The organism is Massilia timonae CCUG 45783, from assembly GCF_000315425.1.
Taxonomy (GTDB): Bacteria; Pseudomonadota; Gammaproteobacteria; order Burkholderiales; family Burkholderiaceae_D; genus Telluria; species Telluria timonae.
The window spans coordinates 2042647-2100317 of record NZ_JH992922.1; the positions used below are offsets into that span (position 1 = coordinate 2042647).

At 66.4% G+C, this 57671-nt stretch carries 42 protein-coding genes and 1 other RNA gene (2 of these 43 only partly in view); 26 read left to right on the forward strand and 17 right to left on the reverse strand.

All coding sequences use genetic code 11. From position 1 onward, the window contains the following. Window positions 1-343, reverse strand: partial view of a phasin family protein gene (locus HMPREF9710_RS08640; protein ID WP_005665620.1) — the 5' portion only. The gene continues 386 nt to the left of window position 1, outside the view; 343 of the gene's 729 nt are visible here — the first part of the coding sequence; it begins with the start codon at window positions 341-343; the stop codon falls past the left edge of the window. Window positions 344-528: 185 nt separating this feature from the next. On the opposite strand from HMPREF9710_RS08640, the gene HMPREF9710_RS08645 reads away from it, so the two are divergent. The 4 genes from HMPREF9710_RS08645 (at window position 529) to HMPREF9710_RS08660 (ending at window position 4037) form a co-directional block, all read left to right on the forward strand. Next, window positions 529-1833: an amidohydrolase family protein gene (locus tag HMPREF9710_RS08645; RefSeq protein WP_005665622.1), complete on the forward strand. Its 1305-nt coding sequence runs from the start codon at window positions 529-531 to the stop codon at window positions 1831-1833. 64 nt (window positions 1834-1897) lie between these two features. Next, on the forward strand, window positions 1898-2425 hold the full coding sequence (locus HMPREF9710_RS08650) for a GNAT family N-acetyltransferase (RefSeq protein ID WP_040775250.1): 528 nt from the start codon (window positions 1898-1900) through the stop codon (window positions 2423-2425). Between the two features lie 34 nt (window positions 2426-2459). Beyond that, the gene (locus tag HMPREF9710_RS08655) at window positions 2460-2975 is read left to right on the forward strand and encodes a GNAT family N-acetyltransferase (RefSeq protein ID WP_040775904.1); all 516 of its coding nucleotides are present in this window, start codon (window positions 2460-2462) and stop codon (window positions 2973-2975) included. A 75-nt stretch (window positions 2976-3050) separates the two neighbouring features. Then, window positions 3051-4037 (forward strand): diacylglycerol/lipid kinase family protein, encoded by a 987-nt coding sequence (locus HMPREF9710_RS08660; protein ID WP_005665625.1) that lies wholly within the window; start codon window positions 3051-3053, stop codon window positions 4035-4037. Between the two features lie 3 nt (window positions 4038-4040). Here HMPREF9710_RS08660 and HMPREF9710_RS08665 read toward each other — a convergent pair whose 3' ends face one another. Beyond that, complete coding sequence (locus HMPREF9710_RS08665) at window positions 4041-6947, reverse strand: alpha-L-rhamnosidase-related protein (RefSeq protein ID WP_005665626.1); 2907 nt, start codon at window positions 6945-6947, stop codon at window positions 4041-4043. Beyond that, window positions 6944-8797 carry a glycoside hydrolase family 13 protein gene (locus tag HMPREF9710_RS08670; protein WP_005665627.1) on the reverse strand — a complete coding sequence of 618 codons (1854 nt, stop codon included), beginning with the start codon at window positions 8795-8797 and terminating at the stop codon, window positions 6944-6946. Before HMPREF9710_RS08670 ends, HMPREF9710_RS08665 begins: the two co-directional genes overlap by 4 nt. 411 nt (window positions 8798-9208) lie before the next feature. Here HMPREF9710_RS08670 and HMPREF9710_RS08675 point away from each other — a divergent pair, with 411 nt between their 5' ends. The 12 genes from HMPREF9710_RS08675 (at window position 9209) to HMPREF9710_RS26510 (ending at window position 32401) form a co-directional block, all read left to right on the forward strand. Further along, window positions 9209-12088, forward strand: coding sequence for a TonB-dependent receptor (locus HMPREF9710_RS08675; protein WP_005665628.1), 2880 nt, complete (start codon window positions 9209-9211; stop codon window positions 12086-12088). Between the two features lie 82 nt (window positions 12089-12170). Beyond that, a complete protein-coding gene (locus HMPREF9710_RS08680; protein WP_005665630.1) occupies window positions 12171-13682 on the forward strand; it encodes a tryptophan halogenase family protein in 1512 nt (503 codons plus the stop codon). A 441-nt stretch (window positions 13683-14123) separates the two neighbouring features. Further along, on the forward strand, window positions 14124-16793 hold the full coding sequence (locus HMPREF9710_RS08685; RefSeq protein WP_005665632.1) for a TonB-dependent receptor: 2670 nt from the start codon (window positions 14124-14126) through the stop codon (window positions 16791-16793). A 213-nt stretch (window positions 16794-17006) separates the two neighbouring features. Next, window positions 17007-18836, forward strand: coding sequence for a DEAD/DEAH box helicase (locus HMPREF9710_RS08690; protein ID WP_005665634.1), 1830 nt, complete (start codon window positions 17007-17009; stop codon window positions 18834-18836). Window positions 18837-19117: 281 nt separating this feature from the next. Further along, window positions 19118-20452, forward strand: coding sequence for an MFS transporter (locus HMPREF9710_RS08695; protein ID WP_005665636.1), 1335 nt, complete (start codon window positions 19118-19120; stop codon window positions 20450-20452). Window positions 20453-20598: 146 nt separating this feature from the next. Further along, window positions 20599-22230 carry an alpha-D-glucose phosphate-specific phosphoglucomutase gene (locus tag HMPREF9710_RS08700; protein ID WP_005665637.1) on the forward strand — a complete coding sequence of 544 codons (1632 nt, stop codon included), beginning with the start codon at window positions 20599-20601 and terminating at the stop codon, window positions 22228-22230. A 25-nt stretch (window positions 22231-22255) separates the two neighbouring features. Continuing rightward, complete coding sequence (locus HMPREF9710_RS08705; protein ID WP_005665639.1) at window positions 22256-23938, forward strand: alpha-amylase family glycosyl hydrolase; 1683 nt, start codon at window positions 22256-22258, stop codon at window positions 23936-23938. Window positions 23939-24187: 249 nt separating this feature from the next. Beyond that, complete coding sequence (locus tag HMPREF9710_RS08710; RefSeq protein ID WP_229409752.1) at window positions 24188-26035, forward strand: putative bifunctional diguanylate cyclase/phosphodiesterase; 1848 nt, start codon at window positions 24188-24190, stop codon at window positions 26033-26035. Window positions 26036-26104: 69 nt separating this feature from the next. After that, window positions 26105-27130, forward strand: coding sequence for an alpha/beta fold hydrolase (locus HMPREF9710_RS08715; RefSeq protein ID WP_005665641.1), 1026 nt, complete (start codon window positions 26105-26107; stop codon window positions 27128-27130). A gap of 76 nt (window positions 27131-27206) precedes the next feature. After that, a complete protein-coding gene (locus HMPREF9710_RS08720; RefSeq protein WP_005665642.1) occupies window positions 27207-29081 on the forward strand; it encodes a glucokinase in 1875 nt (624 codons plus the stop codon). Window positions 29082-29164: 83 nt separating this feature from the next. Next, window positions 29165-30280: a glycerophosphodiester phosphodiesterase gene (locus HMPREF9710_RS08725; protein WP_005665643.1), complete on the forward strand. Its 1116-nt coding sequence runs from the start codon at window positions 29165-29167 to the stop codon at window positions 30278-30280. 273 nt (window positions 30281-30553) lie between these two features. Next, window positions 30554-32401, forward strand: coding sequence for a sensor domain-containing diguanylate cyclase (locus HMPREF9710_RS26510; RefSeq protein ID WP_267871913.1), 1848 nt, complete (start codon window positions 30554-30556; stop codon window positions 32399-32401). Window positions 32402-32403: 2 nt separating this feature from the next. Here the strand turns inward: HMPREF9710_RS26510 and HMPREF9710_RS08735 are convergent, their stop codons facing one another. Continuing rightward, the gene (locus HMPREF9710_RS08735; protein WP_005665645.1) at window positions 32404-35121 is read right to left on the reverse strand and encodes an alpha-1,6-glucosidase domain-containing protein; all 2718 of its coding nucleotides are present in this window, start codon (window positions 35119-35121) and stop codon (window positions 32404-32406) included. Between the two features lie 113 nt (window positions 35122-35234). Continuing rightward, window positions 35235-36815, reverse strand: coding sequence for a POT-type proton-dependent oligopeptide transporter (locus HMPREF9710_RS08740; RefSeq protein ID WP_005665646.1), 1581 nt, complete (start codon window positions 36813-36815; stop codon window positions 35235-35237). Window positions 36816-37072: 257 nt separating this feature from the next. On the opposite strand from HMPREF9710_RS08740, the gene HMPREF9710_RS08745 reads away from it, so the two are divergent. After that, window positions 37073-38713 carry an alpha-amylase family glycosyl hydrolase gene (locus HMPREF9710_RS08745; protein WP_005665647.1) on the forward strand — a complete coding sequence of 547 codons (1641 nt, stop codon included), beginning with the start codon at window positions 37073-37075 and terminating at the stop codon, window positions 38711-38713. After that, window positions 38713-40563: a glucokinase gene (locus HMPREF9710_RS08750; RefSeq protein WP_005665648.1), complete on the forward strand. Its 1851-nt coding sequence runs from the start codon at window positions 38713-38715 to the stop codon at window positions 40561-40563. Before HMPREF9710_RS08745 ends, HMPREF9710_RS08750 begins: the two co-directional genes overlap by 1 nt. 18 nt (window positions 40564-40581) lie before the next feature. Here HMPREF9710_RS08750 and HMPREF9710_RS08755 read toward each other — a convergent pair whose 3' ends face one another. Beyond that, a complete protein-coding gene (locus HMPREF9710_RS08755; protein WP_005665649.1) occupies window positions 40582-41052 on the reverse strand; it encodes a hypothetical protein in 471 nt (156 codons plus the stop codon). Between the two features lie 347 nt (window positions 41053-41399). Here HMPREF9710_RS08755 and HMPREF9710_RS26515 point away from each other — a divergent pair, with 347 nt between their 5' ends. Further along, the gene (locus HMPREF9710_RS26515; RefSeq protein WP_157225460.1) at window positions 41400-42563 is read left to right on the forward strand and encodes a PEP-CTERM sorting domain-containing protein; all 1164 of its coding nucleotides are present in this window, start codon (window positions 41400-41402) and stop codon (window positions 42561-42563) included. Between the two features lie 125 nt (window positions 42564-42688). Here HMPREF9710_RS26515 and groL read toward each other — a convergent pair whose 3' ends face one another. Further along, window positions 42689-44335, reverse strand: a complete 1647-nt coding sequence (gene groL, locus HMPREF9710_RS08765) for a chaperonin GroEL (protein WP_005665651.1) — start codon at window positions 44333-44335, stop codon at window positions 42689-42691. A gap of 46 nt (window positions 44336-44381) precedes the next feature. After that, entirely contained in the window at window positions 44382-44672 is a 291-nt protein-coding gene (gene groES / locus HMPREF9710_RS08770) for a co-chaperone GroES (RefSeq protein WP_005665652.1), read from the reverse strand. Window positions 44673-45059: 387 nt separating this feature from the next. Between groES and HMPREF9710_RS08775 the strand changes: the two genes are divergently transcribed. The 5 genes from HMPREF9710_RS08775 (at window position 45060) to HMPREF9710_RS08790 (ending at window position 47259) form a co-directional block, all read left to right on the forward strand. Beyond that, window positions 45060-45359 carry a hypothetical protein gene (locus tag HMPREF9710_RS08775; protein ID WP_005665653.1) on the forward strand — a complete coding sequence of 100 codons (300 nt, stop codon included), beginning with the start codon at window positions 45060-45062 and terminating at the stop codon, window positions 45357-45359. Continuing rightward, entirely contained in the window at window positions 45356-45667 is a 312-nt protein-coding gene (locus tag HMPREF9710_RS08780; protein WP_005665654.1) for a cell division protein ZapA, read from the forward strand. Before HMPREF9710_RS08775 ends, HMPREF9710_RS08780 begins: the two co-directional genes overlap by 4 nt. Window positions 45668-45712: 45 nt before the next feature. Further along, a non-coding RNA gene (gene ssrS / locus HMPREF9710_RS27045) (6S RNA) lies at window positions 45713-45894 on the forward strand. 90 nt (window positions 45895-45984) lie between these two features. Next, window positions 45985-46455: an EVE domain-containing protein gene (locus tag HMPREF9710_RS08785; protein ID WP_005665655.1), complete on the forward strand. Its 471-nt coding sequence runs from the start codon at window positions 45985-45987 to the stop codon at window positions 46453-46455. Continuing rightward, entirely contained in the window at window positions 46456-47259 is an 804-nt protein-coding gene (locus HMPREF9710_RS08790; RefSeq protein WP_005665656.1) for a sulfite exporter TauE/SafE family protein, read from the forward strand. Here HMPREF9710_RS08790 and HMPREF9710_RS08795 read toward each other — a convergent pair. The 6 genes from HMPREF9710_RS08795 to HMPREF9710_RS08820 all read right to left on the reverse strand — a co-directional run bounded on the left by HMPREF9710_RS08795 (window position 47256) and on the right by HMPREF9710_RS08820 (window position 53297). After that, window positions 47256-49439: a xanthine dehydrogenase family protein molybdopterin-binding subunit gene (locus HMPREF9710_RS08795; protein WP_005665657.1), complete on the reverse strand. Its 2184-nt coding sequence runs from the start codon at window positions 49437-49439 to the stop codon at window positions 47256-47258. The genes HMPREF9710_RS08790 and HMPREF9710_RS08795 overlap by 4 nt on opposite strands. Next, window positions 49436-49915 carry a (2Fe-2S)-binding protein gene (locus tag HMPREF9710_RS08800; protein ID WP_005665659.1) on the reverse strand — a complete coding sequence of 160 codons (480 nt, stop codon included), beginning with the start codon at window positions 49913-49915 and terminating at the stop codon, window positions 49436-49438. Before HMPREF9710_RS08800 ends, HMPREF9710_RS08795 begins: the two co-directional genes overlap by 4 nt. Then, entirely contained in the window at window positions 49912-51210 is a 1299-nt protein-coding gene (locus HMPREF9710_RS08805) for a cytochrome c (protein WP_005665660.1), read from the reverse strand. The genes HMPREF9710_RS08800 and HMPREF9710_RS08805 overlap by 4 nt, the downstream gene beginning before the upstream one ends. Window positions 51211-51288: 78 nt before the next feature. After that, a complete protein-coding gene (gene lgt / locus HMPREF9710_RS08810) occupies window positions 51289-52098 on the reverse strand; it encodes a prolipoprotein diacylglyceryl transferase (RefSeq protein ID WP_005665662.1) in 810 nt (269 codons plus the stop codon). A gap of 13 nt (window positions 52099-52111) precedes the next feature. Next, the gene (locus HMPREF9710_RS08815; protein WP_005665665.1) at window positions 52112-53014 is read right to left on the reverse strand and encodes a LysR substrate-binding domain-containing protein; all 903 of its coding nucleotides are present in this window, start codon (window positions 53012-53014) and stop codon (window positions 52112-52114) included. 58 nt (window positions 53015-53072) lie between these two features. After that, the gene (locus tag HMPREF9710_RS08820; RefSeq protein WP_005665667.1) at window positions 53073-53297 is read right to left on the reverse strand and encodes a TIGR04438 family Trp-rich protein; all 225 of its coding nucleotides are present in this window, start codon (window positions 53295-53297) and stop codon (window positions 53073-53075) included. 182 nt (window positions 53298-53479) lie between these two features. Here HMPREF9710_RS08820 and HMPREF9710_RS08825 point away from each other — a divergent pair, with 182 nt between their 5' ends. Both HMPREF9710_RS08825 and HMPREF9710_RS08830 read left to right on the forward strand, forming a co-directional pair. Further along, a complete protein-coding gene (locus HMPREF9710_RS08825; RefSeq protein ID WP_005665668.1) occupies window positions 53480-53788 on the forward strand; it encodes a c-type cytochrome in 309 nt (102 codons plus the stop codon). 168 nt (window positions 53789-53956) lie between these two features. After that, window positions 53957-54523 carry a DUF3617 domain-containing protein gene (locus HMPREF9710_RS08830; RefSeq protein ID WP_005665670.1) on the forward strand — a complete coding sequence of 189 codons (567 nt, stop codon included), beginning with the start codon at window positions 53957-53959 and terminating at the stop codon, window positions 54521-54523. Window positions 54524-54616: 93 nt separating this feature from the next. Here HMPREF9710_RS08830 and HMPREF9710_RS08835 read toward each other — a convergent pair whose 3' ends face one another. From HMPREF9710_RS08835 to HMPREF9710_RS08845, 3 genes are all read right to left on the reverse strand, one after another. Further along, window positions 54617-55699 carry a CHAD domain-containing protein gene (locus HMPREF9710_RS08835; protein WP_005665672.1) on the reverse strand — a complete coding sequence of 361 codons (1083 nt, stop codon included), beginning with the start codon at window positions 55697-55699 and terminating at the stop codon, window positions 54617-54619. A gap of 108 nt (window positions 55700-55807) precedes the next feature. Further along, the gene (locus tag HMPREF9710_RS08840) at window positions 55808-56521 is read right to left on the reverse strand and encodes an SIMPL domain-containing protein (RefSeq protein ID WP_005665674.1); all 714 of its coding nucleotides are present in this window, start codon (window positions 56519-56521) and stop codon (window positions 55808-55810) included. A gap of 103 nt (window positions 56522-56624) precedes the next feature. After that, a protein-coding gene (locus tag HMPREF9710_RS08845; RefSeq protein WP_229409753.1) for an FAD-dependent oxidoreductase crosses the window boundary here: on the reverse strand, window positions 56625-57671 show its 3' portion. It continues 492 nt past the right edge of the window; 1047 of the gene's 1539 nt are visible here — the last part of the coding sequence; the start codon falls outside the window, past its right edge; its stop codon occupies window positions 56625-56627.

The window sequence follows — 57671 nt, forward strand, 5'->3', positions numbered from 1 at the left end:
GCGACGCGGCCTCGGCCGCGATCGTGCGCAAACCGTATGGCTGGGCGTTGGCGGTGATGTTGGCCAGTTCGCGGCCATAGTTGAACAGGCTGCGCACCTGTTCCTCGGCGTGGGTGCGCAGCACCAGCAGGTCGCGCGGCTGGGTCGCTTCGATCAGCTGGCGCAGGGTGTGCGAGGAGCGCTCGACCGAATCGCGCGAGGCCGACAGGTTGAGCGACATGAGGCGGCTGGCGTTGTCCAGCGCCTGTGTGGCGAAGGTATTGAAGAAGCGAAACTGCGCATCCAGCTGGGCGCTCAGTTGCCTGGTAGATGCTGCGGACAATTGCTCGGGAAGTGAAGTCATTGGATTTCCTATCGGTCAGTATGGCGCGCTGCAATATCGACCAGTGTACCCACGATTTGCTGGGGTTGCAAAGCACAAAGATGGCTTATTTACCAAGGGTAATATTGCATCGCAGCATTGTTTGATTTTTCTCAAGGACCATGTGCCCGAATTGCTACAATTTACCGATCAATAAGGGAGTTGATATGGATCTCGTGATTCGCAACGCGACCTTGCCCGACGGCCGGCAAGACATCGATATCGGCATCGCCGACGGCCGCATCGCCGTCCTCGCGCCACGCCTCGCTGCCCGGGGCGCGCGCGAAATCGATGCCGCCGGCGACCTGGTCAGTCCACCCTTCATCGACGCCCATTTCCACATGGATGCCGTGCTGAGCTATGGCTTGCCGCGCGTGAATCGCAGCGGCACCTTGCTCGAAGGTATCGCCCTGTGGGGCGAGCTCAAGCCGGCGCTGACCCAGGACGCCCTGGTCGAGCGCGCGCTGCGCTATTGCGACTGGGCGGTGGCGCGCGGCCTGCTGGCGATCCGCAGCCACGTCGACGTCTGCGACGACCGCTTGCTGGCGGTGGAAGCCCTGCTCGAAGTCAAGCGCCGGGTGGCGCCTTACCTCGACCTGCAGCTGGTGGCTTTTCCGCAGGATGGCCTGCTGCGCAGCCCGACCGCCTTCGACAACCTGAAGCGCGCGATCGCCATGGGCGTGGACGTGGTCGGCGGCATCCCCCATTTCGAGCGCACCATGGCGCAAGGCGCCGAATCGGTGCGCCTGCTGTGCGAGTTCGCGGCCGAGCGCGGGCTGCGCGTGGACATGCACTGCGACGAGAGCGACGATCCGCTGTCGCGCCATATCGAGACGCTGGCATACGAGACCCAGCGCCTCGGCCTGCAGGGCAGGGTGGCCGGCTCGCACCTGACCTCGATGCACTCGATGGACAATTATTACGTGAGCAAGCTGCTGCCACTGATCGCGGAAAGCGGCGTGGCGGCGATCGCGAACCCGCTGATCAACATCACGCTGCAGGGCCGCCACGACACCTATCCCAAGCGGCGCGGCATGACCCGCGTGCCCGAGCTGATGGCGGCCGGCGTCGACGTCGCCTTCGGCCACGACTGCGTGCTCGATCCCTGGTATGGCATGGGCTCGGGCGACATGCTCGAAGTGGCGCACATGGGCCTGCACGTGGCGCAGATGACGGGGCTGGAGGCGATGCAGGCCTGCTTCGGGGCGATCACCGAGACGCCGGCGCGCATCCTCGGGCTCGAAGGCTATGGCCTGGCGCCGGGCTGCCATGCCGACCTGGTGATCCTGGACGCTGGTTCGCCGGTCGAGGCGATCCGCCTGCGCGCGGCGCGCCGCCTCGTGCTGCGGCGCGGCCGGGTGGTGGCCGAGGCGCCGCCAGCTGCCAGCCGCCTGTATCTCGATGGGCGGCCCGATGGCGTCGACTTTCGGCTGCCTCAAAGCAACAAGCCCGCAAACCAGGGTGCTCCGTGATTATTTGTGAGATTTCAGGCAAAATAACTGACCGCCGAGTTCTGGCATTTGCATACTGATTGTTGTGAGAGATATTGAAATCCGTCCCGCCGTGGAAGCCGACTTCGAGGCGATCTGGACCATTTTTTGCGCCCACCTGATGGCCGGTGAAAGCTATGTCTTCACCACCGCGACCTCGCGCGAGGCCGGCCATCACTACTGGCTGGGCCAGGGCGTGCACAGCTTCGTCGCCGTGAGCGCGGCGGGGCGCGTGCTGGGCATGTACCGGCTGGTGCCGAACCAGGTCGGGCGCGGCCACCACGTGGCCAACGCCTCCTACATGGTCAGCCCGTCGGCGCAGGGCGCGGGCATCGGCCGCCTGATGGGCGAACACAGCCTGATTGAAGCGCGCAGCCAGGGCTTCCTGGCGATGCAGTTCAACCATGTGGTCAGCACCAATGCCGCCGCCATCGGGCTGTGGAAGAAACTGGGCTTTTCCATCGTGGGCACGCTGCCCAAGGCCTTCCGCCACAAGCGCCTGGGCTATGTCGACGCCTACGTGATGTACCAGCTGCTGCAAGACCCCGACCACTGGCCGACCGCGGACGAGTAGCAAAAAGTCAATCACCAGGCGTATGATCTCGGCCATGACCGAGATTCTCACCACCGACCGCCTGCGCCTGCGCCTCGTCACCCATGACGACGCCCCGTTCTACCTGGCGCTGGCGAACGACCCCGCCTTCATCGAGCATATCGGCGACCGCAAGCTGCGCACCGTCGACGCCGCGCGCCGCGGCCTGGACGAAGGACCGATCGCGATGCAGGCGAAATACGGCCATTCGCTGTACCTGGTCGAGCGGCTGGCGGACGGCGCGCCGCTCGGCCTGTGCGGCCTGGTCAAGCGCGACACCCTGGAACACGTCGACATCGGCTATGCCTTCCTGCCGGAGCACCGTGGATGCGGCTACGCCTTCGAGGCGGGACAGGCGGTGGTGGGCCTGGCGGCGCGGCTGGGCATCCGGCGTCTGGCGGCGATCGTCGCCCCCGGCAATGCCGCCTCGATCGCGCTGCTGCAGCGCCTGGGCCTGCGCCTCGATCGCCGCGCCAGCCTGGCCCCCGGCCAGCCGCAGGTGGACGTCTACCTGGCCGATCTGGATGGTTGAGTAGCGCACCTTGCGCGGATATCGACAGTGATACGATGGCGCATCCACGACGCCCACCTTAGCGAAACGACCCCGATGCCATCCACCGCGCTGCCGCCAGAGGCCCATTTCTACATCGTCCTGAATGCGGGTTCCGGGCATTCCGAGACCGAGGAGCGCATCTCGACGATCCGCGAGGTCATGGACAAGTCGGGCCGCGTCTGCCACCTGGAAGTGGTGGGCAATCCCGAACGGCTCGAAGACATCGCGCGCGAGATGGCCGGCAAGGCGCTCGCCAGCGGCGGCGTGCTGGTCGCGGCCGGCGGCGACGGCACCATCAACACGGTCGCGCACCAGGCGGTGCTGGCCGGCTGCCTGTTCGGCGTGCTGCCGCAAGGCACCTTCAATTACTTCGGCCGCACCCACGGCATCCCGGAAGACCTGGCCGAGGCGGTATACGCGATGCTGCGCGCCGAAGTAAGACCCGTGCAGATCGGCATGCTCAACAACAAGATCTTCCTGGTCAATGCCAGTGTGGGCTTGTATCCGGCGCTGCTCGAAGAGCGCGAGCACGACAAGCGCGAATATGGCCGCAGCCGCCTCGTGGCCTTCTTGTCGGCGATCAAGATGGCGCTGCGGCCGCACCGCCACTTGCGCATCACGCTCGAACTCGACGGCAAGGAAAAACGCTTGCGCACCACGACCTTGTTCGTGGGTAATAATCGACTGCAGATGGAGCAGGTCGGGATGGAAGACCTGACCGAGGCGGTGCAAGAGGGTCAATTGGTGGCGCTGGCGCCCAAACCGATGGGCAAGCTCGGGCTGCTGGGCCTCTTGATCCGCGGCGCTTTCGGCAAGCTCGGCGCGGGCGACGATGTCGTCGCCTTCGCGTTCAAGAGCATGACGGTGCGCACGCCGTCGTTCTATGGACGCAAGCGCCTGAAGGTGGCGGCCGACGGCGAGGTGAGCAAGATGGCGACGCCGTTCGAGTTCAGGGTGCTCGAAGGGCGGCTCAAGCTGCTGGTGTCTTCGAGCGGACGAGGCAAGCCACGTCCGGTCGAGGGCACGTTCGAGACCGCGTGACGCTTATTTCACCCGCAACAATCGCACGCCGTAGATATCGAACCGGTTCGACGGCTCGGCGCCGCCGGCGCCGGTGAAGCTGCGGTTACTGTCGAGATAACTCATATTGTAGAAGTCCGTCATCTCCAGATGGTAGCTGCCCGCCTCGATGCGCGCCGCCAGCGGCGTCGAGTACACGCTCGGCGTGTCCTTCTGCAGCAGCGGCGCATGCGGCAGCTGGATCACGCCCTGGGCCACGACGCGGCCACTGCCATCCTTCAGCGCCAGCCATTTCACGCCGCCGCTGATGCCCAGGTTCACCTGGTTGGCGCCGTTGTGGTAACGCACCTGGAGCCGATAGTCGCCTGGCTGCTCGATGCGGATGCCGTCGACGGCGAAGCGGTCGCCCGGCTTGCCCCAGTCCTTGAGGTGCGGCTGGGCGAAGCGCGCATCGGGCGCCGTCACCTTCAGGTTCGAGGCGATGCGTGCGTCGGTCACGGGAATCTCGATGCCCGCGTCGACGCAGCGCGGCTGGCTGTGGTGGCTGACGTTGCCGCTGTCGGTGTACACGGCCTCGACCGCATAGCAGGCGGTGGCGCTGGCCTTGCCATCGGTCCAGGCCCCGGCCGGCAGCCTGTCGGCCACCAGCTTGCCATCGCGGTAGACGCGGTAGCGCACGGCGGCGGCATTGCCGTTGGCGCCGATCCGCAAGGTGACCGGACCGGAGGCCGCGCGCGCCAGGCCGTCGATGGTCGGCTCGCGCGGGCCGAAGACGGCGCTGGCTTCTTCATGGGGATTGGCGTTGACGCGGCGGATGTCCTGCTGGCCGGCCACCAGCTTGCCGAGCGTGATCTCGATGCGGTTGCTGTCGGCCAGGTCGGCCAGGCGGATGCTGCCGGCGACCCCCTTGCCGTTCAGGACGATGCGCTCGACGGCGTAATAGCCGTCTTTCTCGCTCGCGGCAGGCAGTTGCAGGCGCACGTCGATGCGCTTGCCGTGCAGGCGCAGGTCGTGCAGCGCGATCTCGTTGGTGGCGCCGAAGGTTTCGCGGCGCAGTTTCGACGTGACGAAGGGCCGCAGCGCGATGCCGTCGTCCAGCGTCTCCACGCCGAACACATTCTTGACCACCATGCCGAGATAGCCGCCGACCGACCACAGCTGGCGGCGCGAGTTGATCACCGGGCCGCTCAAGGCCGGATTGTGTTCGTCGAGCAGCAGCGGCTGGCCGGACAGCCACTCGAGGTTTTCCATATTCGACAGGTTCACCGCCGCGCCGCGCATCAGACCGGCGTAGGCCACGTCGGCCACGGCCGTATTCCTGCCCTGGGCCGCCGCACGCAGGCCATAGGCGGTCACGAACGGCCAGCTCGAACGGTTGTGGTAGATCGGCGCGCCGATCTGCTGCGGCCAGATCATCGGGGCGCCCAGCGGGCCGTGCGGATAGCGCGCCAGGATCGAGCGTGCCTGGCTGTCGTCGGCCACGCCGCTGACGATGGCCAGCGCCTGGCCCAGCCAGTCGAACTTGTGCAGCGGCGCGTCGTCCAGGTGGCCGGCGGTGAGGCTGCTGTACATGCCCTCGTCCTTCAGCCACAGGCGGTCGTTGATCGCGCTTTTCAGCGCTTGCGCCCAGCGCGCGTAGCGCTGCGCCTTGTCGTCATCCTGGTGCTCGCGCGCCAGCTTCGCGGCCAGGTTCAGCGCCTGGTACATCACGACGTTGGTCGACAGCGCCTTCGAACTCGCCATCGAGGCCAGGTCGCCCGGGATCCAGGCCGCATACGTCTGGTCGCGCCAGTCGAGGAAGGATTCCTCGCCCGTGTACAGGCCGGACACCGGATCGAAGGCCGCCACGCGGTCGATCTCGATCGTGTTCGACAGCGCTTTCAGGGCGCGCGCCGCGAATTGCGCACGCTCGGACGAGGGCAGGGTGCGCAGCGTTTCCTCGGCCGCCAGGGCCCAGGTGAGGCGGTCGGTGCTGACCGGCCAGCTGCCGCCGCTGCCGGTGTCCTGCACGATCTGCAGGCCGTCCGGCGTGCCCGGGATCTGCGCCGCGGCGGTGATGTCCGGGCGCCAGCCCGAGAGCTTGAAATCGAGCGAATTGCGCACCCGCTGCGGGTCGAGCAGGGCCAGGCCCAGGTCGGCCGCATACGACAGGTCGCGGGTCCAGACGTAGGCCCATTTTTCTCCGGTGGCGAAGCAGTCGCAGTCGATCGCGTTGCCGCCGTTGTAGTTGCCGTCCTTGATCTGGCTGACCGAGTTCTGGCGCATCTCGCGGCCGGCCAGCGCGAACAGGGCGTCGAAGGCCAGGTTGCCGCTGCGTACGCGCGGCAGGCCGTCTTCTTCGGCGTATTCGACGTGCTGCGGACCGGGATCGCGCAGCAGCATGGTGCTCGACTGGACGTAGCGGCGGAGCGGCGCATCCGCATCCGGCGTCGAGTAGCGCACGGTCTCGACCTTGCCGTCCCAGGTCGGCCATTGCTGGGATGCCTGGGCCGCGTGGCCGGCATGCGGATCGGGGCCGCCGCCGCGCTGGGCGTCGGCGATGCGCGTCACCTTGAGTGCGGGCCTGGCGGGATTACGCGCATCGATCGTGAAGCGATAGGTGCCCGGCTGGCGCACGAACAGGAAGGTCTCGGGACCGGACTGCCGCGCCAGGCGGTAGTCGGTATCGGGCTTGACGCTGGTGCTTCGATCCGGATCGATCACCCATTCGGCGCTCCAGTCGCCGGTCCCCAGCTTGAAGGCGTGGTTGCCGGGCATGACCTCGACGTCGGCCTGGTAGATGCCGTCGCCCCTGGCCGCCAGCGGACTGGCCGTGCCCCAGCCGTTGAAGGCGCCGCGCACGTACAGGCCGTCGATGTTCTGGGCAAGGACGTGGGTTGGCAACATGCTGCAGGAGAGCAGGGCGGCCAGGGCGATGGCATGGCGCTTCATCGCGGCGCGTCCAGCTCGAGGACGATGGCCGCGCGCGGCGCCAGCACCAGCTTCTCGCGCAAGTCATAGGTCTTGCCGGTCAGCGCATCGGTGCCGCCGGCCACGCCGGAGAGCATTTCGCGGAAGCGGTCGACGTCCAGCGACATCTCCTTGGCATTGTTGTTGAAGGCGACCAGCACCTTCTTCTCATCGTTGTAGCGGAAGTAGACCCAGGTATTGTCCTGCGGGCCGTAATGCATCATCTTGCCGTGATGGATGACCGGCTGGCCCTTGCGCCAGTTGGCCAGCTTGCGTACGAAATCCTGTGCAGTGCGCTGCTTGGTCGTGAGACCGACGCCCGCAAACGCATCGACCTTGTCGCCGGCCCAGCCGCCCGGGAACGGCGTGCGGTAGGTCGCGTCGTTGCGTTCGCCGACGGCGCTGGTCATGAGGATCTCGTCGCCCGTGTAGAACTGCGGGATGCGCGGCGCCGTCATCATGAAGATCATCGCCATGCGGTACTTGTCGAAGTCTTCGCCCACTTCGCTGTAGATGCGCGACATGTCGTGGTTGTCGGCGAACAGCACCAGGTTGCCCGGCTCCGGATACAGGTAGTCGAGCGACAGCGTCTCGTAGACGTCGGTGAAGACGTTGCCGCCTTTTTTGTCGGCCAGCGCCTTGCGCATCGCCTCGGCCACCGGGAAGTCCATCAGGCTTGGCGTATAGGCCTGGAAGCCGTCGAAGTTCTGCTTGCCGCGCTGCCAGTAGGCCACCACCGGCACCTTGGTCGACCATTCCTCGCCGACCAGGTTCAGGTTCGGGTATTCCGCCATCAGGCGCTTCGTGTACTCGCCCAGGAAGGCTTTGTCGGAATAGCCGAAGGTGTCGATGCGCAGGCCCGACAGGCCCGCGTACTCGATCCACCAGATATTGTTCTGGATGAGGTAGTTCGCCACCAGCGGATTCGATTGGTTCATGTCGGGCATGCTCTTGACGAACCAGCCGCGCGTGAAGTTGTCGGCGTCTTCCTTCGAGCCGTACGGGTCCTGCACCGCCGTGTGGTAATGCTGGGTCGGCACGAACTTGTCGGTGTAGTTGATCCAGTCCGGCGCCGGCAAGTCCTTCATCCACCAGTGCTGGCTGCCGATGTGCGACAGCACCACGTCCTGGATGATGCCGATGCCGTGCTTCTTCGCTTCCTGCGACAGGCGCTTGAAATCCTCGTTGCTGCCGTAGCGTGGGTCGATCTTGTACAGGTCGGTCGCCGCATAGCCGTGGTAGGAGTAGCCCGGCATATTGTTTTCGACGAGCGGCGTCGGCCACAGCTGGGTGAAGCCCAGGCCGGCGACGTAGTCGAGGCGGTCGATGATGCCCTTGATGTCGCCGCCATGGCGGCCCAGGCCGCCCTTGCGGTCGAGTCTGTCGGGCATGCCGTCGACGCTGTCGTTGGACGGGGCGCCGTTGGCGAAGCGGTCCGGCATGATCTGGTAGATCGCATCCTTGCTGGAAAAGCCCTGGCGTTCGGCGGAGCCCGCTTCGCGCTCCAGCAGGCGATAGGTGTAGCTGGCCGTGCGGCCCGCGCCCTTGAAGGCGATGTCGAAGCTGCCGGGCTTGACCTTCGGGTCGAGCGCCAGGTCGATGAACAGGTAATTGCGGTTCGGGGTGCGGGTCACCGAGGCGATGCGCACGCCCGGATACGCCAGCGACGGGTCCAGGTCGGCGATCTTGTCGCCATACACCATCAGCTGCACCTGGGCGTGCTGCATGCCGGCCCACCAGAAGGGCGGCTCCATGCGGGCGATGTCGGAGGTCTGGGCGTGGACGGCGAGCGAAGCGCCGCCGAGCACGAGGCTGGCGAGGAGTTGTCTCATGATTATGGGGCGCTGCTATCGCTATCATCGGCCAGGTAGTAAGACTACAAACCTATGCCGGAAGAATGCGAAACGGGCGCAAAGTGTTGTTGTGTTGGCGAAAGCGTACTATAGAAATCAGCTGCCAACAATCAATACACCCGTGCTGCCTCTAGTAGAACTACGGTCGAGAACCTTTACTGAATCTTAAGATTTCCTTTAGAAACGGTGCGAATATTGCGGCGGCACGGCGAAATGCGCGGATTTTCGTAGCTCAGTTACAACGCGCGCGACACTGTTTTTTTCGAAACCTGCGATCATGCTCAATACACACAGTTTTCCGACTGCAAGATCTAGTTTTAGTACAGCAGCGTAGTCGGGGACTGATAAAAATTGTCGGGCAATGAGCCCCGCCTTTCACCGAGGAGACACATGAAAGCTACCGCCACCAGGCGCGCCGGCAAGTCGGCGCGTACCGCATTCCCGTTGAACCCGTTCGCCGCGGGCTGCGCCGTCCTGCTGTCGGCGCTGGCTGGCCAGGCCTTCGCGCAGGCATCCGGCAGCGAAGCGCAGAGCGCCGTCGCGCCGAACACCCCGACCGCCGCCGCTACCGGCGAAGTCATCGCCACCCCGGCCCCGGCCCCGAGCGTGTCCACCGTCACCGTGACCGGCATCCGCCAGGGCATCGAAGCGGCGATCTCGGTCAAGCGCAATTCCAATTCCATCGTCGAAGCGATTTCGGCCGAAGATATCGGCAAGCTGCCCGATTCCTCGGTGGCCGAATCGATCGCGCGCCTGCCGGGCGTGACCGCCCAGCGCAGCCGCGGTTCGGGACGCGCGTCCGAGATCTCGGTGCGCGGCCTGTCGCCGAGCTTCAACGGCACCCTGCTCAACGGCCGCGAAATGGCCTCGACCGGTAACGCCCGCAATCCTGAATTCGACCTGTTCCCGTCCGAGCTGATGGGCGGCGTGGTGATCTACAAGACCCCGGACGCGAGCGTGATCGGCTCGGGCCTGGCCGCGACCATCGACCTCAAGACCGTGCAGCCGCTCGACTTCGGCAAGCGCGTCGTCGCCGTCAACTACAAGAAGAGCCGCCTGGGCGTGCGCACCGCCGAAGAAGGCGATGGCGACCGCTTCTCGCTGTCGTACATCGACCAGTTCGCCAACCGCACCTTCGGCATCGCGGTCGGACTGACCTCGTACGACGAGACCGGCGGCGAACAGCGCAAGTTCGACGCCTGGGGCGGCAACACGGCCGAGCTGCCATACAACGGCCAGAACGTGCGCGTGCCGACCGGCTTCACCGCTGACACCGAGACCGGCTACCACAACCGCGACGGCGCCTTCGCCTCGCTGCAGTGGCGCCCGAACCGCAACTTCCGCTCGACCCTGGACCTGTTCTACTCGGCCGGCGAAACCGGCTTCAAGCGCACCGGCCTGGAAGGCGCGATCGGCAACAACGAATCGGGCCGCTACGACCCGGTCGGCGTGCTGCAGGACGTCACGGTCTCGAACGGCATCGCCACCAGCGGCACCCTGACCAACTACAAGGCCGTCATCCGCAACCACATCGAAGCGGCCGAGGACGACCTCAAGACGGTCGGCTGGAAGAACGAGCTGAAGCTGGGCGACTGGAATACCAGCGCCGACCTCACCTGGTCCAAGGCGACCAAGCTGAGCTCGCGTTATGAAACCACCGCCGGCCTGCCGGGCAACGCCGTCAACCTGGACACGATCTCGTGGACCGGCTTCAATGGCCTGAACTACGCCGATGTCGCCTACCGCACCGGCCTGAACTATTCCGATCCGAACGTCGCCCAGCTGACCGACGTGAACGGCTGGTCGGGCACCGCGGCCGAGCCGCTGGCGCAGGCCGGCTACCTGGCCCAGCCCCATATCGCGGACACGCTCAAGGCGATCCGCCTGAACGCCAAGCGCAACGTCGAGTGGGGTCCGGTCTCGGCCTTCCAGGTCGGCTACAACTTCACCGATCGCGAAAAGCGCCGCACCGGCGAGGAGGGCCGCCTGATGATCGTCGGCGGCGACCTGTACGGCGCCGTGCCGATGCCGGGCAGCACCCCGAACACCGCCGGCACCACCGGCATCCCGGTCGCTTCCTGGAACCCGCTCGGTTCGCTGGGCGCCGTGTACGAGCTGGCCGAGAAGGTCAATGCCGACATCTTGACCAAGCTGTGGGACGTCAAGGAAACCGTGCAGACCGCCTATGTGATGGGCGACCTGAACGGCCAGCTGTTCGGCTTCGACTACCGCGGCAACGTCGGCACCCAGTTCGTGCACACCAAGCAGACCGGCGGCGGCTACAACAGCGGCAACTGCACCGGCGAGACCGCGGCCTCGTGCCCGGTGGTGCGCGCCGAAGACACCGCCGACTACTGGAACGTGCTGCCGAGCCTGAACCTGTCGTTCGACCTGAACAACGACCAGGTGCTGCGCATGGGCGTGGCCAAGGTGCTGTCGCGTCCGAGCCTGGACGACCTGCGCGGCGGCATCGGCTTCGGCGTGAACACCAGCGTCGCCAACCCGTTCATCAGCGGCGGCGGCGGCAACCCGCTGCTCAAGCCGTTCGAAGCCAAGTCGTTCGACCTGTCGTACGAAAAATACTTCGCCAAGAAAGGGTATGTGAGCGTGGCCGGCTTCTACAAGAAGCTCGACAGCTTCATCCTGCGTACGCCGTCGGAATACGACTTCGCGCCATGGGTCACGTCGACCACCCCGCTGCCGACCTCGGGAACCTTCGAAGGCTCGACCATCGGCGTGCTGAACCGTCCTGAAAACGGCGAAGGCGGCCGCATCCGCGGCTACGAGCTGGCGGTGAACGTGCCGCTGGACATGGTGCACGCGTGGCTGGACGGCTTCGGCGTGCTGGCCAACCACTCGTACACCAGTTCCGCGATCGACATCCCGGCGCTCGGCTTCGGCAACGTGCAGACGGCGGCGCAGTCGATCCCGCTGCCGGGCCTGTCGCGCAAGGTCAGCAACCTGCGCCTGTACTACGAAAAGAACGGCTTCCAGATCGCCGCCGCGGCGCGCAAGCGTTCGGACTTCCTGGGCCAGTCGCCGGACTTCTCGGACACGCTGCAGTACACCTTCGTGAAAGGCGAGACCATCGTCGACTTCCAGGTGTCGTACGAGATCCAGAAGGGCTTCGCCAAGGGCCTGTCGGTGTTCGCCCAGGCGAACAACTGGAACAACGCGCCGTACCAGGAGTACACGGATAATCCGGATTCGATCACCCGCCGCGTCGTGTACGGCCGCACCTACCAGTTCGGCGCCAACTACAAGTTCTGATCGCGGCACGCACTACAATGCAACCCTCGCGGCCCCCGGCCCCGGGGGTTGTTTTTCGTTGGAAGAGACTAGGGCACAAAATATGGAAAACCAGGCAATCAAGGACATCGTGATCGTCGGCGGCGGCACCGCCGGCTGGATGACGGCGGCGGCGCTGTCGAGCATGCTGAACGGCCGCTACCACATCCGGCTGGTGGAGTCGGATGAGATCGGCATCGTCGGCGTGGGGGAGGCGACGATCCCGATGATCCAGCGCTTCAACCGCGTGGTCGGCATCGACGAGAACGAATTCATGCGCGAGACGATGGGCAGCTTCAAGCTGGGCATCGAGTTCGTCAACTGGGGCCGGATCGGCGAGCGCTACATGCACGGCTTCGGCCGCATGGGGCAAGACCTGGCCACCGTGCCGTTCGAGCAGTACTGGCACAAGATGCGGGGTCTAGGCAAGGCCGCGCCGCTGGAGGAATACTCGATCACGCGCATGGCGGCCAAGGCCGGCAAGTTCATGCCGGCGCGCCAGGACGTGCCGAATTCGCCGCTGCGCGACATCGCCTACGCCTACCACTTCGACGCCAGCCTGTACGCGAAGTACCTGAGAAAGCTGTCCGAGGCGCGCGGCGTGGTGCGCATCGAGGGCAAGATCGCGCGCGCCACCCGGCGCGAGCCGGACGGCTTCGTCGATGCGGTCGAACTCGACAACGGCCAGCGCATCGAAGGAGAATTGTTCATCGATTGCTCGGGTTTCCGCGGCTTGCTGATCGAGCAGGCGCTCGAGACCGGCTACGAGGACTGGACCGGTTGGCTGCCGGCCGACCGCGCGCTGGCCGTGCCCTGCGAATCGGCGCCGGCCATCACGCCGTTCACCCGCGCCACCGCGCACAAGTCGGGCTGGCAGTGGCGCATCCCGCTGCAGCACCGCACCGGCAACGGCCATGTGTATTGCAGCCGCTTCATCAGCGACGACGAGGCGGCGGCGACGCTGCTGGCCAACCTCGACGGCCGCGCGCTGGCCGAGCCGCGCCTGATCAAGTTCCAGACCGGGATGCGCAAGCGGGCCTGGAACCGCAACGTGGTGGCGATCGGCCTGTCGAGCGGCTTCCTGGAGCCGCTCGAATCGACCAGCATCCACCTGATCCAGTCGAGCATCGCGCGCCTGGTCGAGCTGTTCCCGGACCGCCGCTTCAGCGACGTCGACCGCGACGAGTTCAACCGCCAGTCGCGCTTCGAGTACGAGCGCGTGCGCGACTTCATCATCCTGCACTACCACCTGAACCAGCGCACCGACTCGGCCTACTGGACCGAGTGCGCGAACATGGCGATACCCGACACGCTGCGCCAGAAGATGGACCTGTACCGCTCGCGCGGGAAGGTCGTGCGCGTCGATAACGAACTGTTCTCGGAAGTCGGCTGGCTGCAGGTGTTCGAAGGGCAGAACATGCCGCTCGACGGCTACCACCCGCTGGCCGATACCCAGTCCGAGGCCGACATCGCCGAGTATATGGAAAGCGTGCGCGAGGTGATCCGCAAGTGCGTGGACGTGATGCCGTCGCATGACGAGTACATCGCCAGGCATTGCGCGGCGCGCAAGGCCTAGATTTTCTTCAAGCCGGCAACACCAGGTGGCCGCCTGATTGGGCGGCTTTTTTTCGTCTGTATCCAGCCCGGGCCGACGGTCGACCGTCTATTTGTAGCAAATTTTCAGTGTTCTACCAGCAATCCAAACGATCTGAATGATTTACTACGAGATATGCACCACGATGGTGCATTGTGGCAATTCCATGCTGGTTTTTAGGGCATTTGTAGCGCGACTACAGAATCGATGAATTGCCATGTAGCTCATAAACAACGGAAAAACCTTGGATTTACGGCCTGTTAGGCAAAAACGTGCCATGATCATTGCTGCAAGTAACTCCCGTTGACAGTGCATCTAGTTTTAATACAGAATCCCGGCCAACGTTGATTTTGTCGCAAAAAGCCGATCCCGGCCGGCCGACGGGCTGTTTTCGGGAATACATCGTTCTATCTGAGGGGACACATGAAAAACATCGCCACCAAGCGTGCCGCATTCCAGCTGAGCCCGGTTGCCGCCGGCTGCGCCATCTTCGTCACCGTCCTGGCCGGCAGCGCCCACGCGCAAACCGCCAGCACCGGTGAGACCGCCAACCTGAACCCGGACGCGCCCGTCACCACCGTGACCGTGACCGGCATCCGCCGCGCGATCGAAGATGCGATCGCCGTCAAGCGTGAATCGACCGGCATCGTCGAAGCCATCTCTTCGGAAGACATCGGCAAGCTGCCGGACGTGTCGATCGCCGAATCGCTGGCCCGCCTGCCGGGCCTGTCGGCCCAGCGCGTCAACGGCCAGGCCCAGTCGATCAGCATCCGCGGCACCTCGGGCGACCTGTCGACCGCGCTGCTGAACGGCCGCGAGCAGGTCACCACCAGCTCGGACCGCACCGTCGAATACGACCAGTACCCGTCGGAACTGATCAGCGCCGTCACCGTGTACAAGACCGGCGACGCGGCCGTGATCGGCCAGGGCCTGTCGGGCACGGTCGACCTGCAGACCATCAAGCCGCTGTCGCTGCGCGAGCGCGTCATCACCGTCAACGTGCGCGGCGAAAAGAATTCGAAAGGCTCGATCAGCGCCGGTTCGCCGGACACCGGCAGCCGCATCAGCGCTTCCTACATCGACCAGTTCGCCAACCGCACGCTCGGCGTGGCGATCGGCTATGCGCGCCAGGACAAGCCGAACGTGCACCAGCAGTTCGAGACCTGGGACTGGGTGGACGACACCAACGTCGTGCCGGGCTCGACCGTCAAAGTGCCAAAGGGCATGAAGTCGATGGCCACCACCGGCGACCAGGTGCGCGACGGCCTGATGGGTGTGCTGGAATGGCGTCCGAACCGCAACTTCAGCTCGACCTTCGACGTCTATCATTCGCGCTTCGACCAGGAAGAAATCCGCCGCGGCATCGAAATGCCGCTGAAGGACGACGGCGAAGTGCGCTTCTCGAACGCGACCGTGGTCAACGGCACCGCGATCGCCGGCACCGCCAACAACGTCAATCCGGTCGTGCGCAACAACCGCATGACGCGCGACGACAAGCTGACCGCCTTCGGCTGGAACAACCGCTACAGCAGCGGCGACTGGGTCGGCATCATCGACATCAGCCGCTCGAAGGCTGACCACAAGGAAGAGCTGATCGAGATCAACGCCGGCCGCGCCGTGCGCCAGACCCTGGACTACAGCTACAACGGCGGCACCATTCCGCAACTGTCGCTGTCGGGCGTGTACGACGATCCGTCGCAGATCGCCATCGGCGGCCAGTTCGGCGACGGCTATGTCAACGCCCCGAACATGACCGACAAGATGACGTCGTTCCGTGTCAGCCTCGAGCGCAAGTTCTCCGACGGTCCGTTCAGCAGCCTGGAAGTCGGCTACAACCACTCCAAGCGCGAGAAGGAGAAGGAACACCTGGAAACCGGCTTCACCAAGCTGGGTGACGGCACCTTCGCGCCGGGCGTGCTCAACGGTGTGCAGGACCTGTACGCGCTGCAGAATGCGCTGAGCTGGGACATCGACGCGGTGCTGGCGAATAACTTCGGTCCGTTCACCCCATCGGTCCTGGTGCCATGGGGCGCGACCAAGAACTGGTCGATCGAAGAAAAGGTCAAGACCGGCTACGCCAAGCTGAACATCGACACCGAACTGATGTCGATGCCGCTGCGCGGCAACATCGGCATCCAGGTGATCGACACCGACCAGAGCTCGACCGCGAACACGCTGCGCGCCTGGCCGTTCGCCGACCTGGTGCCGCTGACCGACGGCAAGAAATACACCGACTACCTGCCGAGCGTGAACCTGGCCTGGAGCCTGCCGGACCAGCAGTTCATCCGCTTCGGCGCCGGCAAGACCCTGGCGCGCGCCAAGCTGAACCAGCTGAACGCCGCGCTGGAAGTCGGCCTGACCGCGCAGACCACCGGCACCCCATGGGGCAACGGCGGCAACGCCCAGCTCGATCCATGGCGCGCCAAGCAGGTCGACCTGTCGTACGAAAAATACTTTGGCAACAAGGGCTACATCTCGGCCGCCGGCTTCTACAAGGACCTGTCCTCGTATATCTACAGCGTGACCGTGCCGCGTGACTTCTCGGAGTTCAACCTGCAGGGCGCCCTGACCAATATCGGCACCATGACCCAGCCGATGAACGGCGAAGGCGGCACCCTGAAGGGCCTGGAGTTCGCGGCCTCGACCCCGCTGGACATGATCCACCCGATGCTGGACGGCTTCGGCATCACCGCCAACGCCTCGTTCACCAACAGCGAGATCTCGATCGTCGACCAGCGCTTCGGCAGCCTCGGGATCCCGCTGCCGGGCCTGTCCAAGCGCGTGTTCAACGTCACCGCCTACTACGAGAAAGACGGTTTCTCGGCCCGCGTCAGCCAGCGCTACCGCAGCGACTTCGTGGGTGAAATCGGCGGCATCGGCGGCGCAACCGAGCTGACCTACGTGAAAGCTGATAAAGTGGTCGACCTGCAACTGGGTTACGACTTCAAGCAGATCGAAGGCCTGTCGGTGCTGTTCCAGGTGAATAACCTGACCGACACCGCCTTCCGCAGCTACGCCGGCACCGAAGACCGTCCGCGCGGCTACAGCAAGTATGGCCGCCAGATGCTGCTCGGCCTGAACTACAAGCTGTAAGCAATACACTGGTTGAACGGCACGCCGCCCAGCGCGGCGTCTGCCAGCCCTTGCAGGTTTCGCCTGCAAGGGCTTTTTGTTTTTTTCGGATTCTGTGGTTTTGCCTCATAATCCACGCCTGTTTAGTCCACGCAGCGCCCTATTTAGCGCCTTGCGCGGGGCGACGGTGTAAACTATCGCTTTCGTTTCTACTTATTTAAGAGCAACTCCTTTATGTCTGACACCCCAATCCCATCGTTTTCCGACCTCAATCTTTCGGCGCCTGTTCTGAAAGCATTGAAAGACGTCGGCTACGAAACGCCGTCGCCGATCCAGGCTGCCACCATTCCTTTGCTGCTGGAAGGGCGCGACGTGTTGGGGCAGGCCCAGACCGGGACCGGCAAGACCGCGGCCTTCGCGCTGCCGATCCTGTCGAATATCGACGTCAAGAAAACCGCTCCGCAAGCGCTGGTGCTGGCGCCGACGCGTGAACTGGCGATTCAGGTCGCCGAGGCCTTCCAGAGCTACGCCGCCCACATCAAGGGCTTCCACGTGCTGCCGATCTACGGTGGCCAGAGCTATGGTCCGCAGCTGTCGAGCCTGCGCCGCGGCGTGCACGTCGTCGTCGGCACTCCGGGCCGCGTCATCGACCACATCGAGAAGGGCTCGCTCGACCTGTCGCAGCTGACCACCCTGGTGCTGGACGAAGCCGACGAAATGCTGCGCATGGGCTTCATCGACGACGTCGAGCAGATCCTGCAGCAAACCCCGGAAGGCCGCCAGACCACGCTGTTCTCGGCCACCATGCCGCCGGCGATCAAGCGCATCGCCAAAACCTATCTGCGCGATCCGGCCGAGGTCACCGTGGCCGCCAAGACCGGCACCGCCGACAATATCAAGCAGCGCTACTGGCTGGTGGCCGGCATGCACAAGCTCGACGCGCTGACCCGCATCCTCGAGGCCGAGCCGTTCGACGGCATGATCATCTTCGCGCGCACCAAGCTGGGCACCGAGGAACTGGCGACCAAGCTGCAGGCGCGCGGCTTCGCGGCCACCGCCATCAATGGCGATATGGCCCAGCAACAGCGCGAGCGCACCATCGAGCAGCTCAAGAACGGCAAGATCGACATCCTGGTGGCGACCGACGTCGCGGCGCGCGGCCTCGACGTCGAACGCATCAGCCACGTGATCAACTACGACGTGCCGTCCGATCCAGAGAGCTACACGCACCGCATCGGCCGCACCGGCCGGGCAGGGCGCAGCGGCGACGCGATCCTGTTCATCACCCCGCGCGAGCGCGGCCTGTTGAAAGCCATCGAGCGCGCTACCCGCCAGCCGGTCTCGCCGCTCGAGCTGCCGACCATCAAGGCGGTCAATGAAGTGCGCATTACCCGCTTCAAGGACCAGATCCGCACCACGCTGGCCGAGGGTGGCCTGGACGTGTTCCGTTCGCTGATCGAAGACATCGAGCGCGACGACAATGTGCCGGCGATCGATATCGCGGCCGCGCTGGCCAAGCTGGCGCGCGGCGACGAGCCGCTGCTGCTGACCAAGCCTGATCGCGAAGCGCGTCCCGAGTTCGTGCCGTCGCAGCGCGAGTTCGGTGGCGGCGCCCAGGAACGCGCGCCGCGTGCGCCGCGCGGCGACTGGGAAGAGCGTCCGGCGCGTCCCGCACGCGAGCCTGGCTTCAAGAAAGAGCGCGTGATGCGCGATCCCGAGCCGGGCATGGCCACCTTCCGCATCGAAGTCGGCTTCGCCCATGGCGCCAAGCCGGGCAATATCGTCGGCGCGATCGCCAACGAAGCCAATATCCCGTCCAAGCATATCGGCCGCATCGAGATCTATGACGATTACTCGACCCTGGATCTGCCGGACGATATGCCCAAGGACCTGGTCGAGCACCTGAAGACCATCTGGGTCGCGGGCCGCCAGCTGGCCATCACGCGCGACGGCGAAACCCCGGCTACGCCGCCGGCCAAGAAGCCATATGCCGCGAAGGGCGTCGAGCGTCGCCTGGGTGAAAAGCCGACCGCGAAGAAGCCGCATCGCAAAGGTCAGGCGTAACCATGTAGTCGAACAATCGCGCTCGCTGTTGTTTGACTACAAAATTCTTCCCTGATGCTGAGTTGTCGTGGTGTCCTCACTATGAGGACACCACGATTGACACTCAGAAACCACCATGTTATTTTGCTACAGATACGCTGGCCGGACTGTAGTCGTCCTTTTTCGTCCCTTCCGGCCTCGCACCGCATCCTGCACAAGGCACTGACGGCACGCTTTTAGCGAGCGGCCGTGCAATCACACACGAGAGAAGCCCGTTTGCCGGGCCAGATTGGGGACACACAATGGATATGCAATCGACCGTGGGGAAGCCGCGCCTGTCGTTCTGGCAGCTGTGGAACATGAGCTTTGGTTTCTTCGGCATCCAGTTCGGCTTCGCGCTGCAGAACGCCAATACCAGCCGCATCTTCGCCACCCTTGGCGCCGATCCCGACAACCTGGCCCTGTACTGGCTGGCGGCGCCGGTCACGGGCCTGCTGGTCCAGCCCATCATCGGCTACCTGAGCGACAATACCTGGCACCCGAAATGGGGCCGCCGCCGTCCCTTCTTCTTCATCGGCGCCGTGCTGGCGGCGATCGCGCTGTTCCTGATGCCTAACTCCACCGCGCTGTGGATGGCGGTTGCCGTATTGTGGATGATGGACGCGGCCATCAACGTGTCGATGGAGCCGTTCCGCGCCTTCGTGGGCGACAAGCTCGACCCGGCCCAGCAGACCGCGGGCTACGCGATGCAGACCTTCTTCATCGGCTGCGGCGCCGTCATCGCCTCGCTGCTGCCGACCTTCTTCGAGAGCATGGGCGTGTCCAACGCCGCCGTCGGCGGCGTGATCCCGGACACCGTGCGCTACTCGTTCTACGCCGGCGGCCTGGTGTTCTTCCTGGCCGTGAGCTGGACCGTGCTGTTCGCCGACGAACTGCCGCCGCCCGACATGGACGCCTTCCACAGGGAGCGCAAGGCCTCGCGCGGCGTGGGCACGATGTTCGTCGAGATCCTGGGCGGCTTCGGCAAGATGCCGCGCACCATGGTGCAGCTGGCCTTCGTGCAGTTCTTCACCTGGATCGCGCTGTTCGCGATGTGGATCTATACCGGCACCGCGATCGCCGACAACGTCTACGGCACCACGGATGCGCAATCGAGCGCCTACCAGGACGCCGGCAACTGGGTCGGCATCATGTTCGCGGTATACAGCGGCGTGTCGGCGCTGGCCGCCTTCATCCTGCCGGTGTTTGCCCGCGCCACCTCGCGCAAGATCGTGCACGCGACCTGCCTGGTCATCGGCGGACTGTCGCTGGCCAGCATGTTCCTGATCACCGACAAACAGATGCTGGTGCTGCCGATGATCGGCATCGGCATCGCCTGGGCCTCGATCCTGACCATGCCGTACGCGATCCTGGCCGGTGCGTTGCCGGCCAAGCGCATGGGTTACTTCATGGGCCTGTTCAACTTCTTCGTCGTGATCCCGCAGATCGTCAGCGGCCTGCTGCTGGGCAGCATCACCAAGCACCTGTTCGACGGCCATGCGGTGCTGACCCTGGTGCTGGGCGGCGGCTGCATGCTGGTCGCGGCGCTCCTGACCCTGTTCGTCACCGACAAGGCGGCGCCGGTCTCGAAGGCCTGATCCAGGCGGATTCCGCCAACCACCCGCCCACGCGCGCCGTCATTTTTGCGGCTGTCGTATCGTAATGTTTTACTAACATATTCGCCCTGACCAGTCCTGGTCGGGGTGACTATGTGAGCGCAAACTTACCCAGACAGGAGCACAGCATGACCATCCAGACCGTCGCGACCACCCCGTTCGCCGGGCAGCGTCCCGGCACCTCGGGCCTGCGCAAGAAGGTGACCGAGTTCCAGCAGCCCGGCTACCTCGAGAATTTTGTCGAATCCATCTTCCTGACCCTGGGCGAAGGCAAGTGCCGTCACCTGGTGGTGGGCGGCGACGGCCGCTATTTCAATCGCGAGGCGATCCAGACCATCCTGCGCATGGCCGCCGCGCACGGCGTCGAGAAGGTGCTGGTGGGCCGCGGCGGCATCCTGTCGACGCCGGCCGTGAGCTGCGTGATCCGCAAGCACGCCTGTCATGGCGGCATCGTGCTCTCGGCCAGCCACAACCCGGGCGGGCCGGATGGCGACTTCGGCATCAAGTACAACATCGAGAACGGCGGCCCGGCGCCCGAGAAGATCACCGACGCGATCTACGAGCACACCAGGGCGCTGACGCAGTACCGCATCGTTGATGCGCCGGCCGTGGACCTCGACCGGCTGGGCACGACCCGCATCGAGAACATGACCATCGAGGTGATCGATCCGGTCGCCGACTACGCCGAGCTGATGGGCCGCCTGTTCGACTTCGATGCGATCCGCGCGCTGTTCGCCAGCGGCTTCCGGATGCGCTTCGACGCCATGCACGCGGTCTCGGGGCCGTATGCCAGGGCGGTGCTCGAGGACATCCTGGGCGCGCCCGCCGGCACCGTGGTCAATGGCCAGCCGCTGCCTGACTTCGGCGGCGGCCATCCCGATCCGAACCCGGTCAATGCCGCCGACCTGGTCGCGGCGATGGCGGCGCCGGATGCGCCCGATTTCGGCGCGGCCTCGGACGGCGACGGCGACCGCAACATGATCGTCGGGCGCGGCATCGCCGTCACGCCCTCGGACAGCCTGGCCATCATCGCCGCCAACGCCACCGTGGCGCCGGGCTACGCCGACGGCGTCACGGGCATCGCACGCTCGATGCCGACTTCACAAGCGGCCGACCGCGTCGCCGAGGCGCTCGGCATCTCCTGCTTCGAGACGCCCACCGGCTGGAAGTACTTCGGCAACCTGATGGACGCCAACCTCGCCACCCTGTGCGGCGAGGAGAGCTATGGCACCGGCTCCATCCACATCCGTGAGAAGGATGGCCTGTGGGCCGTGCTGTTCTGGCTCAACCTGCTGGCCGTTCGGCGCCAGTCGGTCGGGGAGATCCTGCGCGCGCACTGGGCCCGCTTCGGCCGCAACTATTATTCGCGCCACGATTACGAGGCGGTCGACGCCTCGGCGGCGGCCGCCATGATGGATGCGCTGCGCGCGCGCCTGCCCGAGCTGGCGGGCCAGACGCTGGACGGCCACCACGTGGCGCAGGCCGACGACTTCGAATACAACGACCCGGTCGACAATTCGTGCTCTACGGGGCAGGGCGTGCGCATCATCATGAGCGACGGTTCGCGCATCGTGCTCCGGCTGTCCGGCACCGGCACCGAGGGCGCCACCGTCCGACTCTATCTCGAGCGCTACGAGGCCGATCCGGCGCGTCACGACCTGGACACCCAACAAGCCTTGCAGGGCTTGATCGCGGTTGCCGAGAGCGTGTCCGGCCTGCGCCGGCGCACCGGCCGCAACGAACCCACCGTCATCACCTGACACCCACCCACCTACAGGAAACCGCATGAAATTACCCGTCCTTGCCGCCTCCATGCTGATCGCCTTCGGCGCGCTGTCGTCCGTCTCGTCCGCCATCGCACAAACGAAAGCGCCTGCCGGCAAACCCTTCGTCTGGGAGAACGCGACCGTCTACTTCCTGCTGACGGACCGCTTCAACAACGGCAATCCGGCCAACGACAAGGCGTATGGCCGCAAGGACGATGCCGCGACGATGCGCGGCTTCATGGGCGGCGACATCGCCGGCATCACGGCGAAGATCAAGGAAGGGTATTTCAACGACCTGGGCGTGAACGCGATCTGGTTCACGCCGGTCGTCGAGCAGATCCACGGCTCGACCGACGAGGGCACCGGCAAGAGCTACGGCTTCCACGGCTACTGGGCGAAGGACTTCACCGCGCTGGACGCGGCCTTCGGCACCGAGGCCGAGCTCAAGGAGCTGGTCGACACGGCGCACGCGAACGGCATCCGCATCGTGTTCGACGTGGTGATGAACCACACCGGGCCGGTGACGAAGCAGGATCCGGTGTGGCCGGCAGCGTGGGTGCGCACCGGCCCGCAGTGCACCTACAAGGACGCGCGCACCACGATGGATTGCACGCTGGTGGCGAACCTGCCGGACTTCCTCACCGGTAGCAATGCCAACGTCGAGCTGCCGCCGCAGCTGGCGGCGAAATGGAAGAAGGAAGGGCGCTACGAGCGCGAAGTCAAGGAACTGGACGACTTCTTCAAGCGCACCGGCTATCCGCGCGCGCCGCGCTACTACCTGATGAAGTGGCATGCGGACTGGGTGCGCAAGTACGGCATCGACGGCTTCCGCGCCGACACCGTCAAGCATACCGAGCCCGGACTGTGGAAGGAACTCAAGCAGGAAGCCAGCCTCGCCTTCGAGGACTGGAAGCGCGCCAATCCGAAGCAGCGCCTGGGCGAAGACAAGTTCTGGATGGTGTCCGAGGTCTACAACTACGAGATCAAGCACGCGCGCAAGTTCGACCTGGGCGGCGGCGAGGTCGTCGATTACCTGGATCAGGGCTTCGACAGCATGATCAGCTTCAGCCTGCGCAGCGACGCCAGGCAGCCTTACGAAAAGATCTTCTCGGATTATTCGAGGATCCTGCAAGGCGAGATGAAGGGCTATTCGGTCCTGAACTACATCAGCTCGCACGACGACGGCAGTCCCTTCGATCCGCTGCGCGAGCGCCCGTTCGAATCGGCCAACAAGCTGCTGCTGGCGCCGGGCGCCGCCCAGATCTACTACGGCGACGAGACCGCGCGCATCCTGCGCGTCGAAGGCGCCGAGGGCGACGCCACCCTGCGTTCGTTCATGAACTGGGACGAGCTGAAATCGAACGCGGAACGTGGCATGCACCGCGTGGCCGACATCCGCGCGCACTGGGCGCGCCTGGGACGCTTCCGCGCCGCCCACCCGGCGGTCGGCGCAGGTGCGCACCAGATGATCAGCCATAGCCCGTACACCTTCAAGCGCACCTGGGAAAAGAATGGCGTGAGCGACCGCGTGGTGGTGGCGCTCGACCTGCCAGGAGGCCAGCCGGCCACGATCCAGGTCGGCGGCGTGTTCCACGACGGCGCCACGGTGCGCGACTGGTACACCGGCAAGACCGCCGTGGTCAAGGGCGGCAAGGTGCGCTTCGACACCGCCGCTCCGGTGGCGCTGATCGCCCAGGACTGATGTTGGCATCGCGGCGCACGGCGGCGACTGTGCGCCGTGCGCCAATTTGCTATCCCATGTCATGCGACCCGCATGATTTCCTGCCGCGCGGAATTCCCGGCCGCGCCGCGCTGCCTCTGAGCGAACACTGCTAAGCTGCTAATACATTCATGTTTTGCGGACCAGCCGCCGATGAGCGTGCGGCCGCAGCGCGTCAATGCCGACCGACGCGAGAGGGGAGAGAACATGCGCAGCATGAGCAGAGCAAGAATGATTTATCGCCTGGTGCGGGGGCGGGCGCGCCTGGAGGTGAAGAACGTCGCGCCGCAACCGGGCCTGCATGCGCTGGGCGGCGAGGACGGCGACGAAGTCCTGACCGAATCGCCCGACCCCAAGCTCGACTACATCACCCGCCTGGCCGTGCAGGCCAGCGGCGCCGAGATCGGCGGCATCAGCCTGATGTTCAAGTCGCGCATCTGGCTGCCGTCGCACATCGGCATCCAGGGCAGCTTCCTTCCGCGCGAAGGGTCGTTCTGCGACCGCGCCCTGGACGTCGGGGGCGACTGGTTCGAGGTGCCTGACGCCAGCCTCGATCCGCGCTTCGCGGCCAATCCGCTGGTGGCCGAGCCGCCGCGCTGCCGTCACTACGCCGCCGTTCCGCTGCGCGGCGAGAGCGAGCACCTGCTGGGCAACCTGTGGGTGATGAGCGCCAGCGCGCGCACGCTCGACGTCGCCCAGGCCGCCCAGTTGCGGCTGCTGGGACGGATCGCGGCCGACCTGCTCGAACTGCGCTACTGCGATCCGGTCACCGGCATGTTCAACCGCGCGGTGTTCCTGCACCACCTGCAACGCGTGCTGCTGGAAGAAGAGGGCGCGCTGGTCACCGTCGGCATGGTCGACCTGATCGGCTTTCGCCAGGTGAATGACCTGTTCCGGCGCGAGACGGGCGACCGCATCCTGCGCCTGATGGGCAAGCGCATCGAGGACTGGGCCGACGGCGCGCTGCTCGGCCACCTCGGCGCCGACCAGTTCGCGTTCGCCCTGCTCGCGCGCCCCGAGGAGATCGACGCCCATCTCGCGCGCCTGTGCGCCGCCATCGACCAGCCCTTCGAGGTGGAGCCGGGCTGCATGCACACCCTGCATGCGCGCATCGGCATCCGGCGCCAGGCCTTGCCGTGCGAGGAAAGCGCCGACGGCTTGCTGGATGCCGCCGACATCGCGATGTCCTCGATCCGCCAGCAGCAGGGCGCCAGCGTCGTGCACGAGTACGATGCGGCGCTGATGGCGCGCGCGCGCCTGCGGTACGAGTTGCGCGAAGCCATGCGCGGCGCGCTGCGTTTCGGCCGCCTCGAGGTGCATTACCAGCCCCAGGTCGACGTGGCTCATGGACGCCTGATCGGGCTGGAGGCCCTGGTGCGCTGGCGCCATCCGGCCTACGGCCTGGTGGGCCCGGGGATGTTCGTGCCCCAGGCAGAGAGTTCGGGCCGCATCTTCGAGCTCGACATGCACGTGCTGGACCTGGTCTGCCGCGACCTGATGGCCTGGCGCGCGCGCGGACTGGCGACGCCGCCGGTGGCGCTGAACTTCTCGCGCGCCTCGCTGATGCACACCCAGGTCTTCGCGCGCCTGGCCGAGATCCTCGAGGCCACCGGCGTGCCGGGCGAGCTGCTCGAATTCGAGGTCACCGAGAGCCAGCTGCTCGACTCGCCGACGCTGCTGCACCAGCGCATCTCGGCGCTGCGCGCGCTCGGGGTGCGGGTCGCGGTCGACGACTTCGGCACCGGCTACTCGAACCTGGACGCGCTCACCAGCTTCCCCTTCGACCGGCTCAAGGCCGACCGCCGCTTCGTGCACGGCGTGGCGAGCGACGCCCGCACCGCCGGCGTGTTCGCCCTGATCCAGGGCATCGCCGCCGTGTTCGACGCCGAGCTGCTGTGCGAAGGCCTGGAGGACGAGGCCGACCTGTCCTGGCTGGCCGAGCGCGGCGTGCACTGCGTGCAGGGCTGGTACTTCAGCCGCGCGCAGCCGGTGCAGGCGATCGAGCGCATCCTGGGCCGCTTCCAGGAAGCGCAGGACGCGCCGCTGTCGGTGCCCGAAATGCGCGCCTTGCTGGCCTGAGTTTCTGCATATCGAATCGGTGGCGATCCGGGTTAGACTGGTGGTTCCGTCAACTTTGCACAGATTGCCATGCCAGTCTTTACACGTATCGCCCGTGCCGTCGCGGGAGCGGGTCTCGCCCTCGCGCTGCTGCCGGCCCAGGCCTTCGCCCAAGCCGCGTCCGAGCCGGTCTACGGTCCCGAGCTGGAAGAGTTCACCTATCCCGAACCGACGCAGCAATACCGCTTCAAGTCCCAGGGCGTCGATCTCCAGATGACCTATATGGACGTCAGGCCGGTCAAGCCGAACGGCCGCACCGTGGTGCTCATGCACGGCAAGAACTTCTGCGGCGCGACCTGGGACGGCACCACCAAGGCCCTGACCCAGGCCGGCTACCGCGTCGTGGTGCCCGACCAGGTCGGCTTCTGCAAGTCGACCAAGCCGCAGCATTACCAGTACACCTTCCAGCAGCTGGCCGACAACACCCGCAAGCTGCTCGAATCGATCGGCGTGAAGAAGGCGATCGTCATCGGCCACTCGACCGGCGGCATGCTGGCCACGCGCTATGCGCTGATGTATCCGGAGCTGACCGACCAGCTGGTGATGATCAACCCGATCGGCCTGGAAGACTGGAAGAACCTCGGCGTGCCGTCGCTGGGCGTGGACAAGTGGTACGAGCGCGAGCTGAAGACCTCGGCCGAGCGCGTGCGCGAATACGAGCGCACCACCTACTACAACGGCCAGTGGAAGCCGGAGTACGAGGTGTGGGTGCAGATGCTGGTCGGTATGTACCGCGGCAAGGGCAAGGAGATCGTGGCCTGGAATTCGGCGCTGATCTACGACATGATCTATACGCAGCCGGTGGTCTACGAGTTCCCGCTCATCAAGGTGCCGACCTTCCTGTTGATGGGCCTGAAGGACACCACCGCGATCGGCAAGGACGCGGCGCCGGCCGCGATCCGTCCGAAGCTCGGGAACTACACGGTGCTGGCGCAGAAGACGAAGGAGGCGATTCCCGGCGCGAAGCTGGTGACTTTCCCGGAGATGGGGCATGCGCCGCAGATGCAGGATCCGGTGAAGTTCCACAAGGCGCTGGTCGACGGACTGGTGCGCTGATTGTCGTTGGGCCGGCGCTGCGGGAGCCGGCGCCGGCCCCATTCTCTTGCAATTCGTTCAATGGTATCCTTGCACGATGACCGTTGACCCAGACACCAAACTGAAACCCGCGCGCGCGGCCTTCGCCGACGGTCCGCGCCTGCTGGCCGACATCGGCGCCACCCATGCGCGCTTCGGTCTCGAGACCGCGCCCGGGGTCCTCTCCCAGGTGAGCGTGCTGCGCTGCGACGACTACGACGGCATCGTCCCGCTGCTGAACGCCTACCTGGCCGAGCATCCGAACCAGCGCATCAGCCACGCGGCTTTCGCGCTGGCCAATCCGATCAGCGGCGATTTCATCCGCATGACCAACCGCGACTGGCAGTTCTCGACCGACGAGGTGCGCCGCGCGCTGGGCCTGTCGACGCTCCTGATCGTGAACGACTTCACGGCGCTGGCGATGGCGCTGCCCGGCTTCCAGCCGAAAGACCTGCTGCAGGTCGGCGGCGGGCAGGCGCAGACGCACGCGGTGTCGGGCGTGCTCGGTCCCGGCACCGGCCTGGGCGTGTCGGGCGTGATCCCGACCATCGACGGCTTCGTGACCCTGGGCAGCGAGGGCGGCCACGTCAACTTCGCGCCGAGCGACGAGCGCGAATTCGCGATCCTGCAGTATGCCTGGCGCGAATGGAAGCACGTCTCGAACGAGCGCCTGATTTCCGGTCCCGGCATCGAACTGATCTACCGCGCGCTGGCGCAAAGAAACGGTGTGGAAGCTCCGGCGCGCAGCACCGCCGAGATCATGGGCGGCGCGCTGGACGCCGGCGACGCCCTGTGCCTGGAGGTGCTGGAAACCTTCGCTGGCATGCTGGGCAGCGCCGCCGCCAACCTGGCGGTGACGCTGGGCGCCTTCGGCGGCATCTTCATCGGCGGCGGCATCGTGCCGCGCATGGGCGAATGGTTCGCCACGTCGCCGTTCCGCGCCCGCTTCGAGGCCAAGGGCCGCTTCACCGACTACATCGCCCAGATCCCGACCTTCGTCATCATGACGCCGAACCCGGCCCTGTACGGCGTCTCGGCGATCCTGTCGGAACACCTGCGCGGGCGCAGCGGCGCCAACACGCTGATGGACCGCGTGCAGCAGCTGCGCCACGAACTGTCGCCGGCCGAGCAGCGCGTGGCCAGCCTGGTGGTCGACCATCCGCGCAAGGTGCTGTCCGAACCGATCGCCGAGATCGCGCGCCTGGCCGACGTGAGCCAGCCGACCGTGATCCGCTTCTGCCGCTCGCTGGGCTTCCAGGGCCTGGCCGAATTCAAGCTCAAGTTCGCCGGCAGCCTGACCGGCACCATCCCGGTGCGCCACAGCCAGGTGCGCGTCACCGACAGCACCCATGACCTGTCGGCGAAGGTGATCGACAACACGGTGTCGGCGATCCTGAAGTTCCGCGACGCGCTCGACGTGCATGCGATCGACCGCGCGATCGAACTGCTGCGGCGCGCGCGCCGGGTCGAGTTCTACGCGATGGGCAATTCGCGCGCGGTGGCGCTGGACGGCCAGCACAAGTTCTTCCGCTTCCGCATCCCGGCCGCGCTGTACGGCGACTCGCACCTGCTCAACCTGGCCGCCGGCCTGCTGGGGCCGGGCGACGTGGTGATCGCGATCTCCACCGGCGGCCAGCTGCCCGACCTGCTGGAGGCGGTCGACACGGCGCGCGCGCAAGGCGCCGACGTCATCGCCATCACCAGCAGCAAGTCGCCGCTGGCGAAGAAGGCCAGCGTGTGCCTGGCGGTCGACCACAGCGAGGACAGCACCACCTTCCTGTCGATGATCTCGCGCATCCTGCAGTTGCTGCTGATCGACATCATGTCGGTCGGGATCTCGCTGGGCGCGCAGGGGGAGGGCAGCCAGGGCAGCCAGGGCAGCCAGAACGACATCGAGCAGCGCCGGCTCCTGATCTCGCACCTCGATATCTGACCGGCGGCGTCATGCCACGCTGTCATGCCACTGTCACGGCGCGCCGCGACAAAGCGGACAAGTCCGGCAACCGGAGACAGCCCATGCGGCACCCGCCATCCTCGCGCATCCTCGGCTGCGCATTCGTCGCGCTGCTGGCCAGCGGCTGCGCCAGCCACGACCTGAAGAACCCCGGCCAGTCCTGGCCCCCTTCGCCCAGCGTCATCGCCCACCGCGGCGCCTCGGCCCTGCGGCCCGAGCACACGCTGGCCGCCTACCGCAAGGCGATCGAGGACGGCGCCGACAGCGTCGAGCCCGACCTGGTCGCCACCCGCGACGGCGTGCTGGTGGCGCGTCACGAGAACGAGATCTCGGGCACCACCAACGTCGCCGAGCTGGCGCGGTTCGCCGCACGCAAGACCAGCAAGACCATCGACGGCGTAACGGTGAGCGGCTGGTTCACCGAAGACTTCACGCTCGCCGAACTGAAACAGCTGCGCGCACGCGAGCGCATTCCCGCCAACCGGCCCGCCAACACGAGGTACGATGACCAGCATGCGATCCCGACCCTGCAGGAGATCATCGACCTGGTCGACGGCGAGAGCCGCGCGCGCAACAAGACCATCGGCCTGGTCCCGGAGCTGAAGCACCCGAGCTACTTCAAGTCGGTCGGCCTGCCGCTCGAGCGCCGCTTGGTGGACGTGCTGGCGGCGAACGGCTACCGCGGCCGGGATGCGGCCGTGTTCATCCAGTCTTTCGAAACCGGCAACCTGAAGGAACTGCGCGCGATGGCCGGCTACCGCCTGGTGCAGCTGGTGGCCGCTGACGGCGCCCCGCACGATGCGGTCGCCGCCGGCAGCGGCCTGACCTATGCCGACATGATCACGCCGGACGGACTGCGCGCCATCGCGCGCTATGCCGACGTGGTGGCGCCGTACAAGACCATCGTGATTCCGCGCGACGCGGGCGGCGCACTGGGCACGCCGACCCGCTTCGTCCGGGAGGCGCGCGGCGCCGGGCTGGCGGTTCATGTGTGGACCATGCGGCCCGAGAACCCGTTTTTGCCAAGTGATTTTCGCGCGGCGCCCGTCGCCTCGCCCAGCCGGCGCGGCGATGCGGCGGGCGAGATCCGCGCCTACCTCGAAGCGGGTGTGGACGCGATATTTACTGACGATCCGGCAAGCGGCCGCCGTGCTGTTGATTCTGCAAGGAAACACTAATTTCCTCCATTCATTTTTCCAGGAAAGCTGTCGTATTGACGAACGATCCGCCCGTGCGTAAAAGCGTCTACGCCACGCAACGCTGTCCGCGGAAACAGTAGTTTCCGCCAGGAACCCAATGTAAGATTCGGCCGTGGACGCCCTCATCCCCGGCGTCTCCGCATCGTCCCGGCCTCGACCCGCCGCCCCCGAACCGGTATTTGGAAGAGCACCATCATCGTCACCTACGCCAACAACGAACAGGCCCGCCTTGCCGCGCTGGCCGAGCTTGAAATCCTCGACACGCCTCCCGAGACCCGCTTCGACCGCTACACGCGGCTCGCCGCGATGACCTTCGGCGTGCCGATCGCGCTCGTCTCGCTGATCGACGCCGACCGGCAGTGGTTCAAGTCGCGCACCGGTCTTGAACCGCAGGAGACGCCGCGCTCGATCTCGTTCTGCAGCCACACCGTGCAGGCGCGCGACATGCTGGTGGTGGAGGATGCCGCACGAGATCCGCGCTTCGCCGACAACGTCCTGGTGACGGGCGAACCGCATATCCGTTTCTATGCCGGGCAGCCGGTCTACAGCGACGGCCAGGCGGTCGGCACGCTGTGCATCATCGACCGCGCGCCGCGCGTCTTCAGCATCGAGGAGCGCCAGGTGCTGAAGGACCTGGCCGGACTGGTCGAAGTCGAACTGAATCACATGAAGGCGGTGATGGCGCGCATGCTCGCCGAGCAGGCGCTCAAGTCGCTCAACACCGAACTCGAAGCCCGCATCGCCGCCCGCACCGCCGAGCTGGAAGAGCGGATGGCCGAGTCCATGCGCATCCGCCTGCAGCTGGAAGAGAAACAGGAACTGCTGGACGCGGTGCTGGAATCGATCGACGTCGGGGTGGTGGCCTGCGACGCCATCGGCAACCTGACGCTGTTCAACCGCAGCGCGCGCGACTTCCACGGCCGCGACCTGAAGGCGGTGGCGCCGAGCGAATGGTCGCAGTACTACTCGCTGCACCACGCCGACGGCCGCACGCCGATGGAGATGGACGAGGTGCCGCTGGTGCGCGCGCTCAAGGGCGAGGTGGTGCGCGACGGCGCGATGGTGATCGCGCCGCACGGCCGCTCGCCCTGCACCCTGATGGCCAGCGGCCGGCCGCTGCGCAATGCCCAGGGCAAGACCCTGGGCGCGGTGGTGGCGATGAAGGATGTCACCGAGCTGAAGGCGTCGAGGGACCGGCTGGTCGAGAGCGAGGAACGGCTGCGCACGATCACCGACAACCTGCCGGTGCTGATCGCCCATCTCGACCAGGACCACCGCTATGTGTTCGCCAACGCGGTGCACCAGTCCTGGCTGGGCAAGGCGCCCGAGCAGGTGGTCGGGCAGACCATGGTCGAAGCCTTCGGCGAAGAATACTGGTTGCAGCAGCAGGAAGCGCTGAAGGATGCCTGGGAAGGCAAGGCCTCGCAGTGTGAGCACGACATCGTGCGCAAGAAGCACATCCGCATCGTGCACTCGACTTTCCTGCCGCACCTGCGCGACGGCAAGGTGGTCGGCGTCTACATCCTCACCACCGACGCCACCGCGGCGCGCATGCACGAGCGTAACCTGCATGCGCTGGCGCATACCGATGCGCTGACCGGCATCCCGAACCGGCGCCAGTTCGAGCTGGCGCTGCAGGCGGCGGTGCAGCGCGCGCCGCAGCGCGAGCGCGCCTTCGCCCTGCTGTACCTGGACATCGACCACTTCAAGCGCATCAACGACAGCCACGGCCACGCGGTGGGCGACATGGTGCTGGTGGAGTTCGCGCGCCGCGTGCGCAATGTGGTGCGCAGCTCCGACCTGGTGGCGCGCCTGGCCGGCGACGAATTCACGGTGCTGCTCGACGAAGTCGGCTCGCCGCGCGACGTCGAGCTGGTGGCCAAGAAGATCATGCAGGCGATGGAAGCGCCGTTCGTGGTCGGCAGCCATGCGATTCCCGTGGGCGTCACCATCGGCGTCGGCCTGGCCGACGCGCCCGGCGTCACGGCGCAGGCGATCAGCGAGCTGGCCGACGGCGCGTTGTACGAGGCCAAGGGCATGGGCCGCAACACCTTCGCCATCGCCCGGCTGGCCGACACGCTGGCGCTCGCCGCCGCCTGACCCTACTCCACGAACACCACGGCCGTGCGCGCCGGCACCGTGAAGGTCCCGCGGGCGCTGTCGAAGCGCGCCTCGCGCGCGCGCTGGTCCGCCGCGCCGCTTGCGGCATGCACCGGATGCAGGCGCAGCTTCTTGCCGCGCAGGAGCGCGGCGTCGATGGTGTGCGCCTTCTTGTCCACGTTCACCAGGTAGCCCAGGCCGGCGAAGTTCGCGCCGGGATAGCCCTGGCCGTCGATCCAGGCCGCCAGCACGGTCGGCACCTGCTGCGGGCCGGTGTTGAAGAAACGCAGGCGGGCATTGATGTCCTCCGCGCTGCGCAGGCGCAGCAGCGTGGAGCTGGCGCGGATTTGCAGCAGGTCGCGGAAGGCGTCGCGCGCGAACGCGATGTCGCCAGGGGCCGGCTTCAGGGCCGCATTGGCCAGCAGCGGCTTGAACAGCGGCCAGTCCTTCGCGTTGTCGGCGGCGGGCGGCAGGCCGGTGCCGAAGAAGTTGTCCCGGTAGGTCCAGTCGAGACGGTTGAACCAGTCGCCCGAATTGAAGCTGTTGCGGTCCAGGGATTTCGAGCGCAGCACGTCGATGCCGGCGTGGTAATAGGCCACGCCCTGGCTGAAGGCGTTGATCGCCATGCCCAGCGCCTGCACCCGCGCGCGCTCGGCAGCGCTGGTCGCCACCGGCAGCTTGAGCGCGTTGATGTCGTACAGGGTCTGGTTGTCGTGGTTCTCGACGTAGTTCACCGCCTCGGAAGGCTGGCTCGCATAGCCGGCCGGCTGGTTGCCGCCGTAGACGATGTCCTGCAGCTGGCGCACCTTGCCGTCGAAGGTCTGCATCGGGAAACTCCGCACCGAGCCGGCCAGGCCGACGCGGATCAGGTCGGCCGCGCGCAGCAGGGCATCGGGCCTGGCGTCGCCGCCCAGTGCATTCGGGTCGTACGCCAGGCCGTTGATATAGCCCTGCTGGCGGACGACGATCTCGCCCGAGTCGCCCGGTGAGCCGCCGCGCACGGCGTCGCGCGCGCGATCGCTGAAGGTGCCGATGCCGGTGCCGTTCAGCGACAGCTGCGAGGCCTGCACGAAGCGCGCGCCGTCGGCAACCTCGCCGAAGTTCCAGCCTTCGCCGATCAGCTGCACGTGGCGGCCGGCGGCCTCGTTCACCTCTTTCTGCAGCCGTTCCATCGCCGCGCGCGGCTGGTGGCCCATCAGGTCGAAGCGGTAGGAATCGATCTTGTAGTGGCGGGTCCAGAGCACCGACGAGTCGATCATCAGCTTGGCCATCATCGTGTTCTCGGTGGCCGTGTTGAAGCAGCAGGTCGAGGTCTCGATGGCGCCTCGCGCATCCAGGCGGTGGTAGTAGCCCGGCACCACGCGGTCGAGGATCGATTTTTCTTCCTGGCCGGCGATGAAGGTGTGGTTGTAGACCACGTCCGTGCCGACCCGCAGGCCGGCATTGTGCAGGTTCATCATCATCTCGCGGAACTCGACGATGCGGCGCGCGCCATCCTGCGGGTCGCTGGCGTAGCTGCCCTCGACCGCGTTGAAGTGCTGCGGGTCGTAGCCCCAGTTGAAGCAGTCGGTATGCGCGGTCTTGCCGATCAATGCCTGCTGGCTTTCGCCGTCCGGCGCGCCGGACGGTTGCGGCATCGCGCAGCCGATCTCCGGGATGCTGCCGATGTCGTACACCGGCAGCAGGTGCACGTCGGTCAGGCCGGCTTGCGCCAGCGCGCGCAGGTGCTTCATGCCGTTCGAGTTCGTCTCGGAAAAGGCGGTGTACTTGCCGCGCTTGGACTCCGGCACGGTCTCGTCGATCAGCGAGAAGTCGCGCACGTGCAGCTCGTAGATGACCATGTCGGTCGGGGCCTGCACCGTGGCCGGCGGACGGGTGTCGTCCCAGCCGCGCGGCTTGAGGTGCGGCGCATCGAGGTTCGCGATGTAGCTGCGCTTCGAATCCGCGTTCAGGCTGACCGAATACGGATCGGTGACCAGGTTGCGCACCAGGCCGGCGCCGGGCACGACGACGTCGACCGCGTATTTGTAATACGTGCCCGACAGGTCGCGCGGCAGGCTGGTCGCCCAGGCGCCGGTCTTCTCGTCGAGCTGCATCGCGTGCACGGCGCTCGCCTTGGCCGCCGGGCCGTCATAGGTGCAGACCGCCACCTGGCGCGCGGTCGGCGCCCACAGCTTGAAGCCGGTCTTGTTCGCGGTTGGCGTGGCGCCGAGGTCGGGGATGGCTTCGGCGGCGGCGTACAGGTCGTCGAGCGCCCCGGCCGACTGGATGCGGGTGGCGGCGACCACCATGCCGCGCGCGTCTTCCTGCACCAGCACCAGCTGTTCGCGGTGCAAGGCGGGCAGGCGCGACAGGTCGCCGTCCGCCACGCGCAGGGTCGGACCGGTGGCGACCCATTTGAAACGCTCGCTTGCGGCTTGCGGGACGGCGGTGGGCGAGATGTCGAGCTTGATCGAACCGGCGGCGCCGGCGACCTTGCCGCCGGCCTTGGCATTGATCGATGCGGCAGGGGAGTGGTACAGGCGGAAGCGCCCATCGAGCGGGGCGCCGGGCCAGCGCACCAGGCGCTTGTCGAGCCAGACGGCGCGCGCGTCGAGCTGTTCGCCATTGGCTTGCAGGACTTCCTGGAAGCCGGCGCTGTTGCAGGTATCGAGAGGCACGGCCGCATAGGCGGTCGTGGAGAGTGAGGCCGCGACGAGGGCGAGATGAAGTTTGCTCATGTAGGGTGGACGGGTCCCCCGTCCACGCGTTCAAGCGACCGGAGCACACCGCCAGGATAGACAGGTTTGAGGGAGATTGGACGCGTGGACGGCAGAGCCGTCCACCCCACGATTTACGCGGCGTTGCCGCGATAATGGTCGACCATCTTGTAGCGCGTCGCATACCAGCCGAACACCAGCGCCGACAGCAGCGCGAAGCCGGCGAAGAAATACATCTGCGCCGCCATCACGCCCATGCCGGTGCCTTCGATATAGCCCACCACCGACTCGTTCTTGACGCTCGCGTTCACGATCAGCACCCACAGGTTGCCGACCGTGACGGCCAGGTACCACAGGGCCATGATCACACCCTTCATCGAGGCCGGGGCCTGGCTGTAGGCGAATTCGAGGCCGGTCGCCGAGACCAGCACCTCGCCCAGGGTCAGCAGCGCATACGGCGCGATCTGCCAGGCGATCGAGACCGGATCGCCGGCGTCGAGCGCCACCTGCAGGTTGCCGACCACGATCCAGGCGGCGGCCGACAGCACGATGCCGGCGGTCATGCGGCGCAGCGGCGACGGTTCGATGCCGAGTTTACGCAGCAGGGGGAACAGGAGCAGGTTGTTCACCGGGATCAGGATCATCACCAGCAGCGGATTCAGGGCCTGCATCTGGGCCGGGATGACGTCGAAGGTCCAGCCGAGGAAGCTGACCTGCGTCGTCATTTCATTGGCCTGCACGATCCAGGTCGAGGCCTTCTGGTCGAACAGCGACCAGAACGGCGTCACCAGCGCGAACACGATCAGGATGCGCAGCACGGCGCGTACGCCGTCCACGGCCTCTTGCGGATGGATGCCGCGCGCGCGATCCAGCTGCATCGAGGCGCCGATGCCGCCGAAGGCCATCAGCAGCACCAGCGCGGTGCAGGCGCCGATCACGAAGCCCCACTGCACCGACATCGCCAGCGAGACCACGGCGCCCGCGGCGCCGATCAGGGCCACGTTCAGGCCCGGACGGCCCTGGCCAGGTTCCTTGGCCAGCAGGGCGGTCTTGGCCACCTGCATGAAGGAGTGCGGATTCGGCGGCGCCGGCGGCACGTGCACGTATTTCTTCTTGCCGCTCCAGAACACCATGGTGGCGATGAACATCAGGATGCCGGGCACGCCGAAGGCCCAGGCCGGACCGTAGTCGCGCAGCAGCACCGGCATCAGCAGCGAAGCGAAGAACGAGCCGAAGTTGATGATCCAGTAGAAGGCGTCGAACACGATCTTCGCCTTGTCCTTGTTGGTCTGGTCGAACTGGTCGCCGACGAAGGAGGCCACCAGCGGCTTGATGCCGCCCGAGCCGAGCGCGATCAGGAACAGGCCGAAATAGAAGCCGTTGACGTTGTCTTCGAAGATGGCCAGGCAGGCATGGCCCGCGCAATACACGAGGCTGAGCCAGAACACCGTGTTGTACTTGCCGAAGTAGCGGTCGGCCAGCCAGCCGCCCAGCAGCGGGAAGAAGTACACGCCGATCACGAAGGTGTGGAACACGTGCTTGGCTTCGCCGGTGCGCATGTCTTCCGGCAGGAACATCAGGAGCGTCGTGATCAGGAAGGGCGTCAGGATGTTGCGCATCCCATAAAAGCTGAAGCGCTCGCAGCCTTCGTTGGCAATGATGTAGGGAATCTGCCGCGGCATTCGCCCGGAACCTGGTTTTGCTAGATCAGTCATCGACCGCTTCCTTGAAATGTCAAACAGACGCGATGCTATGACGAGGGCGGTTCACTTTGCAATAAAAATATTGTTGTGAAACAAACGAGAAACATATCGACGTAGTTTAGTTACGCACGCAACGCTGCTGGAAACGTTTTCGAAACGCCAAGGTATTGAATCGTAAGGATAAATTATGGATTTCTAGAAAACTTCCGGAATTGTCAAGTTTTGTTGCGTCCTGTATATTGCCTAGAATTCCAAACCACGGACCAGCCATGACCCAGATCCCGACCACGACGAATCCGAACTGGTGGCGCGACGCCATCATCTACCAGGTTTATCCGCGCAGCTACCTCGACACGAACGGCGACGGCATCGGCGACCTGGCCGGCATCACCGAGAAGCTCGACTACATCGCGAGCCTGGGCGTGGACATCGTCTGGCTGTCGCCGTTCTTCAAGTCGCCGATGCGCGACTTCGGCTACGACATCGCCGATTACTGCGACGTCGACCCGATGTTCGGCACCCTGGCCGACTTCGACCGCCTGGTCGCCAAGGCGCATGGCCTGGGCCTGAAGATCATGATCGACCAGGTGATGTCGCACACCGCCGACTCCCACCCCTGGTTCGTCGAAAGCCGTTCCAACCGCGACAACCCGAAATCGGACTGGTACGTCTGGGCCGATCCGCTCCCGGACGGCAACCCGCCGAACAACTGGCTGTCGGTGTTCGGCGGCTCGGCCTGGCAATGGGATACCCGCCGCAAGCAGTACTACATGCACAACTTCCTGGTGAGCCAGCCGCAGCTGAACTTCCACAATCCCGAGGTGCAGAAAGCCCACCTGGCGGCCCAGCGCTTCTGGCTCGAGCGCGGCGTCGACGGCGTGCGCCTGGACGCCTGCGTGTTCCACTTCCACGACCGCCAGTTGCGCAGCAATCCGCCGGCGCTGGTGCGCGACACCTCGACCGTGACCGACGTGAACCCGTACGGCATGCAGGCCCACATCTACGACAAGACCCAGCCCGAGAACATCGCCTTCCTGGAGCAACTGCGCGCCCAGCTGGATGAATTCGGCGCGGTCTCGATCGGCGAGATCAGCTCGGACGACGCGCTGGCCCAGATGAACGAGTACATGGCGGGCGGGAACAAGCTGCACATGGCCTACAGCTTCAACTTCCTGACGCCGGTGTTCACCGCTGCCCACATCCGCGCGCAAGTGGAAGACTTCGAGCGCCGCGTCGAGGAAGGCTGGGCTTCCTGGTCGGTCGGCAACCATGACGCGATCCGCGTGATGACGCGCTGGGGCGGCCCGCACGCCACCGCCGGCTTTGCCAAGATGGTGCTGGCGATGCAGCTCTCGCTCAAGGGCACCCCCTGCCTGTACCAGGGCGACGAGCTGGCGCTGCACGAAGCCGACGTGCCGTTCGAACTGCTGCAGGACCCGTACGGCATCACCTTCTGGCCCGAGTTCAAGGGCCGCGACGGCTGCCGCACCCCGATGCCGTGGCAGGCCGCCGCGCCGCACGCCGGCTTCACCACGGGCAAGCCGTGGCTGCCGGTCGAGCCCTCGCACGCCGCCGCCGCGGTCGACCTGCAGGACAAGGACCCCGATTCGATGCTGAACTTCCAGCGCCGCTTCATCGCCCTGCGCCGCACCATGCCGCAGCTGACGCGCGGCGAGATCGCCTTCATCGACGCGCCGGAGCCGGTGCTGGCCCTGCGCCGCGACCTGGAGGGCGAGCGCAGCGTGCTGGCGGCGTTCAACCTGTCGAACGCGGAAGTCACGTTCGACTGGCCGGCCACCGAAGCCACCGACCGCCTCGCGGTCGACGGCCTGGCCGGCGACGCCCGGGGCGGCCGCGTGACCCTGCCGCCGTTCGGCGCCTGGTTCGGCCTGGAACGCGCGGAGGGCTGATGACTATCCAGCAGGAGCCGGAAAAGTTCGCGCGCACGGCGTTCGCCGACGGCCCGCGCCTGCTGGCCGACATCGGCGCAACTCACGCGCGCTTCGCGCTGCAGACCGCGCCGGGAGTGTTTCGCTCGGTCCAGGTGCTGCGCTGCGACGACTTCGAGGGCATCGTCCCGCTGCTGCGCCATTACCTGGCAGACCATGAGGACGTGCGGCTGAACCACGGCGCATTCGCGGTCGCCAACCCGATCAACGGCGACTACGTGCGCATGACCAACCGCGCCTGGGAGTTCTCCACCGACGCGGTGCGGCGCGAGCTGGGCCTGTCGACCCTGTTGATCGTCAACGACTTCACCGCGCTGGCCACCGCGCTGCCGGGCTTCGCCAAGGAAGACCTGATGCAGGTGGGGCCGGGCACGCCCGTGCCGGGCGCCGTCATCGGCGTGCTGGGGCCCGGCACGGGCCTGGGCGTGTCGGGCGGGATCCCGACCGCGGACGGCTTCGTCACGCTGGGCAGCGAGGGCGGCCACGTCAACTTCGCGCCGGCCGACGAGCGCGAGTTCGCCATCCTGCAATACGCCTGGCGCGAATGGCCGCACGTGTCGAACGAGCGCCTGATCTCGGGGCCGGGCATGGAAGTCATCTACCGCGCGCTGGCCGACCGCAACGGCGTCAGGGCCGAAGAGCGCAGCGCGGCCGCCATCGTGGCCGGCGCGCTCGAGGCCGACGACCCGCTGTGCCTGGAGACGCTGGAGTGCTTCTGCGGCATGCTGGGCGGCGCCGCCGCCAACCTGGCGGTGACCCTGGGCGCCTTCGGCGGCATCTTCATCGGCGGCGGCATCGTGCCGCGCCTCGGCGAATGGTTCGCGCGCTCGCCGTTTCGCACGCGGTTCGAGGCCAAGGGACGCTTTTCCGACTACCTGGCGGATATCCCGACCTATGTGATCACCACGCCGAACCCCGCCTTCCACGGCGTGGCGACCATCCTGGCCGAGCACCTGCGCGGGCGCAGCGGCGCCAACACGCTGATGGAACGCATCGGGCAGCTGCGCGAAGAGCTGTCGCCGGCCGAGGCGCGGGTGGCGACGCTCGTGCTCGAGCATCCGCGCACGGTGCTGAACGAACCGATCGCCGAGATCGCGCGCCTGGCCGACGTGAGCCAGCCGACCGTGATCCGCTTCTGCCGCTCGCTGGGCTTCCAGGGCCTGGCCGAATTCAAGCTCAAGTTCGCGAGCAGCCTGACCGGCGCGATCCCCGTGCGCCACAGCCAGGTGCGCATGAGCGACAGCACCCACGATCTGTCGGCCAAGGTGATCGACAACACGGTCTCCGCCATCCTGCGCTTCCGCGACCAACTCGACGTGCGCTCGCTCGACCGCGCGATCGAACTCGTGAGCCGCGCGCGGCGCGTCGAGTTCTATGCGCTCGGCAATTCGCGCGCGGTGGCGCTGGATGGCCAGCACAAATTCTTCCGTTTCAAGATCCCGACCGCGCTGTATGGCGACGCCCACCTGTTCACGCTGGCCGCGGGCTTGCTGGGGCCGGGCGACGTGGTGATCGCGGTCTCGAATTCGGGCGGCTTGCCGGAGCTGCTGCAGGCGGTGGACATCGCGCGCGCCGCCGGCGCCGACGTGATCGCCATCAGCAACAGCCAGTCGCCGCTGGCGCGCAAGGCCAGCGTATGCCTGGCGGTCGATCACAGCGAGGACAGCACCAGCTTCCTGTCGATGATCTCGCGCATCCTGCAGTTGCTGCTGATCGACATCATGGCGGTGGGGATCTCGGTCGATGGCCAGCATGGGCAGGGCGCCGGCCAGGATCCGCGCCGCTTGCTCATCTCTCACCTGGACAGCTGAGCGCTGCGGCGCACGGCGTCAGTTGGCGCTCTTGATATCCACGCGCTCGATGGTGCGGCGCCATTCCTGGAGGCTGAGCAGGGTGTCCGAATCGGCGTCGTCGACCAGGATCTCGCTGCCGTCCTGGGCCACCAGGAAGCTCTCGCGGCGGCGCGCATCCTCGGCGCGGTTCTCGACAAAACTCAGCTGGTAATACTTCTTGCCGTTGACTTCGCGCGGGACCGGATCGTCCTCGATCACGGCGCCGCGCGCCTTGCCCTGGCTGCGCTGCTCGATCTGCCGCGACCACGCCTGCAGTTCCGGCAACGCCAGCAGCGAGGCCATCGCTTCTTCCTTCGTGTGCGCCGGCACGTGAACGCTTGGCGCGGCCGGCGCTGGCGCCGGCGGCGCTTCGCGTTCGGCGCGCTTGCAGCCGGCGACGGCGCAGCACAGCATCAGTGCGGCAATGGTCAGGCGCAAGGGAGAATAAGAAGCGGCGCGTGTGGACATGGCGGGTCTCGTGAGGGCAGGCGGTCATGGTAAACCATGCGTGTTCGACCAGCAACACGGATGCCATCTGACCGACTGCATCGATTGCGCGGAACGCAAGGGCATTGCAACGATGCTTTGCGCCTGTCGTGCGAAATATTTCTATACAGAAAGTAATTCGTGTTTTTTGCCACGAAATCACATTTCTCACCATGGAGCCGTAATTTATTCATAGAAATAATGCTATTCTGTAGGACCACTCCTACTTTGCACCCTCGCCACTCGTCCCCATGGACCGCCGCCGCTCTGCCTACAGCCGCAGCCTCGTCAAAGCGTCGCAACGCGAAAAGCGTCTTGGCATCCTTGCGATGCTGGGCCTTGCCACGGGCGTCGCGGGCGTGCTGGCGCCGCCGCTGGACATCGACTGGACCTGGCTGGACCGCAAGCCGGACGAGGTCATCCATGTCGGCGCGAGCCCCAGCGCCGCCATCGCGCCGGCCGCCGCCAGTGCGGCGCCGGCCGCGGAGCAGGGCGCCGCGCGGCGCATCTATCCGTTCTCGATCATTCCCGGCGGCGTGGCGGACGCGGACGAGCTGGCGCGCGTCATCCGCACCGACGCCGTGGTCGCGGCGCACTATGCCGGCTTCGACGTCGCCAACGCGCGTGCGGTCACCGTCACCAAGCCGCGCGCCGTGTACGTGTCGTACCGTAAGGGCGACCAGGTGTACTGGACAAAGAAGAAACTCATGCTGGCGCCGGGCGAAACCTTGCTCACCGACGGCAGGAACGAGATGCGGGCGCGCTGCGCCAACCGGATTTCGGACGTGCCGATGTACCCGGTCGAAGCCAATGGCCCGACCGAATCGGAACTCGATTCCTTCGTCACCGAGGATGGCGGCGGCCTGATGGCGGTGGCGGCCGGCCTGGAGGGACTCGACGACGGTCCCGGAGCAGGACCGGCTTACTACCCCGACGTGTTCCCGGACGGCGCCGGCCTGCTGCGCGGCGCCGCGCCGGTCGCGCAGCCGCGCCTGGCCGACCTCATGGGCAGCCCGCCCGCGCGGTATGGCTCGGGCATCTCGAGCGGCGGCACGCTGGGCGATGGCAGCGGCGATGGCGCGACGGCGCCGCCAGCCGCTGGCAACCCGACGCCGGGCAACGCCAGCGAGGGCGATGGCGGCACTGGCGGCGGAGGCAATCCCGGCGACACGGGCGGCAGCCCGCCGGATACGCCGACGCCGTCGACACCGACGCCGGAAACCGGAACCGGTCCGGGCTCCGATCCCGATCCCGGCCCGGGTCCGAACCCGGAGCTGCCGCTGCCCACGCCTGGCGTGCCAGGCACGCCGGGTGGACCCGATACGCCGGCCATCCCGGGCACGCCGGGCACCCCGGGCCTGCCCCCGGACGATACCGAGGTCGAGCCGAACGATCCGGTCGACGTGCCAGAGCCCGGCACCCTGTGGCTGGGCGGCGTGGCCATGGCGGCCATGCTGTGGCTGCGCCGCAAGGGGCCGCGCGCCCGGCGCTGAGCCGCCGTCCCGGTTTTTCAGTATGTCGGACAGCAAAAAGCCCGCGAGGCGTGAACCTCGCGGGCTTTTCGTCGTGGAGGACTGGCGCGCCGGCGTTGCCGCGGCGCGCCAGGCGACCGGCTGGATTACATCATGCCGTCCATGCCGCCCATGCCGCCCATGCCGCCCATGCCGCCCATGCCGCCGGCTGGCTTGTCTTCGACGACTTCCGAGACCATGCAGTCGGTGGTCAGCATCAGGCCGGCGATCGACGCTGCGTTCTGCAGTGCCGAGCGGGTGACCTTGGCTGGATCCAGCACGCCCATTTCGACCATGTCGCCATAGGTGCCGTTGGCGGCGTTGTAGCCGTAGTTGCCGGTGCCGCCCAGGACGGCTGCGACCACGACCGATGGCTCGTCGCCCGCGTTCTGGACGATCATGCGCAGCGGCTCTTCCATGGCGCGCAGGACGATCTTGATGCCGGCGTCCTGGTCAGGGTTGTCGCCCTTGACGTCCAGGGTAGCGCGGGCGCGCAGCAGGGCCACGCCGCCGCCTGGCACGATGCCTTCTTCGACGGCAGCGCGGGTTGCGTGCAGCGCGTCTTCGACACGTGCCTTCTTCTCTTTCATCTCGACTTCGGTGGCTGCACCGACGCGGATCACGGCAACGCCGCCGGCCAGCTTGGCCACGCGCTCTTGCAGTTTTTCGCGGTCGTAGTCCGAGGTCGCTTCTTCGATCTGGGCGCGGATCTGCTTGACGCGGCCTTCGATCGATTCAGCCTGGCCGGCGCCGTCGATGATGATGGTGTTTTCCTTGCCGACTTCGATGCGCGAAGCCTGGCCCAGTTCCGCCAGGGTGACCTTTTCCAGGGTCAGGCCGACTTCTTCGGCGATGACCTGGCCACCGGTCAGGATGGCGATGTCTTCCAGCATGGCCTTGCGGCGGTCGCCGAAGCCTGGCGCCTTGACGGCGACGGTCTTCAGGATGCCACGGATGTTGTTGACGACCAGGGTCGCCAGCGCTTCGCCTTCGATGTCTTCGGCGATGATGACCAGCGGACGGCCGGCCTTGGCGACTTGCTCCAGCACCGGCAGCAGGTCACGGATGTTCGAGATCTTCTTGTCGCACAGCAGGATGAACGGCTGCTCGTGGACGGCGACTTGCTTGTCCGGGTTGTTGATGAAGTACGGCGACAGGTAGCCGCGGTCGAACTGCATGCCTTCCACGATGTCCAGCTCATCGTTCAGCGACTTGCCGTCTTCGACGGTGATGACGCCTTCCTTGCCGACTTTTTCCATTGCCTCGGCGATGCGCTCGCCGATCGAGGTTTCCGAGTTGGCCGAGATCGCGCCGACTTGCGCGATTTCTTTCGAGGTGGTGGTTGGCTTGGCGATCTTCTTCAGTTCTTCGACGGTCGCTGCGACGGCCTTGTCGATGCCGCGCTTCAGGTCCATCGGGTTCATGCCGGCGGCAACGAACTTCATGCCTTCGCGCACGATGGCTTGTGCCAGCACGGTCGCGGTGGTGGTGCCGTCACCGGCGTTGTCGCTGGTCTTGGAAGCGACTTCCTTGACCATCTGCGCGCCCATGTTCTGGAGCTTGTCTTTCAGTTCGATTTCTTTTGCGACCGAGACACCATCCTTGGTGACGGTCGGGGCGCCGAACGAGCGCTCGAGCACGACGTTGCGGCCTTTCGGGCCCAGGGTGACCTTGACTGCGTTGGCCAGGACATTGACGCCTTCGACCATCTTGGCGCGCGCTGCGTCGCCGAACACTACTTCTTTAGCTGCCATTTGTTATTTCTCCGAATGTATCGTGAATGGGGTCAGGGAATGAGACTTACTGGGCCACGACGGCCATGATGTCTTCTTCGCGCATCACCAGCAGTTCTTCGCCATTGACCTTGACGGCCTGGCCGGAGTACTTACCGAACAGCACGCGGTCGCCGACTTTCACTTCCAGCGGACGAACCTGGCCGTTGTCTTGCACTTTGCCGTTACCGACGGCGAGGACTTCGCCTTGGTCTGGCTTCTCTGCCGCGGCATCAGGAATGATCAGGCCGGACGCAGTCTTGGTTTCCTGGTCGAGGCGCTTCACGATAACGCGATCGTGCAGAGGACGAAGGTTCATGCAAAACTCCTTAATATTCAGTGGTTTAACTTGCGTTTTTTGACACCGTCGCAGTCTTGTGGCAAGCACCGCGTCGGTCTGCAAAGAGTTGTTAGCACTCTCTACTAACGAGTGCTAATTATAGGGACGATAATTTGCCATTTCAAGCAGCAAGATTGCTAAATACTTTCGTGCGCTTGAGCTGGCACAAGCCTTCAGGGCTTCAAGCAATGTGTTTTTGGCATCTCTCGCCACCCGGTGCGAACCTGGCAAGAGGCGGGCAGCGTACACCGCCTGGCGCTTTCCTGCCGCACGCCAGGCAGCCGGGACGGCCGGCGGCGGGCGCGGCATGCCGCACCGCAGCGCGATTCGGTTGACGGAAAATCCCTCTCGATCCTATAGTGTCGAATGATTTCCGAATTCCAAGACCTCTCAGACAAAATCGACCGGCTCGCCCAGCTGACCCAGTCGTTGCGCGCCGAGAACTATTTGCTGCGTCAGGCCAATACCCTGCTCAGCGCCGAGAACCTGGCATTCAAGGAGCGCCTGTTCGAGGCCCAGCGCCGGGTCGAGGCGCTGCTCGACGAGTTGCCCAAGCCGCCGGGCGAAGCGCAAGCCGAAGGCGAGGGTGGGCAACCCGAGCCCGGGCCGGATGAACCGCGGCCGCTCCATCTCGCGCATGCCGCCCGCCAGCAGGAGCAACGATGATCCATCTCGACGTCACCATCATGGGCCAGCCCTACCGCCTGGCCTGCCGCGACGGCGAAGAGCGCACCCTGCGCGAAGCGGTGGCCTACCTCGACGGCAAGATGTGCCAGCTGCGCGATTCGGGCAAGGTGAAGGGCACCGACCGCATCGCCGTGATGGCCGCGCTGAGCGTCGCCGCGGAATTCCTGTCGGTCAAGTCGCCGCAGGGACCGCTGTCGGACATGTCGATTCTCGAAGTCAAGCAAAAACTGGAAGCGATGCACACCGTGCTCGACAAGGCGCTGACGCCCCAGGAAAATCTTTTCTGAAAACCGAATCCATTTGACATGACGGATCAAAAGAGTAAACTGCGCTCTACCCTGCGGTGTTCGAGATTTGCCATATATTCCTTGAACCATTCTTACGCATAGGTCGTGGAACAAGTTCGATGGGAGTGAGCGTCACTCGTTTGACGAACCCGAAATTGATCTGACCGTGACCGCCTTGAACCGTTTTGGTTCAGGATGCCGGCAATAACGGCACTGGCGGGGGCTAGGATACACAAGCGGTTGCGCACTTTGTACGCAGCCGCTTTTTTTGTGCGCGCGTCAAACCTGTCGGCGCGCCTTGCAGGGAGATCGGCGCAATGCGCTATTGGTTGATGAAATCCGAACCGGACGAAGTCAGTTTCGACGACGTCCTGTCCGCACCCGGCCAGACCGTGGCCTGGTTCGGCGTGCGCAACTACCAGGCGCGAAACTTCATGCGCGACGCGATGGCCGTCGGCGACGGCGTCCTGTTCTACCACTCCAGCTGCGCCGTGCCCGGCGTGGCCGGGCTGGCCGAGATCGCGAGCGGTCCCTATCCCGACGCCACCCAGTTCGACCCCGCCAGCCATTACCACGACCCGAAAGCCACCCCGGAAACGCCGCGCTGGATCTCGATCGACGTGCGCGCGCGGGAGGCGGGGCGCTATCTGCCGCTGGCCGAGATGCGCACCGTTCCCGCGCTGGAAAGCATGGTGCTGCTGCAAAAGGGCAGCCGGCTGTCGATCTCGCCGGTCACCAGATCCGAATGGGATGCGGTCGTCCAACTCGTGCGCGCCAGGGAGGCCTGAATGGATCCCTGGCTGATCCTGGCCCTGCTGGCGATGGGCACCTTCGGCGGCTTCGCGGCCGGCCTGCTCGGCATCGGCGGCGGCATGGTGCTGGTGCCCTTCATCACCATGATCTTCACCGCGCGCGGCATCGCCGACGAACTCGTGGTCCACATGGCGATCGCCACCGCGCTCGGCGTCATCCTGTTTACCTCGATGTCCTCGGTGCGCGCCCACCACAAGCATGGCGCCGTGCTGTGGCCCGTGGTGCGCCTGCTGGCCCCGGGCATCCTGATCGGTTCCTGGATCGGTCCCTGGATCGGCAAGCAGATGAATACCTCGGTGCTGGCCTTCTTCTTCGGCTGCTTCGTCGCCTTCTCGGCCACCCAGATGCTGATCGGGAAGAAGCCGACGGCGGCGCGCGAATTGCCGGGCCGGGCAGGCATGTTCGCCACAGGTGGCCTGATCGGGATCCTGTCGGGACTGGTGGGCGCCGGCGGTGGCTTCGTCTCGGTGCCGTTCATGACGCGCTGTAACGTGCGCATCCATAACGCGGTCGCCACCAGCGCGGCGCTGGGCTTTCCGATCGCGCTCTCGGGGACGCTGTCGAATGTGTATTATGGCTGGGGCGAACCGGGCCTGCCGGCATGGTCGCTGGGCTTTGTCTACCTGCCGGCGCTGGCCATCATCGTGCTGGCCAGCGTGGCCATGGCGCCGCTTGGCGCCCGCGCCGCGCACAAGATGCCGGTGCGCCAGCTGCAGCGCATCTTCGCCGTGATCCTGTATGCGCTGGCGGCCTATATGTTCTGGAAGGCGTTCAATTAAGCCTTCCTGACGCGCGCGCGGTCGAGCGGCAGGTCGCGCATGCGCAGGGCGCAGGCGTCGAACACCGCGTTCGCGATCGCCGCCGCGGCCGGGCCTTGCGCCGCCTCGCCGGTGCCCAGGAAGGGCTGGCCGGGGCGGTCGATCAGGTGCACGTCAATTTTCTCCGGTGTTTGGGCGAAGCGCAGGATCGGATACGAGGCCCAGTCCACGGTGAGCACGCGCGCGGCGTCGAAGCGCACCTGTTCCAGCAGCGTCCAGCTGGCCGACTGCACGATGCCGCCCTCGATCTGGTTGCGCACGCCGTCCGGGTTGACGATCTCGCCGCAATCGACGGCGCTCGACACGCGCGTCACGCGCACCAGCCCCGTTTCGCGCGCCACTTCCACCTCGACCGCCAGCGCGCAATACGACGCCAGGTTCTTGTAGCGCGCAAAAGCAAAACCGCGGCCACGCCGCGCGGTCTTCTTGTAGCCATCCCAGCCGAACTTCGCCGCCGCCAGCTCGACCACGTCGATGGCGCGCGGATCTTCCAGGTGGCGCAGGCGGAACGCGACCGGGTCGACTTTCGCCGCGCGCGCCAGCTCGTCCATGAAGCTCTCGATCGCGAACACATTGCAATAGGCGCCCAGGCCGCGCATGGCCGAGGTGCGCAGGACCGCCTTCGGCTGGAAGTGATGGGTCACGCGCGCGTTCGGCAGCCGGTAATAGGGGATCGCGTTGCGGTCGCCGCTGCCTTCCGGCTGCGGGCTGGGTTTCGGGGTGGGCGGCGCGAATGGTTTCGCCAGATGCGTGGCCGGCAGCAGGTTGCCGGCCTTGCCGGGACGGGTGTTGTGCGGGGGCGTGAAGACGTCGTACTGCCAGTCGGCGATGCGGCCGTCGGGACCGAGCGTGGCCGCCACCTCGGCCACCATCGCCGCGCCGAACGGTTCCCATGCATGCTCGTCCTCGCGCATCCACTGCACCCGCACCGGCCGGCCCGGGAAGGCGCGCGCCAGCAGGGCGGCGTCGGCCGCCACGTCGTCGGCGCCGTTGTGGCCATAGCAGCCCGCGCCCTCGACGTGGATGCAGCGGATCGCGTCTTCCTTTACCGCCAGCAGCTCGGCCAGCGCGCCGCGCAGCGGGAACACGCCCTGCGAGTGGGTCCAGACCGTGTAGCGGTTCTCCACCAGCTGCGCCACCGCGCACGAAGGCCCGATGGAGGCGTGCAGCTGGAAGGGACGGGTATAGGTGGCCTTCAGGTGCACGCCTTCTTGCACCCGCGCGCCGCGTTCGAGGATGGTGGTCGGTTCGGCCGGCTGCGCCATCACCAGGGCCTTGACGTCCGGGTGGACCGGCAGCGCGGCCGGCGTCTCCCAGCGTGCGCCGCGCGCGAGCAGCGCGGCGGCCTTCACGGCGCGGTATTCGCCGTCCGCGATCACGGCCAGGAAGCGGCCGTCGCGCACGACTTTCAACACACCGGGCAGGCGCATGACGGCGGCCGTATCCACCGCGATCAAGGTCGCCGCCTGCGCGGGAGGGCGCACCACGCGCGCATGCACCATGTTCGGCAGGCGCAGGTCCTGCACGTAGGCGCGTCCGCCCGTGACCTTGGCCGGGATGTCGATCCTCGGCAGCGACTTGCCGATCGCCGTCGCCAAGCCGGGCGCTGGCGGCGCCGGCTGCGGCGTAGCGCGCAGGCGCAGTTCCTGGCCGGTGACCAGCTGGCCGAAGCTGGCGCGGCGGCCGTCGGGGGCGATGAAGGCGCCATCCTTCAATGCCAGGCCGGCCGCTGGCGCTGCCAGGCGCGCCGCCGCCAGTTCGCCCAGGCGCATCCGCACCTGGCCCGCCGCATGGCGCAGCGCGGCGCCGCTGTCCTTCATCGAGTTGCTGCCGGCGGTCATGCCTTCGTCCGGCGTGCGCGCGGTGTCGGCGGTGACGAGGGTCAGGCGCTCAGGCGCGATGCGCAACTCGTCGGCCACCACTTGCAGCAGCGCGGTCTTGATGCCTTGCCCCAGCTCGGCCTTGCCGGTGAAGACCGTGATGCGTTCATCGGCGTCGATGCGGATCCAGGCGTCGAGCCAGGGCGTTTTTTCCAGGCTCTTCGGCAGTGCATCCTGCGCCGACCACGCCGGCATCGCGAACGACAGCGTCAACCCGCCGCCCGCGGCCAGGAAGCGGCGCCGACCCTGGTCGAGGCTCATCGCTTGCCTCCGGCCGCAAGCCGGTCCGCCGCGCGCCGCACCGCGCGCAGGATGCGCATATGGGTGCCGCAGCGGCACAGGTTGGGCGACATGTGGGCGCGGATCCGGGCGTCGCTCGGATTCGGTTCGCGCTCGAGCAGCGCGGTGGCCTGCATGATCATGCCCGCGATGCAGTAGCCGCATTGCGCCGCCTGCTCGTCGATGAAGGCCTGCTGCAGCACGCCGGGCGTGTCGCTGTTGCCCAGGCCCTCGACGGTGCGCACGGCGCGCGCGCCGACGCTCGACACGGGCACCAGGCAGGACATCACGGGCTTGCCGTCCATGATCACGGTGCAGGAGCCGCACTGGCCCAGGCCGCAGCCGAACTTGGCGCCATTCAGCCCCAGGTCGTTGCGCAGCACGTACAGCAGCGGGGTGTCGGGTTCAAGGTCGACGGCGTGGCTCTTGCCGTTCACCTGCAGGCGGTAGGTCGTCATGGTGCTCTCGCTTTGCTCACTTGCTCGTCCAGTTCCGGCCAGGCCGGCTGGCCGGCGCCGTACTTGCGCAGGTAGGCGGCCAGCGCGCCGGCCTGCTCGTCAGTCAGGATCGCCTTGAAGCCGGGCATCCAGCGTCCCGCTTCGCCATCCGGCGGCAGGATGCCGCTGTCGACGATATGGATCAGGCTGCGCGGGTCGGGGTCGTACAGGGCGATCGCCTTCTGCAGGGGCAGTGCGGCGCCCGAGCTCGGGGCGCGGCCGACGTCATGGCAGCGCGCGCAGGAATTGGCGTAGAGCTCGTAGCCGAGGCGCATGCGCGGCAGTTCGGGATCGTCGGCGGCGGGCTGGGGCAGCGGGCCGTCCTGCTGCGCCGGCGTCGTGCGCGCCGGCGCCTGCGACAGGTGGCCGTGGGTCCAGGCGGCCAGCGCGGCGACGTCGCCCGCATCGGCCTGGGCCAGGTGCATCACCACGTCCTGCATCGGGCCGCCGGCCACTGCGTGGTCCTCGGCCATGCCGGTGCGCAGGTAGGCCTGCAGCGCTTCGCGCGTCCATGGCAGCGGCGACGGCGAGTGACGGTTCAGGGCGGGCGCATACCAGTCCTCGGCTTCGCCGCCATCGAGCTGGCGCTTCAGATCCGGACCGCCCAGCTTCGTGCGCGGCGTATGGCAGGCGGCGCAGTGGGCGACGGCGTCGGCCAGGTAGGCGCCGCGGTTCCATTCGGCGGATTGTCGCGGGTCGGGCCGCCACGGCGCATCATCGAGGTACAGCACGTTCCAGAAACCGACCAGCGGCCGGAAACCGAAGGGGAAGGTCATGGCGTTGTCGCGCGCCGGCGCGGCGATCGCGGGCCGCGTCATGAAGTAGGCGTACAGGTCGTCGATGTCGTCCTGCGTCATGCGCACGTAGTGGTTATAGGGGAAGGCCGGATACAGCAGGTGGCCGTCGCGCGAGACGCCCTCGCGCATCGATCGGGTAAAGGCTTCAGGGCTCCAGGCGCCGATGCCGGTGTCGCGGTCCGGCGTGATATTGGTGCTGTGGACGGTGCCGAACGGCGTCTCCATCGGCTTGCCGCCGGCGAAGGGGCGGGACAGGTCGGCGGTGTGACAGGAGGCGCACATGCCGAGGTTTGCGAGGTTGGCGCCGCGCTCGATGCGGGCCTGGTCGAAGGAAGGTGGCGTGGCTTGCGGCGCCAGCGCGGGGCGCCACATGATGGAGAAGGCGATGCCTGTCAATACGACGATGGCCGCGAGGAGCAGCCACCATCCGATATGCCGCCTGCGCCTGGGTCGATTCATGAAGGCTCCGATCCGTGGAGCCTCATTGTCGAGCAGTAAAGAGCGAGCGCTCTGTGCGCTCGCTCACTCAGAGGCGGATCAGGCGGTCACCGGCCGTCCCGGCGCCTGGCGATAGGCCCAGGCCAGCATGACGAGGGCGGCGACGATCATCGGCAGCGACAGCACCTGGCCCGAGGTGATCGGCAGGCCGAACACGGTGGTTTCCCAGTCCGGCACGCGGAACCACTCGGTGAAGAAGCGCGCGCAGCCGTACAGCAGGGTGAACATGGCGCCGACCGCCAGGCGCGGACGCGCCTTGCGCGCGAACAGCCACAGGATCACGAACACCAGCACGCCGTCGACCAGCGCCTGGTACAGCGGCGACGGATGGCGCGGGCCGGCCACGCCTGGCCACAGCATGGCCCACGGCAGGGTCGGGTCGGCCAAGCGACCCGGCAGTTCGGCGTTGATGAAGTTGCCCATGCGGCCGGCGGCATAACCGAGCGGCACCAGCGGCGCGATGAAGTCGTAGACGTCGAGCAGGTTGCGCTTGCGTTTGCGGGCCCACAGCGCCATCGCGATCAGCACCCCCAGGAAGCCGCCGTGGAAGGACATCCCGCCCTTCCAGATCATGAAGATCTCGAGCGGGTGCGCGAGGAAGTACAGCGGCTGGTAGAACAGCACTTCGCCCAGGCGGCCGCCCACGATCACGCCCAGCATCCCGTAGAACAGCATGTCGTCCAGGTCGTCGCGGGTCCAGCCCTGCGCCGCGACGTGCGGCATGCGGATGCGCACCCGGCCCAGGATGATGAACAGGGCAAAGGCGACCACGTACATCAGGCCATACCAGTGGATTTGCACCGGGCCGAGCGAGATCGCGATCGGGTCCGGCTGCGGATGAATCAGCATAGTCAGTCTCTCTTCAATTCTTCAAACATTCCAGGAAGCCCTTCAGCACGGGCGAATCGTTGTCGCGCCGCCAGGCCAGGCCGGTTTCGGCCAGCGGCGCCGGATCGATCAGGGCACGGTATTCTACGCCGGGACGCATCAGGTTCGACACGGATTGTGGCACAAGTGCCAAGCCCATGCCGCCGGAAACCAGGCTGACGATGGTCTGCATCTGGATCGCTTCCTGGCCGATGGTGGGCAGCACCCCGGCCGCGCGAAAGCAGGCCAGGATCGCATCGTGCAGGCTGGGCGCCACCGTGCGCGGGAAGATCACCAGCGGCAGCGGCGGCAGGTCGCGCAGGCGCACCGGGCCTGGCCTTTCCAGCGCCGCCAGCCCGCTCGGCGCGCACAGCACCAGCGGCTCGTCGACGATCTTGAGGTAGTCCAGGGCGCCGTCGGCCATGCCGTCGGGCGCGCCCGGTTGCGGCGGGATCACGAAGCCGGCGTCGATGCGGCCCGAGAGCAGTTCTTCGAACTGGACGTCGGAGGTCGCTTCCTGCAGCACCAGGCGCACCGCCGGATAGGCGACGCGATAGCGGCGCAGCACGTCGGGCAGCATGCGCAAGGCCGCGGTCGAGACGAACGACAGGGCCAGGCGCCCAGCCTCGCCGCTGGCCGCGCGCCGCACCAGCTCGGGCAGCGCGGCGGCTTCCTCGAGGATGCGGCGCGCTTCCGGCAGCAGGGCGGCGCCGGCCGCGGTCAGGCCGACCATGCGCCGGTTGCGCACGAACAGCGGGGCCTTGAACAGTTCTTCGAGATTGGCGATGCTCTGCGACAGCGGCGGCTGGGTCATGTGCAGGCGGCGCGCGGCGCGGCCGAAATGCAGCTCTTCGGCCACGGTGACGAAATGGCGCAGCTGGCGCAGTTCGGGATGCATGAGTGATTGGACAAGCTGTGATACGTGCAATGTATCACAGGGCACCTACAGGCGCCGTTCAGCGACGCTTGTCGAGGGTCTTCTTGACGCGCTCGTTGCGGCGCTGGTCCTGCAGTTCGTGTTCTTTCTTCTTGTCGAGCCCGAGCATTTTCTCGATGTACTCGAACCAGATAAAGGCAGCAACGAACAGCCCGGCGATGACCCACCAGGACAGCTCGGCAAAACGCCAGACCTCGAAGAAGCGCAAGGCGGCCAGGGCGACGATCAAGAGGATGAGTGGCATGATGTGGAAAGCTCCTTCAGGCCTCACATCTTACAAAGAAAAGAATGCCGACGGGCAAAAGTTGCTATTTTCTTGTTACAGGATATTGGTAAACGTGGCGATCGCGTTACAGAGTGTATCGCTCTCTTTGCCCCGCAGGGAAAGGGGGTAGAATCCACTCAGTCATAAATTCGGAGAAACAAATGAAGCGGTCCCTGATGTTGTGTGTGGTGCTGTCGGCTTTCGCGTCATCGGGTGCATTCGCCCAGGCCGACCTGGCCAAGGCCAAGAATTGCATGGCTTGCCACACCGTCGCCACCAAGCTGGTCGGTCCTGCCTACAAGGACGTCGCGCAGAAGTACGCGGGCCAGAAGGGCGCCGAGGACAAGCTGGTGCAGAAGGTGCTCAAAGGCGGCGCCGGCACCTGGGGGCCGATCCCGATGCCGGCCAATCCGCAGGTGAGCGAGGCCGAAGCGCGTTCGCTGGTCAAGTGGGTGCTGGCGACCAAGTAATCGCCTGAAAAGACGCACGAAACGAAGCGCGCCTGCGTGAGCATGGCGCGCTTGTTCGTTTACGCGTTCGCGGCTTGCCGCCCACGCCTGGGATATGACAGGCCGCACCGCATGCGCGGATGCACGGCCAGGTCGGCTACACTGGTGGCCCACCTACCAGGAGCGACCATGAGCATGATTCGAACCGCAAGCATCGCATTGAGTATGGCCACCTTGTGCGCTACGAATGCGTTTGCGCAGCAAGTCAACATCAAGCCTGGACTGTGGCAGATCGACATGACGCTACCCGGCCAGGCAGGGGGCAATCAGATGGCGGGTATCGTCGCGCTGATGAAGAGCCAGATGGCCTCGATGCCGCCCGCCCAGCGCGCGGAAATACAAAGAAGGCTCGGCGCCAGCGGCACGGAATTCACCGACGATGGCTTGCGCACCAAACAGTGCATTACGAAAGAAGACATCGCGAAGTTCGACGTGTTTGGTAAAAAAGGTCCTGAAGGCTGCACCAGGAACGCGACGCCGACGGCTGGCGGCATGAATGTGAGCATGCAGTGCAACCAGCCGCAAGTGAAAATCGATGCTGTCGTGAAGACCCCGAGCGACACTGCCTACACCTTCGACTCGACTGCCACGATGGCCGGTCCAGGCGGCGCGATGATGACCCAGAAAACCAGCGGCACTGGCAAATGGCTGGGCAGCGACTGCGGCAATATGGCGCCGGTGTCCGGCCAGGGATGAATGCGTTGCGCGCGGCCCAACGACCTGGCATGGACGAAGCACAGCGCCGCGCCACACGTTCCGGTCTTCGGAAGGCGCTGAACACAAGCTCGTTCAGCGCGTGATGCGCCGCCTGGCGACGTCCGCCAGCGCCTTCGACAGGTCGCGGGCGCCGGCCTCGCCGCTGGCGGCCATGTAGCCGCGCACGTAGGCGGCCTGCTTGGCGATCTGGCTGCCGCCGCCCTTGAGTTCCTCGAGCAGGTGGTCGGCCACCGCCATGTCGTTCAGGAGGCCAAGGCGGTCCTGCAGCTTTTCCAGGTGGCCGACGTAGCGCTTGACGCGGCGCGCCGGCAGCAGGTCGCGGAAGAATTCGGCCGCGTAGCGCGCCTTCTTGGCGGCGATGCGCACCCGGTGGCGACCAGGCGCGTCGCCCTCGTCCAGGCCGTCGATGCGCCTGGCCAGGCGCTTCTCGGCCTTGCGCAGCAGGGGCAGGGCGGCCCTGGCGGCGCGTTCGGCCAGGGGCGAATCCTTGTCCAGCGTGGCGTCGAGACGCCAGCGACGTTCGCCGAGCCATTCGTTCAGCTGCGTCATCAGGTCACGGTAGCGCGGCTCGCGCAGCACGTTCAGGATGTGCGCGTGATGCGCGTTCGCGCGCTCGTGCGCGGCCTGGCGCAGCGCCGTCGCGTCGAAACCGTGGACCCGGTCGAGGGTGGAGTCGGCCAGCACGTCCCAGTCGCGCGCCGGTCCCAGTTCGCCGGACAGCCATTCGATGTCGGCGTGCAGGGCGACCGGCGGCGCGGCCAGGTCCTCGAACATCGCAAGCAGCGCGCGCAGGCGGCGCAGGCCCACCCGCATCTGGTGCAGGCTTTCGACGTTTTGCTTCAGCACGCCCGGCACGTTGGCCTCGATCTGGCGGACGCAATTCAGGCCGATGCTCTGGAACGCGTCTTCCAGCGTCATGCGCCCGCGCAGGCGCACCGGTTCGGCCTTGACCGGGCGGATCGGTTTCTCCTTCGGCAGCGGCTGGTCTTCTTTCGGATCTTCCGCGGCCGGCGGGGTGGCGGCGGCTTCCCGGCTCAGTTCCTGGTCCAGCTGCTGGAACGACTCCAGGCCGCTCGCCGCGGTCTCACGCGGCTGGGAAGCCGCCGTCGGGGTTGCCTTGGACACCGGCTGCGCCGGTTTTTGTTGCTTGGCCATGATGGTCCTTTCACTGACATGACGTCGATGACTCGAGCATACTCTTGCTCACTGCCCGGCACGCTTCATCATGACAGGAAGGTGACATCGGAAGCGCGGGGGCGGCGCCTATTTACCGATCCGGTAGATCACGTCCACGCCCTGCACCAGCTTTTGCACGCCCACCAGAAGCGGATCGCGCACCGCCGCGACCGGGGTATAGCGCGGGCCGTCGGTCGCCAGTCCCATCGCGTTCGACAGGTTCTTCAGCGGCGCCAGCGCCACGCCGTTCGCCGGTCCCAGCCTGGCGCCGATGCCGCGCGCGATGTTCTGCGCCTTCAGGCGCGCCGCAGCCAGGGCCTGGCTCACCAGTTCGGCCTCGATCTTGTCGGCGTCGCTGCGGCTGAAGGCGACCGCCAGCGACTCGACGTTCGGCATCGTCATCAAGGCCTGGATCAGCGCCGTCCAGCCATCCAGGTTGCGCACCGTGGCGTGGACCGCGGCGCGGGTCTCGATCGCTGGCACCGTATCGCCCTGTATATCGGCCTGCCTGAGTGGACGGCGCAGCAGGTCCTGCACCGCGATGTCCTCGACCGCGACACCGTGCTGCGCGAGCAGCGCGCGGCTGGCCTCGAGCCGTTCGCTGACCAGCTTCCAGGCCGCTTCCAGGTCGGGCTCCAGGCTGACGATCTCGAAATCGATCTCGCCCGTGTCCGGCATCACGTGCAGGTCGGCGGCGGCGTTCACGTGGATGAAGGGGTAGGCCGGCAGGTCGGCCGCGTGGGCGGGTGCGAACGCGGCGCAGGAAGCGATGGCGAATTTGACGGCGAGTTTCTTCAGCATGACGGTCCTTGTGAGGCGGGACGATTCCCGGCGACAGTCAGCTTAGGTTATCTAGACATTGATGTCTAGAAGGGCGGCGGCATTTCATGCCGCGCGGGTAGCGTCAGTCGCAGAAGCGCCGGTAGGCGCGGTCGCGGAAGTAGTGGGCCAGGGCATCGGGGCCATGGCCCGGATCGCACAGGGCGACGTGGCCGTCGGGCCGCACCAGATAGTGGGCGTTGCGCGCGAAGCCGGCCGCTTCATGGCGCGCGCTCCAGGCGAATTCGCGTAACGGCATGCCGTGCAGCTGGCACCAGGCGCGCAGGCCGTCGCCCGCCTCGCCATAGACCTGCACCTGCCAGTCCATGTTCTCCAGCGGCGCGTGGTTGTCCGCGCCGTCAGCGTCCACCCAGGGTAGCCGGTCGCCGGCCTTGACGCTCCCCGCGCTGCCGATGCTGAGCGGGCTGTCGTGGTAGCTGATCGTGATCTGCGAGACGATCTTGAAGATCAGTTCGCGCACGGTGTCGACGCCGTAGGCGACCGTGGCGAACAGCGGCGCAATGCGGGTGCGCACGAAGTCGGCGAAGTTGCCCTCGGCGGTGATGAAGTTGAACATGCGGTCGGTGGTGTCGACCAGCTTGCGTGCGAACGCCAGGCGCTCGGTCTCGTAGCTGTCGAGCAGGCTGTCCGGCGCATCGTGGCGCACCACGGCGGCCAGCTTCCAGGCCAGGTTGACGGCGTCGCCGATGCCGGTGTTCATGCCCTGGCCGCCGGCCGGGCTGTGCACGTGGGCGGCGTCGCCCACCAGGAACACCTGGCCGCTGCGGTAATGGCTGGTCACGCGGTGATGCACGCGGTAGGTCGAGAACCAGTGCACCTGGTCGACCCGCAGGCCCAGGCTGGACAGGGCGCTGTGGCCGACGTCGTCGAAGGTGTAGGGGCCGGCGCCGTGGCTGTCGGTGGAGATGCGGTGCACGGTGCCGATCAGGCGTCCGCGTCCGGTGTCGGTATAGGGCAGCATGATGACGAAGTCGGACGTCTCGAGCGAGACGTGCACCTCGCCGTCGGCCGCCACGCCGGCGGCCTGGACGTCGGCGACGTAGAAGACGTGGTCGTAGGTGCCGCCGGGGAAACCGGCGCCGAGCTTCTGGCGCACGGTGGAGCTGGCGCC

Coding starts and splice junctions, on each gene's coding strand:
- HMPREF9710_RS08715 (WP_005665641.1), top strand. CDS start 26,105: ATGCCAGTCTTTACACGTATCGCCCGTGCCGTCGCGGGAGCGGGTCTC.
- HMPREF9710_RS08775 (WP_005665653.1), top strand. CDS start 45,060: ATGATTTCCGAATTCCAAGACCTCTCAGACAAAATCGACCGGCTCGCC.
- HMPREF9710_RS08835 (WP_005665672.1), bottom strand. CDS start 55,699: ATGGCCAAGCAACAAAAACCGGCGCAGCCGGTGTCCAAGGCAACCCCG.
- HMPREF9710_RS08840 (WP_005665674.1), bottom strand. CDS start 56,521: ATGCTGAAGAAACTCGCCGTCAAATTCGCCATCGCTTCCTGCGCCGCG.
- HMPREF9710_RS08805 (WP_005665660.1), bottom strand. CDS start 51,210: ATGAATCGACCCAGGCGCAGGCGGCATATCGGATGGTGGCTGCTCCTC.
- HMPREF9710_RS08645 (WP_005665622.1), top strand. CDS start 529: ATGGATCTCGTGATTCGCAACGCGACCTTGCCCGACGGCCGGCAAGAC.
- HMPREF9710_RS08745 (WP_005665647.1), top strand. CDS start 37,073: ATGACCCAGATCCCGACCACGACGAATCCGAACTGGTGGCGCGACGCC.
- HMPREF9710_RS08720 (WP_005665642.1), top strand. CDS start 27,207: ATGACCGTTGACCCAGACACCAAACTGAAACCCGCGCGCGCGGCCTTC.
- HMPREF9710_RS26515 (WP_157225460.1), top strand. CDS start 41,400: ATGCTGGGCCTTGCCACGGGCGTCGCGGGCGTGCTGGCGCCGCCGCTG.
- HMPREF9710_RS08685 (WP_005665632.1), top strand. CDS start 14,124: ATGAAAAACATCGCCACCAAGCGTGCCGCATTCCAGCTGAGCCCGGTT.
- HMPREF9710_RS08710 (WP_229409752.1), top strand. CDS start 24,188: ATGATTTATCGCCTGGTGCGGGGGCGGGCGCGCCTGGAGGTGAAGAAC.
- HMPREF9710_RS08695 (WP_005665636.1), top strand. CDS start 19,118: ATGGATATGCAATCGACCGTGGGGAAGCCGCGCCTGTCGTTCTGGCAG.
- HMPREF9710_RS08725 (WP_005665643.1), top strand. CDS start 29,165: ATGCGGCACCCGCCATCCTCGCGCATCCTCGGCTGCGCATTCGTCGCG.
- HMPREF9710_RS08815 (WP_005665665.1), bottom strand. CDS start 53,014: ATGCATCCCGAACTGCGCCAGCTGCGCCATTTCGTCACCGTGGCCGAA.
- HMPREF9710_RS08680 (WP_005665630.1), top strand. CDS start 12,171: ATGGAAAACCAGGCAATCAAGGACATCGTGATCGTCGGCGGCGGCACC.
- HMPREF9710_RS08785 (WP_005665655.1), top strand. CDS start 45,985: ATGCGCTATTGGTTGATGAAATCCGAACCGGACGAAGTCAGTTTCGAC.
- groL (WP_005665651.1), bottom strand. CDS start 44,335: ATGGCAGCTAAAGAAGTAGTGTTCGGCGACGCAGCGCGCGCCAAGATG.
- HMPREF9710_RS08800 (WP_005665659.1), bottom strand. CDS start 49,915: ATGACGACCTACCGCCTGCAGGTGAACGGCAAGAGCCACGCCGTCGAC.
- HMPREF9710_RS08820 (WP_005665667.1), bottom strand. CDS start 53,297: ATGCCACTCATCCTCTTGATCGTCGCCCTGGCCGCCTTGCGCTTCTTC.
- HMPREF9710_RS08690 (WP_005665634.1), top strand. CDS start 17,007: ATGTCTGACACCCCAATCCCATCGTTTTCCGACCTCAATCTTTCGGCG.
- HMPREF9710_RS08830 (WP_005665670.1), top strand. CDS start 53,957: ATGAGCATGATTCGAACCGCAAGCATCGCATTGAGTATGGCCACCTTG.
- HMPREF9710_RS08790 (WP_005665656.1), top strand. CDS start 46,456: ATGGATCCCTGGCTGATCCTGGCCCTGCTGGCGATGGGCACCTTCGGC.
- HMPREF9710_RS08755 (WP_005665649.1), bottom strand. CDS start 41,052: ATGTCCACACGCGCCGCTTCTTATTCTCCCTTGCGCCTGACCATTGCC.
- HMPREF9710_RS08665 (WP_005665626.1), bottom strand. CDS start 6,947: ATGAAGCGCCATGCCATCGCCCTGGCCGCCCTGCTCTCCTGCAGCATG.
- HMPREF9710_RS08655 (WP_040775904.1), top strand. CDS start 2,460: ATGACCGAGATTCTCACCACCGACCGCCTGCGCCTGCGCCTCGTCACC.
- groES (WP_005665652.1), bottom strand. CDS start 44,672: ATGAACCTTCGTCCTCTGCACGATCGCGTTATCGTGAAGCGCCTCGAC.
- HMPREF9710_RS08780 (WP_005665654.1), top strand. CDS start 45,356: ATGATCCATCTCGACGTCACCATCATGGGCCAGCCCTACCGCCTGGCC.
- HMPREF9710_RS08670 (WP_005665627.1), bottom strand. CDS start 8,797: ATGAGACAACTCCTCGCCAGCCTCGTGCTCGGCGGCGCTTCGCTCGCC.
- HMPREF9710_RS08660 (WP_005665625.1), top strand. CDS start 3,051: ATGCCATCCACCGCGCTGCCGCCAGAGGCCCATTTCTACATCGTCCTG.
- lgt (WP_005665662.1), bottom strand. CDS start 52,098: ATGCTGATTCATCCGCAGCCGGACCCGATCGCGATCTCGCTCGGCCCG.
- HMPREF9710_RS08750 (WP_005665648.1), top strand. CDS start 38,713: ATGACTATCCAGCAGGAGCCGGAAAAGTTCGCGCGCACGGCGTTCGCC.
- HMPREF9710_RS08735 (WP_005665645.1), bottom strand. CDS start 35,121: ATGAGCAAACTTCATCTCGCCCTCGTCGCGGCCTCACTCTCCACGACC.
- HMPREF9710_RS08795 (WP_005665657.1), bottom strand. CDS start 49,439: ATGAGCCTCGACCAGGGTCGGCGCCGCTTCCTGGCCGCGGGCGGCGGG.
- HMPREF9710_RS08705 (WP_005665639.1), top strand. CDS start 22,256: ATGAAATTACCCGTCCTTGCCGCCTCCATGCTGATCGCCTTCGGCGCG.
- HMPREF9710_RS08740 (WP_005665646.1), bottom strand. CDS start 36,815: ATGACTGATCTAGCAAAACCAGGTTCCGGGCGAATGCCGCGGCAGATT.
- HMPREF9710_RS08825 (WP_005665668.1), top strand. CDS start 53,480: ATGAAGCGGTCCCTGATGTTGTGTGTGGTGCTGTCGGCTTTCGCGTCA.
- HMPREF9710_RS08675 (WP_005665628.1), top strand. CDS start 9,209: ATGAAAGCTACCGCCACCAGGCGCGCCGGCAAGTCGGCGCGTACCGCA.
- HMPREF9710_RS08700 (WP_005665637.1), top strand. CDS start 20,599: ATGACCATCCAGACCGTCGCGACCACCCCGTTCGCCGGGCAGCGTCCC.